Consider the following 46,587-nt stretch of genomic DNA (forward strand, 5'->3'; position numbering starts at 1 on the left):
CCGACGGCCGAGGCGAGCAGCACCGGCCACAGGGCGCGCGCCATCGCCAGGTCGCCCGGCAGCGGTTCGCCGTGGCCGTCCGAAGCCGGTTCGGCCGGCCCGGAGTCGCGGGGTGCGCTGGTGTTCACCGGGCGGCCCCGCCGGCGTGTGCCGGTGCCTGCCGCGGCACCCGGTAGCGGTGCATGAGCGTCGGTTCGGCGCTGAACTGGGAGAAGGGGAAGGGCTCGGCGTTGAGCGCGGTGACACCGTGGGACAGGAAGGCGCGGGCGACGGCGCTGCCGGTCTGCGCGTAGACGACGAGGGGGACGTCCTGGTCCCGGCAGTGCTCGAGGATGAGGTCGAACGTGCCGTTGCTCAGGGTCATCCCGGTGGCGACGACGGCGTCGGCCGCGGCGAGCACCTCCGTCATGTCGTCGCTGATCCGCTCGCCCCACTGGGTGGTGCGCAGGTTGAGGTCGCAGGGCAGGCAGACGCCGCCCCGCTCACGTATCGCGGCGACCAGCGGGTTCACCACGCCGATGAGCGCGACCCTGGTGCCCGGCGCGATGTCGAGGAGTCCGGCGACGGCGGCGTCCCGGGCGCGGGCCCGGACCTCCGGGGACCCGGCGGGCAGGGTGACGGGTTCGGCGCCGGGCGCGTCCCGGTGCGGCAGCACGCGGGCGAGGTAGGCGTCGAGGGCGGCGACCCGGACGGCGGTGGTGGGGTGGCGCAGCAGGTCGGCGAGCGTCTGCCCGGAGGCGTTCTCGCAGAGTTCGGGGGCGACTTCGCCGGCCTCGAAGGCGCAGGCGCCGAAGACCGGGCCGGTCCGCAGCACGAGGTAGTGGTTGTGGTAGGTGACGTCGCTCCCGGCGAGCCGGGTGGTGTGGTAGAGCCGGAAGGCGCTGGTGACGTGCAGGGTGCCGGGGTCGGGTCCGTGGGCGCCGGCCAGGACGGCGGCGGTCAGCCCGGAGACGGTCCGCGGCTCGGGGTGGGGCATGTCAGTCCCTCTCGTCGGTGGGGGCGGGGGCGGCGGGGATGCGCAGGTCCGCGCGGGCGGCGGTGGACCAGGGCAGTCGGAGGTCCCGCAGGTCGGTGATCTCGTGCGGCTTGAGCGCGTCGGCGTCCGGTGCCTCCCGGTGGCGGGCGTAGGCGTGGTCGACGTAGCGGTGGCCGGTGTCGGCGGCGACGAAGACGTGGGTGCGGGAGTCGTCCCGGCGGCGTTCCCAGCGGGTGGCGAGGTGGGCGGCCCCGGCGGACAGTCCGGCGAAGATGCCGGTGTCCCGCAGGAGTTGGACCGCGCCGGAGACGGCGCAGTCGAAGCCGACCCAGTGGACGCGGTCGTAGAGGGCGTGGCGGACGTTGCGGAACTCGATGGCGCTGCCGATGCCGGCGATGATCATGTCCGGGTCGGCCACGTGCTGTGCGCCGAAGGTGACGCTCCCGAAGGGCTGGACGCCGACGAGGGACACGTCGCGGCCGGCCTCGTGCAGCCAGGTGGCGAGGGCGCCGGTCGAGGCGCCGGACCCGACTCCGCCGACCAGGGTGAGGGGCCCTTGGGGGATCTCCCGGTCGAGAGCGGCGGCCACGTCGCGGTAGCCGAGGTAGTGGATGTCGTCGTGGTACTGCCGCATCCAGTGGTACGAGGGGTTGCGGGCGAGGATCTCGGCGACGCGCCGCACCCGCGCCTCCTGGTCCAGGCGCAGGTCCTGGGAGGGCGGGACCTGTTCCAGCGTGGCTCCGAGGATCTCCAGCTGGACGCGCAGGGTGCGGTCCACGGTTGTGGAGCCCACGATGTGGCACTTCATCCCGTACCGGTGGCAGGCGAGAGCGAGGGCGTGGGCGTAGATGCCGCTGGAGCTGTCGACGAGGGTGTCGCCGGGTCGGACGGCACCGGTCTCCAGGAGACGGCGCACCGCCCCCAGCGCCGAGTAGATCTTCATGGACTCGAAGCGCAGACAGACCAACCCGGGCTGCAGCGCGACGAGATCCGGTCTCTTGACCGCCTCCGCGATGTGCGGGTCCATACCGGTCCTCCTGTCTGGTCGGCGACGGGACCGGCGTGAGCATCACATTAATTGAAAATGATTGTCAACATCAGAAACGTCTCGACGACCGGGCGGTGACAGACGCACGGAGACCGGCTTGCGGCGTCCGGACATCCTCACGTACAAATGATTTTCACTTTCATCTATGGCGTCCGACGCCTGCTCAGGGAGGACACGCGTGCGAACCGGAGTGGGCACCGCCCACGGCACCTTCGGCGAACTGCTGCAGGGCGAACTGCCGGAGCGGGACGGGGACTTCCTGGTCACGCTCCCGGTCGCCCGGTGGACGAGGGCGGTGTTCCGGCCGGCCCCGGACGCCCCCGGCCTGGTGGTCCGGCCGGCCCGGAAGGTGAAGGCCCTGCGGATGGCGCGGCTCGTCATGGCCGCCGCGCCGCGGCCGGTCGGCGGGGTGCTCACGCTCAGCAGCCTGCTCCCGGAGGGCAAGGGACTGGCGAGTTCCTCCGCCGACCTGGTCGCCACCGCCCGGGCGGTGGGACAGGCGGTGGGCCTCGTCCTGCCCGCCGCCCGGATCGAGCGGCTGCTGGCCCGCATCGAACCCACCGACGGGGTGCTCCATCCCGGCATCGTCGCCTTCCACCACCGCAGCGTGCGGCTGCGCGCGGTCCTCGGGTCGCTGCCGGCCATGACCGTGGTGGGAGTGGACGAGGGCGGCGCGGTCGACACGGTCGCCTTCAACCGCATCCCGAAACCCTTCACGGCGGCCGACCGGCGCGAGTACGCGCGTCTGCTGGACCGGCTCACCGGTGCGGTGCGCGCCCATGACCTCGCCGAGGTGGGCCGGGTCGCGACCCGGAGCGCGCTGATGAACCAGGCGCTGCGCCCGAAGCGGCTCCTGGGCCCGCTGTGCGAGATCTGCCGCGAGGTGGGCGGCCTGGGCGTCGCGGTCGGCCACAGTGGTACGGCGCTGGGCGTGCTGCTGGACACCGCGGACCCCGCGTACACCCACCGCGTCACCGCTGCGGCGCAGGCGTGCGGCCGGATCGCGGACGGGGTGACGGTCTACCGCACGCTCAGCTTCTCCGGGACCGGCCACCGGGCGGCACCACGCCCGCCGGTACCGGCGTGACGACTCCTCCCACGGCACGACAAGACCGCCGCCCGCACCCCTCGAGGGGCGTGGGCGGCGGTCGGTGGCGGCGCGGGGCTGCGGGGCGTCGAGGGTCTACGCCCTGCCGCTGCCGGTCGCCGCCAGGGCTCCTCCCCCGGACTCCTCGGCCTCGGCCGAGGAGAGCGGGATCGGGACGAACATGGGCGGCTCCTCGTCGGGAGTCAGGGCGGTCGGGCCGTACACCCAGTCGGTGAAGTGGTAGTCGTAGGTGTCCCGCGCCCGCATGATCGCGTTGCGCCGGAGGCGGGGCTCCCCGTCGAGGTGCCACAGTTCGCCCCAGGCGCGGGCGGTGGTCTGGACGCGGCGGCAGTGCTCCACCCGGACCGCCTCGTAGGCGGCGAGGGCCTCCTCCCACGCGGGGCGGGTGCCCGCGGGGGTGGCCTCGGCCAGCCGGGCGTAGTGCCGGGCGAGGACCCAGCCGTCCTCGATGGCCATGATCGCGCCCTGGGCCATGTACTGCAGCGGCGGGTGCGCGGCGTCGCCGAGCAGGACGATGCGGCCGTGCACCCACGTGTCGACGGGGTCGCGGTCGAACATACGCCACCAGCGGTCCCGCCACATCAGGGGGATGCCCTTGCGCACCGGGTCGCAGGTCGCCTCGAAGGCGGCGTCCAGCTCGTCCGGGGTGCCCCAGTCCTCCTGGCCGGCCAGGGCCTTCGGGGACTCGAACACGGCGACCTGGTTGAACATCTCGCCGCCGCGCAGGGCGTACTGGACGAAGTGGCAGCGGGGGCCGATGTACACGGTGACGTCGTTCTCCGCGACGCCGTTGTCCCGGACCTGCTCGATCGGGACGGCCGCACGGTAGGCGACGTAGCTGGAGCTGACGACGTCGTCGCCGATCAGCTTGGTGCGGGCCACGGAGTTCAGGCCGTCCGCGGCGATCACCAGCGGCGCCTCCTCGGTGCTGCCGTCCGCCAGGCGGACCAGGGCGCCGTCCTCGGTCTGCTCGTAGTCGACGACGGTACGGTCGGTGAGCAGTTCGACCCCGGCGCGCTCGCAGGCGCGCAGGAAGATGCCGTGCAGGTCGCTGCGGTGGATGACCATGTACGGGAAGCCGTACCGGCGTTCGAGGTCGCGCAGGTCCAGCCGGGTCAGCACGCTGGAGTCGAGCGCGTCGCGCATCACCATGCCGTCCGGGACGACGCCGAGGGAGCGGGCCTCGTCCAACAGCCCGTACTCGTCGAGGATGCGGGTGCAGTTGGGGGCGATCTGGAGGCCCGCGCCGACCTCGCCGAACGCCGGGGCCCGCTCCAGGACGCGGACCCGCAGTCCTTGGCGGGACAGGGCGAAGGCGGCGCCGAGGCCGCCGATGCCGCCGCCGACCACGAGGACGTCGGGCCGCCCGGCGGGCGTGGGTTCAGGGTTCATGATCGGTTCCTTACGGTTCGCGGGCCGCTGGTCAGAGCCAGGCGCCCAGCGTGGGGGCGGGCCTGCCGTCGGCGGTGCGCGGTCCCGCGTCCCGTCCGGCAAGGTAGGCGGCGATGGCGGGCAACCCGCTCTCGACCAGGGCGGGTTCGCCGTCGCCGGGCAGCTGCCAGGTGGCACCGGTGGCCGCCACCCGCAGGGTCACGGCGGGGCCGGGGGCGGCGGCGCGCTTGGCAACGATGTCGTCGCACAGGGCGGCCAGGAAGTCGTCCGGCAGGTCCAGGAAGGACACCCCGGCCGCCAGGTCGACGGCGTGCACGCACACCTCCCGGGCGCGCAGCCAGGGCACTTCGGTGGCGGGGACGGTCCTGCCCTGGGCGGTGACCACCTCCCGGCGCCACTGGTCGTCGCCGAGGGCCGCCATGCCGGCCTCCAGTGCCTCGGCCGAGGTCCGCAGCCACGCGGTGAGTTCGGCGGCGGGCAGGGCTCGGCCCCGTTCGATACCGGCGGCGCGCTCCTCGGGCGAGGCGTACATGGGGGTGGGCTCGCCGGTGGCCGCCCAGTGCACCAGGTTGGACAGCGCCTCCGCGTTGGCGGCGACGTGGGCGGCCAGGTGGGCCCGGCTCCAGCCCGGCAGGGCGCTGGGCTCGGCGAAGGCGGCGGCGTCGAGACCGTCGGCGGCCTTCAGCAGCAGCTCGGTGCCGTGCCTGCTCCAGTCGCGGGCCTGGTCGAAGGTGCGGGCCATCAGGCGGACTTCTCCTTGACGACCGTGTTCTCCAGGCGGCCGATGCCCTGGATCTCGGTGACGATCCGCTCGCCGCCGAGGAGGTAGCGGGCGGGCTTGCGGGCGTGGCCGACGCCGCCGGGGGTGCCGGTGGCGATGATGTCGCCCGGGTTCAGACGGGTGATCGTGGAGACGTACTCGACCAGGTCGACGGGGTCGAAGAGCAGGTCGCCGGTGGTGTCGGACTGCATGAGTTCGCCGTCGACGGTGAGGGACACGTCCAGGGCGGGGCGGACACCGCCCGGCAGCTCGTCCGGGGTGACCAGGTAGGGGCCGACCGGGGTGCTGGAGTCCCACATCTTGCCCTGGAGCCACTCACGGGTGCGGAACTGCCAGTCCCGGCAGGTGATGTCGTTCAGCACGGTGAAGCCGGCGATGGCCTGCTCGGCCTCCTCGCCGCGGGCGCGGCGCACCTTCTGGCCGACGATCACCGCAAGTTCGACCTCCCAGTCGAACTGCACGGTCTCGTCCGGCCGGGCGATGTCGTCGCGCGCGCCGATCAGCGAGTCGGCGAACTTGGCGAACAAGGTGGGGTGTTCGGGCAGGTCGCGGCCCATCTCCTGGATGTGGTTGCGGTAGTTGAGGCCGACGCACACCACCTTGGACGGGGCGGGCACCACGGGGGCGAAGTCGGCGTCCGCCACCGGGTAGGTGGTGGCGCCGTCGGAGGTGGCGGCCGCCGCGCGCCCGGCCCAGCCCTCCTCGGCGAGCAGGGCACCCAGGTCGGGGGCGCCGAGGTCGACCAGGACGTCGCCGTCCAGCTTGACGGCGCGGGTGGTGCCGCCGGTGCGGAGGGTGGCGAGCTTCATCGGGTGGTTCCTTCCACGTGGGTACGGTCGAGCCGCAGGGCTTCGAAGATCGGCGAGTCGCTGAACCGGAACAGGTCCAGCGCGCCGGAGTCGGAGTCGGTGGACCCGGCCTCGGAACGGACCGAGAAGGGCTGCCAGGAGGGGACGACGAAGAGGTCGCCGCGGCTGACCGACCAGGTGGTGTCGCCGACGGTGACGGTGCCGGAGCCGTCGAAGACCTGGTAGACCGACGAGCCGGTCTCGCGCACCGGGGTGGTCTCGGTGCCGCGGGCGATGCGGTGCACCTCGGCGCGGATGGTCGGCAGCACGTCGGCGCCGGTCGCCGGGTCGGAGAAGCGGACGGCGGCGTGGCCGGGCTCCACGGTGCCCGCGTGTCCCTCGGCCTCCAGGGCGAGCTGGTCGGCGAGGGCGCGGTCGGTGTGCTCCCAGCGGTAGGCGAGCAGCGGGGAGCCGGGGCCGGCCGGAGCGGCGCCGACCGGGCGCAGTCCGGGGTGGCCCCACAGCCGCTCGGAGCGGGAGCGGTCCGGGGTGATCCGCTCGGCGTCGCTGATCTCGTCGCGGCCGAACTCGAAGAACTGCGACTCGTTCGTGTACTGGAAGGGGATGTCCAGTCCGTCGATCCAGGCCATCGGCTCGGAGGTGGCGTTGTGGTGGGCGTGCATGTTCCAGCCCGCCTGCGGCAGGAAGTCGCCGCGCCGCATGGCGACCGGGTCGCGGCCGACGACGGTCCACACGCCCTCGCCCTCGACGACGAAGCGGAAGGCGTGCTGGGTGTGGCGGTGCTCCGGGGCGTCCTCGCCGGGCATCAGGTACTGGATGGCCGCCCACAGCGTCGGGGTGGCGAACGGCCGCCCGCCGAGGGAGGGGTTGGCGAGCGCGATGGCCCGGCGCTCGCCGCCGCGGCCGACCGGGACCAGCTCGCCGGCCTGCGCGGCCAGCTCCCGCAGGCGCTCCCACCGCCACAGGTGCGGCAGGGCGCGGGACCGCGGGTGGGCCGGCATCAGGTCGCCGATCTCGGTCCACAGCGGGACGAGGAGTTCCTTCTCGAAGCCCCGGTACAGCTCTTCGAGCGCCGGGGTGACCTCGGGTTGCCCCTCCGCGGCCACGGCTTCGAGCCGGACCGGGGAACCCGTCACCGTTTCCTGGGCGAGGGAGGAGTGCGTCATGGCCCCAGGGTGCCGTGTGCCGCTCTGAAGAACATATGAATTCTGCACAGCAGAATGCGTGAGAGGATGGTCCGGAGACGGGACGCCCGGCACCCTGCGGCGTCCACGACCCGAGGGAAGGCCGACGGGATGGACAAGCCGCTCAAGACGCCGCCGCCCTATCCCATCGCCAGCGTGGACCACGCGCTGCGGGCGGCGACCATCCTGCAGATGGAGGGCGGCGCGACCGTGTCGCAGATCGCCGAGCGGCTGGGGGTGGCCAGGTCGACCGCGCACCGGCTGCTGGCGATGCTCGTGTACCGGGACTTCGCGGTGCAGGGCGAGGACCGCGTCTACCGGGCGGGGCCGGTGCTGGAGCTCGCCGCACACTCCCAGTCGTTCGTGTCGCGGCTGCGCGCGGTGGCCCTGCCGCACCTCCAGCGGGTCGTCGACCTGCTGGACGAGACGACGAACCTGATCGTGCGCGCCGGGGACACGGCGCGTTTCATCGCCTCCGTCGAGTGCCGGCAGACCCTGCGGGTGGGCTCCCGGGAGGGCATGGTGTTCCCGGCCCACCGCACGACGGCCGGGCTGCTGCTGCTCGCCGACCTGACCGACGAGGAGCTCGACGACGTCTACGCACCGGAGCGGTACACCGACCGGCCGGGTGAGCGCCCCGACCTGGACCGGCTGCGCACGGAGTTGAAGCGGCTGCGCCGCAACGGCTCCGCCGTCAACCGGGAGCGGTCCGAGCGCGGTCTGGTGGCCGTCGGCGTGCCGGTGCGCGACGCCGGCGGCCGGGCACGGGCGGGCCTGTCGGTGTCGATGCCGAGCGTGCGGTACGACCCGCAGCGCCTGCGGTCCCTGGTCGCCGTCCTGGACGCCTCGGCACGGGCCGTGGAGCGGGACCTGGCCGAGGCGGTGTGAGCGCCCGCGGCATCCGCGCGTGCGAAGGGCCGGCCGGGAACGCACGCGGGAAGGGCCGGCCGGGGGTCCTCAGTCCGGGGCTGCCGCGGCGAGGTGGCTGAGCCACGCACGCGAAAGGCCGGATGCCCTCCGTCCGGGGCCGCGCCTTGTCGCGGGCTCAGGCAGGCGCGCGAAGGGCCGGCCCGGGACGGTGTCCCCGGCCGGCCCTGAGGCGTCCCCTGCCGCTACTCCGCCGCGCCGGTGGCGGGCGCCGTGGTGAACGGCAGCACCAGCCGGGACGGGTGGGCCGCGTCCCGGTAGATCTTGTGCGTGACCGGGCGGCCCACCGGCAGGTGGAACGCGTCCGGGGGCAGCAGCGCGTTGTGCGCGTCGGCGAGCGGCTCGTTGTTGGACAGCTCCACCACCAGCCGGTGACCCGGCAGGAAGGTCGCGGCGAACGGGTACAGCCGCAGCACGTACTCCTGCACCGTCCCCGGCTCCACCGGCACGGCGCGGGTGTGCGGGTGGTACGGGTTGCCCTCGGTGGTGCGCTCCTCGTCCAGCTCGCGGTGGGAGGCCTTCAGGTAGCCGCTGGTGATGAGCTGCCGCTTGCCGCCGGGGGCCTCGTCCCACAGGCGCAGGATGAAGTTGGTGTCGTCCTGGTCGATCTCCGCGAACAGGTGTGCCGCGCCGGTGCCGATCAGCTCGGTGGGCTTCTCGAACGGCTCGGTGCGCCAGTCGAGGACCTCCACCTTGTCGGTGACGGTCAGCGGCGCCTGGTAGAAGCCGTCGGGGGCGGCGTGCTCGGCGCCCATCGCCTCCGGCTCGAAGGACAGCTTGCGCCGGGGCCGCAGGTAGAGAGAGGTGTACTCGACCTCCTTCGGCGGCCACTGCCCGGCGGTGACCACCTCGCGCGAGCCCTCCACGAAGACCTGCACGGCCGGCTCGTCCATGATCCCGTTGTCGACACCCTTGAGCCAGTACTCGTACCAGCGGAACATCTTGTCGTGCTCCTCGATCCAGGGGCGCGACTGCATGGGCGGGTAGGAGCCGATGTCCAGCTTCTTCGGGCCCTTGAGGACGTCGAACAGCTCGATGTGGCCGTCGACGGTCCAGCCGCGGCCCTGGTCGATCTGCAGGTAGACCGGGATGTCGATGTTCCGGGCCAGGTTGACCGGGTTGCGTTCCTCGTACCAGTCGCCGTCGAGCGGGTTCATCACGATGTCGAACCAGAACTCGCGGTTCTTGGGGTACTTGAGCACGTGCACGAGGTTGGGCCAGGCCGCCACGTCCGGGTCGCGCAGCCGCTCGTCGACCAGCTTCTTCAGCTCCTCGGGCGAGTACACCTCCTGCATACGGGACTTGACGTCGGTGTGGGCGATGCCCGAGTCGCCGCCGCGTCCCTCGCGGGCGGCGCGCGGCATGAACCACATGACGCCGCCGTGGTACGTCGTCTCGTAGAAGTCGTAGTGGCCGCCGCTGACGAAGATCGCCTTGAGGTGCGGCGGGCGTTCGGCGGCGGCGAGCACCTGCATGGAGCCGAAGTAGGAGATGCCGATCATGCCGACGTTGCCGTCGCACCAGGGCTGCGCGGCGACCCACTCGACGACGTCGTACAGGTCCTGCCCCTGGGAGACCCCGCCGAAGTTGTAGTTGCCGATCATGACGCCGCCGGAGTCGCCGGTGCCGCGCATGTCGCCGATGACGTGGACGTAGCCCTCCTTCACGACGCGGGCGATGTCGCCCGCCTCGATGCAGCCGTCCCACATGGGGCTGGGCCGCAGCTGCGGGGGCGTGGTCAGGGCGAGGGCCTGGAGCTCCTTGCCGTAGGCGCTCATCGCGATCAGGGCCGGGCGGGGGGTGTCGTCCTGACCGTGGTAGGCGTCCGCGGCGAGTTCGACGCCGTCGCGCATCGGGACCCGGAGGTCCTTGCGGACGGCGATGGTCTGCTCGCCCGCCCGGATGGTCTGGAAGTCGGTCATGACGTGGTGCTCCTGTGTCACGGGGTGCGGTCGAAGTGCGTGCGGTAGCCGGCGAGCGTGGTGAAGAACGGCGACGGTTCGAGGGTGGGGTCACCGGTGTAGCCCAGTTCCTCGGCGACACGCCCGAACGGCGAGTACGGCGAGTCCGTCTCCCTGAGGCCGGCCCGCAGGCAGTCGCAGGCCGCCCGGGCGACCCGGCCCTCGATGTCGAGGCTCTGGGTGAGGGCCTGGCGGGCCTGGTCCTCGTCGAGTTCCACGCCGTAGGGCGTGCCGTCGGCCCGGCGGTAGGGGTGCCCGAGGTAGAGGTGCCGCGGGCGGACGGTGTCGCGCAGGTGCTCCAGACCGGCGCGGTAGGCCACCGGGTCGGTGTAGCCGGGGAAGCCGTTGGCCGCGCCGTGCACCTGGACGGCGTCCCCGGTGAACGCGGCGCGCTGCCCGTCGAGGACGTAGGCGACCGAGCCGGGCGTGTGCCCGGGGACCGCGTGCACGGACACGGTCACCCCGCCGCCGAGGGACAGGCTCTCGCCGCCCCGGACCAGCAGGGTGGGCTCCATCTCGCCGGAGATGACCGCGTCGGCCGCGGCCGCCACCTTCGCCTCGCCCCCCGGGTCACGCAGGTAGCGGCCGCGCCCGGCGGCGTACTCCGCCACATGGGCCCGGCGCGAGCGGAGGAAGGGCGCGTCGGCCTCGTGGATCACCACCTGGGCGCGCCGGCCGGTCATCTCCCACAGGGCGAACGCCCCGCCGACGTGGTCGATGTGACCGTGCGTCAGCAGGATCCAGCGCACGTCCTCGATGCGCCGCCCGATCGCCTCCAGCGCGGGCGCCATCCCCTCGGCGGGGGACGAGGCGATCCCGGTGTCGACGATCGCGGGCTGGGGCGCGTCGATGAAGAAGCTGTAGAGCCCGAACCGGCCCCACGGGGAGACCAGGGGGTGGACGGGGACTGCTCGCGTCATGCTGCTTCCGCTCCGCTCGTTCCGGGTGGCCGGTCAGGACCGGCCGAGGAAGTCCCGCGTCTCCGCGAAGACCCGGTGGTACTCGGGGATCCAGGAGAAGTGCTGGACGAACCCGTGGCCGGCGCCCGGGTAGCGGCTCACCGTGGCCTCCACCCCGGCCTCGCGCAGCCGCCGCCCGTACAGTTCGCCCTCGTCGCGCATCGGGTCGAACTCGGCGGTGACCACGAGGGCCTTCGGCAGGCCGGTGAGGTCCTGCCGCTTGACCGGCGAGACCAGCGGGTCGGCGGGGTCGGCGCCGCTGTCCAGGTAGAAGGCGTTGAAGGGCTTCAGGCCCGCCGTCTCCAGGCCGTAGCCGACGGCGTTCTCCCGCAGCGAGGCGTAGCGGTCGGTGTCGAAGTCCAGGTCCAGGGAGGGGTAGTAGAGGATCTGGTGGGTGATCCGGTCGAAGCCCTCGTCGTGGGCGCGGGCCGCGACGGCGGCGGCGAAATTGCCGCCGGAGCTGTCGCCGGCGACGGCGAGGGTGGTGCCGTCCCAGCCGAGCCCGTCGCCCTGCTCGGCGACCCAGCGCACGACCGCGTGGCAGTCGTCCAGGCCGGCCGGGAAGGCCGCCTCGGGCGCGCGCCGGTAGCCGACGGAGACGACCTTCAGGCCGGTCTCCTTCGCCAGTGACCGCGCCACGTGGTCGTGGGTCTCCAGGCTGCCCAGGAAGAAGGCGCCGCCGTGGAAGTAGACGATCACGCCGTGGCGGTCCGCCGCGTCCGGGATGTAGATCCGCACGGGCACGTCCCCGGCGGCGGTGCGGGCGGTGACGTCCTCGACGGCGTGCAGGGGCAGCCGCTCGTCCAGGGGGGCGACCTGCGCCTCCTCGGCGGCGCGCATGGCCACGGGGTCGAGCGGGCCGTCGGGCGGGGCGGGCAGGCTCGCCAGGACCTTGGCGATCTCGGGGTGCAGAGGCATGGGTTACTCCTGGGCCGCGGCGGCCGCGGGCTTCTGTCCGGGGAAGACCTCGTCGATCTCGTCCTCGCTCCATCCCTGGCGCGAGATGCTCTGGAGCTTGTCGGTGACCGGCTTGCGGGTGGCCTGGTAGAGGGCCAGCGCCTCCTTGACGGAGTCCGCCTCGCGCAGGGCGTCGGCGAGCGCTCCGCCGTCCTCGATGGCCGAGTTGGCGCCCTGGCCCTGGTGGTGCAGCATCGAGTGCGCCGCGTCGCCGAGCAGGACGACGGAGTCGGAGTGCCAGGTGTCGACCGGGTCGATGTCGTAGACGCCGCGGACGTTGACGGTGTCGAGGTCGAGGCCGCGGGTGATGGAGACCAGGCGCTCGTCGAAGCCCTCGACGGTCCGGAGCATGTCCTCCAGGGTCACCTGCGGGTTCCAGGTGGGGTCCGGGCACAGGGCGGTGATGTCGAAGGAGACCTGGCCCCGGTGGCGCAGCGGCAGCAGGTAGATCTTCGTGCCCTTGCCGATGTACATCCGCAGGTTGTCGTCGACGACCATGCCGTGGGCGTCGTCCACGGAGATGACCGCGCGGTAGGCCCGCTCGCCGGAGAAGACCGGGCCCTTGTCGCTGAACAGCCGGTCCCGCACGACCGACTTGATGCCGTCGGCGCCGACGACCAGGTCGGCCTCGACGGTCCTGCCGTCGGCGAACGTCAGGACCGAGCGCTCGCCCTTGTCCTCGACGGCCTCCAGCTTGTGGCCGAGGTGCACCATGCCCTCGGGCAGCACGCCCAGCAGCGCCTCGATGAAGTCGCCGCGGTGGATGAGGTGGGTGTGCGTCTGCTCGCCCTCGGCGGGCCACGCCTCCTTCATGATCGGGTCACCGGTGGCGGTGAGGATCTCGAAGTACTCGCTCGGGGAGCTGACCTTCGCGATCGCGTCGAAGATGCCCCACTCGCGGAAGCGGTTCATGGTGGACGGCCGCAGGCCGATGCCGGCGCCGACCTCCCGAATGCGGGTGGCCTGTTCGTAGACATCGACCCGGGCGCCGAGCAGGCTCAGCGCTTTGGCGGCCGCCGCGCCGCCGTAGCCGGCTCCGACGACGGCGATCTTCAGGTTCTTGAGGTCCGAGAGCTGCATGGTGGTTCTCTCTACTTCTGGAGGGTGAGGAAGGCGGCCGGGTTGTGGACGAAGATCGTCTCGATGGCGGCCTCGTCGAGACCGGCGGCAAGGAGGTCCGGGATGAGGTCCTCGAAGATGTAGTTGACGGTGTGGCCCTTGACGCCGGGCCAGCCCAGCGGGCTGCAGTTGGCGTCGGCGGAGGCGAGGACCTGCCCGATCCTGCGGCCGCCGTCGATGAACCGCAGGAAGTGGTCGAGCCGCTCCTTGCGGGGGCGGGCCCAGAAGGGCGGGTCCGGGAGTTCGGTCTCGTAGCCGAAGGTGTCGAAGCCGATGCGTGCGCCCTGCTCGGCGATCCACACGTCGCGGGTCTTGTCGGCGTTGACCCCGTCGTCGACGTGCCCGAACAGGACGCGGTCCAGGGGCAGCCCCTCCTCCTGGAAGATCGAGATCGCGTTCTCCGCGTCGATCGCCAGGTGGGTGAGGATGGGCACGCCCGTGGTGAGCGCGGCGCGGGCGGCGGCCCGGTAGATGCGCTTGTCCAGGTCGGTCATGCGGCCGCCGCGGCTCACGCCGACCTTGATGACGCCGGCGAGGCTGCCGGTGTCGCCGATGCCGACGGTGATCTCGTGGACGAACTGCCGCATCAGGTAGTCCACGTCGGCGCGGGCGAAGTGCGGCAGGGCGGTGTCGCCGCCGACGAAGCCGGTGCAGGCGACGATGTGGACGCCGGTCTTGGCGGACAGCGACTTGTAGTAGTCGACGTCACGGCCGTTGCAGATCCCGGTGGCGTCGACGAAGGTGCCGCCGCCGTACTCGTGGAAGGCGCGCAGCTTGGGGACGGTCTCCTCGTACCGCTGCTCGGGGGTCTTCCACCACTTCGTGTCCAGTTCGGAGCCGGGCATCCCGTAGCCGATGTGCTCGTGGACGGCCACGAGCCCCAGTTCCTCGGCCGGGACCGCCCCCAGGACGGTGTTCACTCTCGACACAGCACTCACCTTTGAATGAAGAAGCCTGAAGCCTGACGGTCGTTGGGCGGGCGCTCAGCGCGCCGGTCGCACCGACAACAGGGCGCGCGGGTTCGCTTCGAGGATCCGCCGCGTGTCCTCGTCGCCGAGGCCGCGCGCCTTCAGGAGCGGGACGAAGGCGGTGAGGACGTGGCTGTACGGCAGGTCGTTGCCGGTGTGGGCCTTGGCGACGCCGGTGGCGCCGGTGGACAGCAGGACGCGGTCGGCGAACCCGGCCGCCACCAGTTCGGCGACCAGGTCGGCGCGTTCGGCGTCGGTGAGGTGGTCCCCGTCCTCGGTGCCGACGTGGTCGAGGGCGACGCGGGCACCCCGGCGGGCGACCTCCAGGGGGGCTCCGGCGGCGGCGAGGTCCCGGCGGTCGAGTCCGCCGACGACGACCCGGTCGGCGGGCAGCTTCTCGTCGAGGACGACGTCGAGGTCGTGCAGGGCGTCGGCGCCGGGGCGGACGGAGACGGCGACGCCGGTGGCGAGTCCGGCGCGGGCGGCGCCGCGGAACAGGCTCTCGTCGGTGGCCGTCATGCCCTCCCGGGTGGCGGCGGTGGCCACCAGTCCGGCGGCGCCGCGCCGCTCCACCCGGGGGACGACCATGCCCTCGGTGACCTCCCGGGCGAACAGGTCGGCGAACTTCTCGGCCGGCCACGGCGTCGGCGGGTTGGTCTGCGGGGTCAGGAAGTAGCCGCCGAGCAGCTCCTCGGGGCCCTGGCCCGTGGAGGCGACGATGTGCACGCCGGTCGCGCGGGACAGGGTCTCGTACAGCCGCACGTCCCGGCCGTGGAACATGCCGGTGCTGTCGACGAGGGTGCCGCCGCCGTGGGCGCGGAAGTCCTTCAGCTTGGCGGCGAGGAGCTCGTAGATCTCGGCGCGGTCGAGGGTGACGTCGAAGGAGTGCTCCGCGCCGGGCACCACGGACAGCAGCGCCTCGTGGATCGCGACGACGCCCAGTTCCTCGGCCGGCACCGGGCCCAGGACGGTGTTGACGGTGGTGCTCTCGACGCTCATGGCTGCCTCACGTGTCCGGGGTGGGGTGCGCGGCACCCGGTGGGTGCGGTCACCGTAGCCATTCGCTTTACATGGCGTCAATGAAACAGACGCAGAGAAAAAACATTGCACATAAGGTGGGCCCGGTCGCCCGACCAGGGATCATGCAGCAGATGCATGACGAGTCATGCAAAACATTCACTTGCCGAATGGATGCGGTCTCCCTTCACTGAGGGCATGAGCACCCCACCCACCTCGGACATCGACCTCTTCGCCGACGAGGTCCTCCTCGACCCCTACCCCGTCTACGCCGCCCTGCGGGAGACGGGCCCCGTCGTCCATCTGCCGGAGAACGACGTCTACGCGCTGACGCGGTACGACGCCATCCGGGGCGCCCTGGCCGACGTCGAGTCCTTCTCCTCCACCTCGATCGGATTCAATCCGGCGGTCAACGAGGCGCTCGCCGGCACGTCCCTCGCCTCCGACCCGCCGGTCCACACCCAGCTGCGGGCCACCCTCACCGAGAACCTCTCGCCGCGTGCGCTGCGCGGCCTGAAGGGGCAGATCGAGGCGAAGGCGGACGCCCTGGTGGCACGCCTCGTCGAGCAGGGCTCCTTCGAGGCGGTCGACGCCCTCGCCCGGGCCTTCCCCCTGGAGGTCGTCGCGGATCTGATCGGCTTCACCGGCGAGGCACGCGACAACATGCTGCGCTGGGGCCAGGCCGCCATGCAGGTCATCGGCCCGATGAACCAGCGCACCGCCGAGAACTTCCCGATCGCCGGCGAGCTGTACGCCTGGTGCTCGCAGGTCAAGGCCGCCGACCTGGCCGAGGGCTCCGTGGGCCGCGGCATCTTCGACGCCGAGACCCGGGGCGACATCCCCGCCGGCACCGCCGGACACATCATCCACCAGTACCTCGGAGCGGGCGTCGACACCACGATGGCCTCGATCGGCAACATCGTCGCCCTGTTCGGACGCCACCCCGACCAGCTCGCCCTGGTCCGCGAGAACCCCTCGCTCGTGCCGAGCGCGTTCAGCGAGGTGCTGCGCTACTGGGCCCCGATCCACGCCTGGGGGCGCCGCGCCACCCGGGACGTCACCGTCGACGGCACCCTCATCCCCGAGGGGGCCCAGGTCGCCGTCCTGTTCGGCGCGGGCAACCGCGACCCCCGCCACTACGACAACCCGGACGCCTTCCTCGTCGAGCGCAACCCCATCGACCACCTGTCCTTCGGGTACGGGCCGCACGGCTGCGCCGGCCAGGGCCTCGCCCGCCTGGAGGCGCACGCCGTGATCGACGCGCTGTCCCGGCGCGTGGAGCGCCTCGTCCTCGGCCCCGAGGTCCGCGTCCCGAGCAACATCACCCGCAGCATCGAGGAGCTCCCCGTCCTGGAGGTGGTCCCGGCATGAACATCGTTCTCGACCGCGCCCGTTGCGAGGGGCACGGCCTGTGCGAGGAGGCCGCCCCGCAGCTGATGCACCTCGACGACGACGGCGAACTGATACTGGACCGCCAGCCGGCGGACGAGGCGGACGCCGCCGCGGCGAACGCAGCCGTCCGGGTGTGCCCGGTCGCCGCGCTGAGGCTGGCATGAGCACCGCCACCCTGCGGCGCGTCGTGGTGGTCGGCAACGGCATCGCCGGGCTCACCGCGGCCGACACCCTGCGCGAGAGCGGCTTCGACGGCGAGCTGACGATCATCGGCGACGAGCCGCACCCGGCGTACAGCCGCCCGGCCCTGTCGAAGGCGCTCCTGCTCGACGGTGAGGACCTGACCACGCACGAGCTGCCGCCGGCCGCCCACGGAGCCACCGAACTGCTGGGCGTCCGGGCGACCGGGCTCGACCCGGACCGCCGCCGCGTCCGCCTGGACGACGGCACCGACCTGCCCTACGACGGGGTCGTGCTGGCCACCGGCTCCCGGGCGCGGCGGCTGTCCGCGCTGGACGGGGAGATCACCCTGCGGGGCCTCGACGACGCGCTGACGCTGCGCGGCCGGCTGGCCGGCCGCCCGTCGGTCGTCGTGGTCGGCGGCGGCCCGCTCGGCATGGAGATCGCCTCGGGCTGCCTGGCCGTGGGGTGCGAGGTCACCGTGGTCTCCCAGGGGCTGCCGCTGACCGTGCAGCTCGGCCCGTACCTCGCCGGCGTCTTCGTGACGGCGGCGCGGGAACAGGGCCTCACGGTCGTCGACACCGCCTCGGCCCGCCTGGAGGGACGGGGGGAGAGCAGCCCGCGGGTCGTCCTCGCGGAGGGCACGGTCCTGGAGGCGGACCTCGTGGTGTCCGCCGTCGGGGACGTGCCCAACACGGAGTGGCTGGCGGGCACCGGGCTCGCCGAGAACGGCGTCGTCCCGGTGGACGCGCGCGGACTGGCCCGGCCCGGCATCGCCGCCGCCGGCGACCTCGTGGGTCTCCCCACCCCGTCCGGTCCGCGCCGCATCCCGCTGTGGAGCAGCGCGATCGAGCAGGCGAAGTGCGCCGCACGGGCCCTGGTGCACGGCGAGGGCGCGCCCCCGCTGGCGTTCCGGCCGTACTTCTGGACCGAGCAGTTCGGGCTGAACCTGAAGGCCGTCGGCCCGCTGCCGCCCAGCGGGGAGCCGGTCTACGTCAACGGCGGGCCCGGCGGCGGCCGGGCCCTCATGCGCTGGGAGCACGCCGACGGCACCGGCCTGGCGGCCGCGCTCAACTACCGGATCCCGATCCCCCGGCTGCGCCGGCTGAGCGAGTCCGCCGCGTAGCATTCCTCGCCATGGACGACACCGGGGACGACGCCATGGACGACACCGGGGACGGCGCCGAGGGCACCGCGGGTTCGTCGCTGGACCGCCTGGCCTCGGTCAACCTCAACCTGCTGGTGCCCCTCCTCGCGCTCCTGGAGGAGCGCTCGGTGACCCGCGCCGCGGAGCGGGTCGGCCTCTCCCAGCCCGCGATGAGTCACGCGCTCGCGCGGATGCGGCGCCTGCTCGGCGACGACCTCGTCGTCCGGCAGGGGCCGGGGGTCACCCTGACGCCGAAGGCGATGCAGCTCGTCGCTCCCCTGCGCGGCGTGCTGCAGCAGACGGCGCGCATCGTCGACCTGCCGTCCTTCGACCCCGCCACGGACCAGCGCGTCGTCACGGTCGCGATGACGAACAGCACCGCCTTCGTCCTCGGCCCGCACCTGATCCGGCTCGTCGCCGAACGCGCGCCGGGTGTGACCCTGCGGCTGCGCACCATCACGGTGCCGACCGAGGCGACCTACACCGACCAGGGCGTCGACGTGGTCCTGATCTCCGAGGCGCACTTCTCGCCGCATCCGCGCGAGCGCCTCTACGACGACCGCGTGGTGGTCGTGGCCGGGGCGGACGCGCCGCCCGATGCGAGCGCCCTGGACCTGCTGGCCGGCCTGCCGCACGTCGTCGTCGACACCGACCGGCGGGTCTTCCCGTACTCGGTGCTGGAGGAACGCGGTGTCACCTACCGGGTCGGCCTGCGGGTCTCCGACTTCCTGCTCGTACCGGTCCTGGTGGCCCGCGCGGGCGGCGTCGCGCTGTTCCGGTACGAGGTCGCCGCCGCGATGCGGGAGCTGGCGGAGCTCAGGATCGAAGAGTTCCCGTTCCCGCTGCCCGGGCTGGGCATCGACATGGTGTGGAATCCGCGGTCGGGCGACCAGGAGTTCGTCGCCTGGTTCCGCGCCCTGCTGCTGGATGCCGCCGCGCGTCTGTGAGGCCCGACTGCCCGACTGCCCGACGGGTCGACGGCGCAACGGGGCGGGCGCGGGTCGCAGGCCGCACCGGGGTGGGCCGGGCCCCCGCGTGCGGTTCAGGGGCGCGGCCGGGCCCCGCCGCGGAGCGGGGCGGGTCTCGGGTCACGCCGGGTGTTCGTCCGGCGTCTCCCGGAACGGATCAGGTCAGCAGCCGCACCCAGCTCTCGCCGAGTTCGTCCAGCATCTGGTCCCGGCTGAGCTTCCAGTCGGCGCGGTGCCAGTTCTGGGCGACGAAGTCGAGCTGCGCCATCGCGAGCACGCCCCGGAAACGCCGCTGGTGGGGCTCGAAGCGCCCCGCCCGGTCGAGCCCGTCCTCGATGTCGCTGATGGCCTCCTCCAGCCAGCGCTCCACCAGGTCCGTCAGCTCCGGGTCGACCACCGCGGCGTCGCGTCCGGCACGGATGATGGGCCGGATGTCCGGCCACCGCTCGGCGGTCTGCCGCAGCCACGCGCCGATCGCCTCCGGCGTGCCCTCCGCGACGGTGGCCACCAGGTCGTGCGCCGTGGAGCCGTGCTCCTCGGAACGGACCCGTCGCAGCGCCTCGTTGAGCCGCTCGTCGATGAGCGCCCGCATCAGCTCGCTGCGCGAGGAGAAGTACGCGTAGAAGGTCACGCGCGTGGTGCCCGCCGCGGTCGCGATGTCGTCCACCGTGGTGCCGGCGTACCCCTTCGCGTTGAAGAGTTCGAGCGCCGATTCCAGCAGCAGACGGCGCGTCATCTGCTTGTGCGCCTCACGAAGGTTCGCCATGCCCGGATCCTAACGTGCCGGTCCGCACGCCGACCGGCCACACCGCCACCGCCACTCACGGAACGCAAGCAAGACTGACAGCCCGTATCCCTCCCGGCCGAAACGTCAACCATGCGAGACGACGCGCCGATGTGTGACCTTACTTTCAAGCTGTTTGCTTTATGTCACGCTCAGAGCATTGACGCGACGTAAAGCGAATGCCATTCTCCACGGCATCACGCCCGACCCGCCGTCACGCCTCTCCCCCACCGCGACCGCCGGGCCGTGGCCTCACCGCTCTCCAGGCTCCCGTTCCGGGACGCCCTCTTCCCAGCCATGGAGATCAGCCATGACCGTCAACAACGGGACGACGACGTCCCAGGGCCCGACCGCGGGGGCCGCCCGACTGCCGGGCTACGCGGGAACACTGGCCGCCGCCTGCGGCGCGGTGTTCGTCGCACAGGTCGCGAACGCGCTGCCCGCCTCGCTGAACGGCCTGTTCCAACAGGACCTCAACACCCACGGCTCGCAGCTCACCTGGATCACCGCGGCGTTCATGATCGCCGTGGTCTGCTTCGAGTTCACCTTCGGTGTGCTCGGCGACCTCTTCGGCCGGCGGCGCCTCGTCGTGGCCGGTACCGCCCTCGTCGCGGCGGGCAGCACGGTCGCCGCGCTCGCCCCCACCGTGCAGGTCCTCTGGGTGGGCGCCGCCCTCAACGGCCTCGGTGCGGGCGCCATGTTCCCCGGGTCGCTGACCGCGATCACCGCGGTCACCCGCACCAAGCGGGAACGCGCCCACGCGGTCGCCCTGTGGAGCGGCTTCCTGTCCGCCGGCGCGGCCCTCTCACCGCTGCTCGGCGGCATGTTCGCCAAGGTCGGCTCCTGGCGCGGTTCCTTCTGGGTGCTGGTCGGACTCGCCCTGGTCAGCATGGTCGTCACCCTGCTGCTCGCCACGGAGTCGAAGGCGCCCGAGGGCCGCAAGCTGGACGTCCCCGGCCAGATCACCTTCGCCATCGGCCTCATCCTGGTCCTGTACGGCGCCGTCGAGGGCCCCGAGTCGGGCTGGACCACCCTCCCCGTCATGCTCTCCTTCGCGCTCGGCGCCTGCTTCCTCGCCGGGTTCGTGCTGGTGGAACTGGGCGCGGACTCCCCGATCTTCGACCTCAAGCTGTTCCGCAACCGGGCCTTCACCGTCTCGTCGGTCGTCGCGGTGATCGGCATGCTCGCCTTCCTCGGCGCCTGCTTCGCGACGAGCATGTGGCTCGGCCCCGTACAGCACCAGGACCCGATCCGGGTCGCGGTGCCCTTCCTGCTCCTCCAGGGCCCCGCCTTCCTGCTCATCCCGGTCGTCTCCCGCCTGCTGCACCGGGTCGCCCCCGCCTGGCTGCTGACCTCCGGCTTCCTCGTGATGGCGGTCGGCTGCCTGCTCGGCACCCGGCTGGACGTCACCGACACCGGGCTCGGCGCCTTCGTCGCGCCCACCCTGCTGATCGGCATCGGCTTCGCCCTCACCGTCAGCTCGGTGACGGCCGTGGCGCTGAACAGCGTGCCGCCGCATCTGGCCGGCATGGCCAGCGCCACCACCAACATGCTGCGCGACCTGGGCTTCGTACTCGGCCCGGTGGTGGTCAGCGCCGTCGCCCTGAGCAACGCGGGCTCGGCCTTCGCCTCCGGCCTGGCGGGCGCCGACCTGCCGGCCGGGCAGATCGCCGCCGCGCAGCAGATCGCCGACGCCGGCGGGCCCATCGCCGTGAACAGCCTCCCGCCCGGCGCCCCGGGCTCCGCCGCGCACGGCCTCGCCCTGGACGCCCTGGGCAGCGGCTTCCACACCGCGTACCTGGTGTGCGCGGTGGCGGCCCTGGTCGCCGCCGGCCTGACCGCCTTCGGCATGCTCGGCATCCGCTCGGACCGCTCCCTGGAGGAGGAGGGACAGGCCCCTTCGGCGTCCGGCCACGGCGACACCCGGCAGCCCGCGCCCCTGTAGGACCGGCCCGGCCCCACTCCCCCGGAGGGCCGGGCAGGCGGGCGGCACCGGTCACGACGACCGGCGCCGCCCGCGCCCGCGCCGGTCCGGGCGCGGCAGGGCCGGTCCGGGCGCGCCCGCGCCGGGAGCGGAGGCGCGGCGACCGTCCGGCCCCCGCCACGGCGTCAGCGGACGAGCATCAGTTCCGCTGATGCTCAGCGTCAGCCGCCCCCTCTTCTTCCGATGCTCCGGGCGGGCGAGGCTGGCCCGTGTCCGGACGGGCCCCGAGGGTGCGGCTCCGCGCCGGATGCCCGCAGTCCCGCGACCCCCGAGCAGAAGGGCACACCCCATGGCCAGTCCCCGCCCGGCCGGACAGCGCGACCAACCCGGCATGCCCCGCTACGGCGGCATCGCCACCTACGCGCTGCTCCCCCGCATCGAGGACGTCCAGCACGCCGACGTGGCCGTCCTCGGCATCCCCTTCGACAGCGGGACCAGCTTCCGCCCCGGCGCCCGGTTCGGCCCGGCACACATCCGCGAGCAGTCCCGGCAGCTCCACCCGTACCACCAGTTCCTCGACGTGCGGCCGTTCGACGTGCAGCAGGTGGCCGACGCCGGTGACGTCGCGGCGGGCCCGTACGACATCGACCGGGCGGTCGCGGCGATCGAGTCCGCCGCACGGTCCCTGGTCGCGGGCGGTACGAAGGTCGTCGCCCTCGGCGGCGACCACACCGTCGCCCTGCCCCTGCTCCGGGCGGCGGCGGCAGCCCACGGGCCGCTGGCCGTGCTGCACTTCGACGCCCACCTGGACACCTGGGACACCTGCCACGGCGCGAGCATCTGGCACGGCTCGCCCTTCCGCCGCGCGGCCGAGGAGGGGCTCCTCGACCTGGACCACTGCCAGCACGTCGGCGTGCGCGGCGGCATCTACGACCCGAGCGAACTGGCCGACGACCGCCGGGCCGGGTTCGAGATCATCGACAGCGAGGCCTTCCAGGAGCGCAGCGTCGGCGACATCGTCGCGCAGATCCGGCGGCGCCTCGGGGCGCGGCCCGTCTACGTGTCCGTCGACATCGACGTCCTGGACCCGGCGCACGCCCCGGCCACCGGCACCCCGGAGGTCGCCGGGCTGACGACCCGTGAACTCTTCCGCACACTGCGCGGCCTGGCGGGGCTGAACATCGTCGGATGCGACGTCGTGGAGGTCGCCCCCGCCTACGACCACGCCGACATCACCGGCCTCGCCGCCGCCCACACCGCCTGGGAGCTGATCTCGCTCCTCGCACTCGACGGGAACCGTGGCGGGGCCGGCCGGGCCGGCCGGGCCGACCGGGCCGCGGAACCGCACGCGTAGGCGGAGGGGACGGCCACGCGGGGACGGAAAGGCCGGCAGGGCCGCCTGATTGCGGCCACGCGCGGACGCACGCCACGACAGGGCCCGCCCAGGAGCCGCCACACGCAGACGCACGCCACGACAAGGCCCGCCCAGGAGCCGCCACACACAGACACACGCCACGACAAAGCCCGCCCGGGAGCGCGGCGCCGGCCCGCATAGGTTGCTCCCATGCTCAACACTCGTCGGCTGGCCCTGCTGCGGGACCTCGCGCGCACGGGCACCATCGCCGGAGCGGCCGAGGCCGCCGGCTGCACGCCGTCGGCGGCCTCCCAGCAGCTGACCGCCCTGGAGCGGGACGTCGGGACCCCACTGCTGGAACGCACGCCGCGCAGCGTGCGGCTGACCGAGGCCGGGCGGGTCCTGGTGGACCACGCGCACCGTGTCCTCGCCGAACTCGACGCCGCCGAGGAGGCGGTGCGCGCGGTGGCGGGCCTGCGCGGGGGCCGGATCCGGGTCGCCGCGTTCCCCAGTGTGGCGACCGGGCTGATGGTGCCCGCGCTCACCGCGTTCCGGCAGCGGCACCCGGACGTGCGGGTGACGTTCACCGAGGCGGAGCCGGAGACCTCGATGCCGGCGGTGGCCGACGGCGGGCTGGACCTGGCCGTCACGCACGAGTACGGGCGCCTGCCCGAGCCCGCGCTCGGCGGCCTGCGCCAGGTGCTCCTCCACCGGGACCGCATGCTCCTCGCGGTCCCCCCGCACCTCCAGCGGGCCGGCCGGACCGCCGCCGGGCTGCGGGACTTCGCGGACGCCACCTGGCTGTCGGCACTGCCCAGCACCGGATTCCAGGCGGCGACCGAACTCCTCTGCCGGGCCGAGGGGTTCGAGCCTGACATCGCCTTCCGCTCCGACCAGTACGAGGTCCTGCTCGGGCTGGTCGCCGCCGACTTCGGCGTCGCCCTCCTCCCCGCCCTGGCCGCGGTGCCGCACCGGGGCGTGACCTACCTGGAGGTGACGCGGCCCGCCGGTCTGACCCACGACATCCACATCACCACCCGCGAGGCCGACACGTCACCGGCGGTGGAGGCGCTCTCCGCCCTGCTCGTCCGGCGGGGCGTCGTGGAGGCGGCCCCCGCCGGACGAGGACGGGGCGGCGCGGAGGCCGGGCGGGCGGGTCGTCAGGCGTGAGGCCATGCCCTCTCGGCGCCCTCGCCCCGGCCCTCGTGCCCGCCGCCGGCTTCGCCGACGCCGTCCCGCCCGCCTTCGCCTTCCCGTGCGGGAGGGCGCGGTCGCCGCTCACGGCCACGTCGGAGAGCCGGTGTTCGGGCACGGCGGCGACCGCGGCGCGGGCCGGCACCCGACCGGGGTCGCCGATGTCGCCCGGCACGACGGTCACGCCGAGCCGCCACGCGGCGTGGCAGAGCACCACCGCCTCCGGACAGTCGGGCAGCAGCAGCGCCAGGTGGTCACCGCGCCGCAGGCCCAGCCGGGTGGGGGCCGGGGCGAGCCGTGCGGCCGCACGCCGCAGCACGCGGAAGCCGATCCGCCGGCCCGGGGCGACCAGGGCGGTGCGGCCCCCGTACCGGCGGGCCGCGCCGTCGAGCAGGTCGGGCAGGGTCTCCCGGGGCACGGGCAGGGGCCACGGGACGCCGGGTGCGCAGGAGCGCAGTCCGGGTTCCTGGGCGGGCCGTCGCTCGAACAGATCCGTCAAGACCGGGACGGTGACCCATCGCATGCTGTGACCACTTGTGTCCGGGCGCGCAGGGCCGCCCCGCGCCGTTGTCACTTCAATGACAAGCATCGTTGCCGGATCTGTCGGACACCGACGGGCCCGCGGACTTACTCCCCGGTAAGGTCACGGAGCCCGCCTTTGATGTCCCTGACACCGAGGGAGCCCCATGGACGACGCCCGCACCAGGACGCCACCGCCACAAGACGACGCCCGCACCAGGACCTCACCGCCACAAGACGACGCCCGCACCAGAACCCCACCGCCACGAGACGACGCCCGGGCAAAGGACCTGCCGGCCGAACTCCAGGACCACCTGCGGCCGTTCCTGGGCGAGATCACCGAGGACGTCGTGCGCGCCATCCGCACCGAGATCCCCGAGTACGCCCGGCCGACGGACGAGACGTACATGCACGTCGTGAACCGGGGAGTCGAACAGGCCCTGGAGGGCTTCCTGTCCCGGCTGTCCGGTTCCGGCGCCGACTGGGAGGACGTCAGGGCCACGTACCGGCGCATCGGACAGGGCGAGGCCGACGAGGGGCGCAGCCTCGACTCCTTCCAGGCGGCGCTGCGGCTCGGCGCGCGGGTGACCTGGCGCAGGGTGAGCGAACTCGTCGACGTGCACCGGCTGCCGCCGCGGGACCTCATCGCGTTCGGGGAGACCATGTTCGTGCACCTCGACGAGATGGCGGCCGCCACCACCAGCGGATACACCGAGGCCCGGCTGCACGCCGCGGGTGAACTGCAGCAGCGCCGCAGCCGGTTGATCGACCTGCTCACCGGCGACGCGGCCGTCTCCCCCGAGGCGGTCGCCGACCTCGCCCGCACCGCGCGGTGGCCGCTCCCCCGCGACATCGCCGTCGTCGTCACCGAGCACACCGGGGAGCCGGACGCCGTCGGCCGCATCGTGCCGCCGGAGTTCCTCGCCCGGTTCGACGGACAGCCGGGCATCATCGTCGTCCCCGACCCGGAGGGCCCCGGCCGGGACCGTGCCGTCGCGGGGGTGTTACGCGGCCTGCGCGGCGCGCTCGGCCCCACCGTCCCGCTCGACGCGGGCGCCCGCTCGCTGCGCTGGGCCCGCGACGCGCTCGACCTCGCGCAGCGCGGCATCCTGCCCGGCACCGGCCTCGTCCGCTGCGCCGACCACCTGACCACGCTGCTGCTCTTCCGCGACGAGGAACTCGTCGACGGGCTCGCCCGACAGCGGCTCGGCCCGCTCGACGCGGTGCGCTCCCCGCAGCGCGAGCGGCTCGCCGAAACGCTTCTGTGCTGGCTCAGTTGTGCCCGTAACGCCAGCGAGGTCGCCCACCGCCTCGCCGTGCACCCCCAGACCGTCCGCTACCGGCTGCGTCAGCTGGAAGAGGTCTTCGGCGAACAACTCCGGGACCCGGCAGCACAGTTCGAGATGCAGATCGCGCTGCGCGCCCGGGAACTGCGCCGGCCGCCGGGCTGACCACACATTCGGCGCCGACCCGCGGCTCACTCCCCGGCGGACCGTTCGACGCAGATCGCGCTGCACGCCCGGGAGTTACGCCGGCCGCCGGGCTGACCACACACGGGGCCGGCCCGCGGCTCACTCCCCGGCGGACCGTTCGTCGAGCACCGCCACGAAGGCCGAGGCCACCAGGGCGACGGCGGGGTCGTCGTCGCGGGCCAGCCCGTCCAGCACCTCCCGTACGTCCAGGGCGGCCGCTTCCGGCAGCTCCACGAGCGCCTGCACGATGCGGATCCGGGTGCCGGAGTCCGCCGCGGGGGCGGCGAGTTCGCCGGTCAGGGCGGTGATGACGCGCGCCGCGCACCCCGGCTCCCGGGACAGCGCACCCAGGACCTCCGCCGCCTCGACGTCGTGGTCACCCGCGACGACCATGGCGACCAGCGCGGGAACGGCCCCCGTCGTCCCGCGCCGGCCCAGTGCCAGCGCGGCACATCCGCGCACCGTCGCGTCCTCGTCGTCCAGCGCGTCGGCGAGCAACTCGGATGCGCCCGGCGCCTCCCCCAGCTCCACCACCGCCAGCACCGCACGGCGCCGGACCGCGGCGTCCTCCGCGTACAGGCCGTCGGCCAGGGCGGCCGCCGCGCCGTCACCGCCCGACCGGGCGAGCGCCCAGCGCAGGGCACCCGCCACATGCGGGTCCGCCTCCGCCAGCACCGCCTCGGCCAGCAGCTCCGTCGCGCCGTCACCCCCGCCCGCCGGGCCGAGCAGCGCCTGCTGCCGGCGGGCGGGACTGGGCGAGCCGAGACCCTGCATGAGCGCGACCACGCGCAACACGTCCTGCCAGTCGCCCGGCTCCGACGCGTCGATCGCGCGGAGCCGGTCGAGCAGCTCCCGCTCCCGCTCCAGGCGGTCCTCCGTCCACCGGATGAGATCACCGACCAGCGCGGACGGCGTGGAGGCCGGGTCCTCCAGCGCCCGCCCGATCTGCTTGAGCGACAGCCCGAGGGACCGCAGGCTCTGCACCTGGAAGAGCCTGCGGACGTCCTCGGCGGAGTACTCGCGGTAGCCGCCGACGGTGCGGCCCGTCGGCCGCACCAGACCGAGGGCGTCGTAGTGGCGCAGCATCCGGGGGCTCACCCCCGAGTGCCGCGCCACGTCACCGATCAGCATGCCGCGCCCTCCGGGGGCAGGGCCCCGGCCTCCGCCGCCGCCCCGCCCGCCCCGGCGGACTCCTCTGCCGCCCCGCCCGCCCCCGCGGACTCCTCGGCGGCGGCCGCCCGTTCCGGCCCCAGGGCGACGATGCGTTTCGCCTCCTCGACCGCCGCGTCGAACCCCGCCTCCGGGTCCCGCAGGAGCAGCGCGGTCGCACCGGCATGCGTGGCCACCACCGGGTCGGGGTCCGCCGCGGCCTTCTCCAGCGCGGGCCGGATGTCCTCCCCGAGGTCCACCAGGGCCCGGCTCAGGCTCAGCCGCACGTCCCGGTCGCCCCGCCCGAGCTGCTCCACGAGCGCCCCGGTCAGGCGCGCCCGCTCGTCCTCGTCCCACGGCGCGAGAGCCACCGCCGTCCGCCACGCGGCGCGCGCGACCTCGTCGTCGGCGTCGTGCAGCAGCGCACGCGTGATCCAGGCGTACGCCCGGCGGTCCCCAATCTTGGACAGCGTGTGCAGCGCCTGGCTGCGGGCCTGAGCCCGCCCGGAGCCCAGTTCCTCCCGCAGCCGGGGCAGGGTGAGGTCCGCCGGGAGGCGGATCAGCGCCCACGTGAGCATGTCCCGCACGAAGAAGTCCGGTTCCACCGCACACCGTTCGACGAGCGTCTCCAGCAGCGCCGGGTCCGGTGCCGAACCGGCCGCCATCGCCGCCTGGAGCCGGACCGACGCGGCCTCGGCGCCCAGCGCGGCCACCACACGGGTCTGCTGCGGGGTTCCGTTGGTCGGATTGATCGAAACCACCTCCAGCACCCAGGGGACACCTTGCCACGATGTCAGGGTCAAGCCGCCCCCGCCTCTCCCCTCACCCCGTGGCCGCGAGCACGTACTCCGCCCACACCGTCTTGCCCGGGCCGTCGCACCGCGGACACCAGCCCCAGCGGGCGGCCAGCCCCGCCACCAGGAGCAGCCCCCGGCCCCCCACGTCCTCCGGCCCCGGCGCCCGCGGCTCCACCCTTTCGGGCGGGGTCCGGTCGGCCCGCGTGTCGGTGACCTCGATCCGCACGGTGCCGGGGCACCCGGTCACCTCCATCCGGAGGTGGAAGTCCCGGCCGCCCACATGACCGTGCCGCACGGCGTTGGCGGTCAGCTCGCCGACGACCACCACGATCTCCTCGTGCGGTCCGGTCCCGTACGGGACACCCCAGGCGTCCAGCCGGTGCGCGGACAGCCGGCGGGCCAGACGGGCACCGCGCGGGGTGGAAGTGAACCGCATCTCGAAGACACGGCTCGGAGCATCGGCCGAAGCCGCGGACGGGACGGTGCCCACGGCACCCGGGAGTTGATTCGTCACGCCCTCCACGGTCCCGTCGCCCGCGCAGCGTGACCAGCGGCGACCCGACGACGCGGTCCGTTGTACGCGCACCGCCTCCCCGCGTACGAGGCGCGGGGCGTGACGCGACCACGGGCGCCGCCGTTGGGCACGGGAGGCGACAAGGGGACACCGATGACCGAGGGTACGGAGCCGGGGGGCGAGGCCGTCATGGCCGACGACACGGAGGGGACGACGGCCGACACGTCGGGGCAGGCCGTCGTCGCCGCATTCGGGCAGACACTGAAGACACTGCGTCTGCGAGCCGGCCTGGAACGCGAGGAGTTCGGACGCCGCATCGGCTACTCGGCCTCCACGGTCGCGTCCTACGAACAGGGCCGGCGCATCCCGTCACCGCGGACCATCGAGCGCGCGGACGAGGTGCTGGGCGCGGACGGTCTGCTGACCGTGTGGAAGGAGCAGGTGGAGCGGGCGCAGTACCCGGTGTTCTTCCAGGGGATGGCGAGTCTGGAGAAGGAAGCGATCGAGCTGCTGGCCTACGACGCCATCGTGGTCAAGGGCCTGCTCCAGACCGAGGAGTACATGCGAGCGCTGCTGGCCATGCGCCGCCCGGTCCTGGATCAGGAAACGGTCGAACAGCGGGTGGCCGCCCGCCTGGCCCGGCAGGACATCTTCGACCGGCGGCCCTCACCTCTGCTGAGTTTCGTCATGACCGAGTCGGTGCTGCGGCACCGGTACGGCGGCAAGTCCGTGCTGCGTGGGCAGTTGGAGCATCTGCTGCTCATCGGCCGGAAACCCCATGTCGAGATCCAGGTCATGCCGACCGACTCCGAGGACAACGCCGGCGTCAACGGGCCGTTCACCGTGGTAACGCGCAAGGACGGCCGGAAATTCGTGTACGTGGAAGCTCAGTCGACCAGCACACTTCAGACCGATCCGGAGCAGACGGCGTTCGCCGCAGCCCGTTATGGGATTATCCGGTCGCAGGCTCTCACTCCACGAGAGTCCCTGGGGTTTATCGAGAGGTTGCTGGGAGAGCTATGAACACCGCTGAGTCCTCGGCCACGTCCGGCCTCGCCTGGTTCAAGAGCAGCCACAGCGGAACGGAGGGGGGCGACTGCGTCGAGGTCGCCGCCGGTACGGGGTCGGTGCACATCCGGGACTCCAAGGCCGTGGCCGGTCCCGTCGTCGAGGTGTCGCGCGAGGCGTGGGCGGACTTCGTCGAGCACGCCTGACACCGTCCCCCTCACGTTCCGGAAGCGGGAGCCCTGCCCTCCGTGCGAAGGGCAGGGCTTCCGGCTGTCCCCTTCACCAACTCCCGGGATCCCATGCCCCTCTGGCAGACCGTCCTCCTCGTCACCCCCGCACGTACGGCCGTGGCACTGCTGCTCGCCCCGTTCGCGGTGACGGCGCTTCTCGCCGTGGAGACCCGCTGGGCGGAGGGGACGCGCACGGCGGGCCGCATCGGGCTCGTCCTCTACGCCTCGCTGGTCATCGCCGCCACGTTCTCGCTGAGCCCTGCGGAGACCGGGGGCGGCGGGCTCTCCTTCGGTTCACTCGGCTACCTCCTGTCCGGGGGCGAGAACCTCGGCAGCATGGAGAAGGACATGATCGTCAGGCAGTCCCTCGCGAACCTGCTGATGTTCGTGCCGCTCCCCGTTCTGATCAGCCTCTCGCGCCCGGGGCTCCGGTCATGGGTCACGCTGGGCTCCTGCGTGACCCTCACGTTCGTGATCGAGACGGTGCAGTTCCTCGGGGGCGGAGGCCGGGTGGCCGACGCCGAGGACTTCCTGCTGAACTCCCTCGGCGCGGGCGTCGGCCTCCTCGTCCTCACGGCCGCTCGCAGACTGGCCGCCCTGGCACCCCCGGAACGTGCGAGGGGGTGATCAAGCGAGCATGCCCGTCCTGCTCACCGGCACGGCATGCTCATGTAAAGCGCCTGCTCGCCCGACGACGGAGTGTCCTCGTAGAGGGCGGTGTCCAGGCCGCAGAAGGTGAAGCCCATGCGCCGGTAGGCGTGGATGGCGGGTGCATTGATGTTGCTGACCTCCAGCCAGAGATGCCCGGCGCCCCGCTCGCGTGCGAACTCCACCGCGAGCGCCATCAGGGCCCTGCCCACCCCGCGCCCCCGGTGCGCTGGGGCGACCTCGATGTCCTCGACGACCAGGCGGCGGTTCCAGCCGGAGTAGGAGACGGCGACGAACCCGGCCGTCGCGCCGTCGGCCGTGTGGGCGACATAGGTGCGGGAGTCCTCCTCGTCCGCGTCGGTCTCCTCGCCACCGTCCTGGTCGTCGGCCGGGAACACCTTGGTCACGGGCGGGTCCACCGGGACCTCTCGCAACGCGAACCCCTCCTCGGTGACAGTGACGTGGAAGACCGTGTCGGTGGTGAAGGAGCCGTCCAGTGCCCCGACGGCCTCGGCGTCCTCCGGGACGGCGGTTCGGTAACGGTAGGCGGAGTCGTCGACGGTGATCACGACATGACGGTACGGCCGCCCGGGCCACCGGACCACGTCCCGGGCGCCCTCGGCCAGGGAGTCGGACGCGCCTGCGTGGAACGGTGGCAGCGTCCGAGCCGTGGTGTGAGGGTGGGAGGGAACGGGAGTCGTCTTCGGAGGAGCACCCCATGAACGTCACCATCGTCGGCGCGGGAAACATGGGCCGGGGCATCGGCACCCGGGTCCTGGCAGGGGGCCACACCCTCCGTGTGCACGACCGCACCCGGGCCAAGGCGGAGGAACTGGCCGCCGCGCTGCGCGAGGGGGCCTCCGGGGCGGACGCCTCGGCGGTCGACGCCGACGGCGCGGCCGACTCCGACATCGTGGTCCTGGCCCTGCCCTATCCGGCGGGGCGCGACATCGCCGCCGCGTGGGCCGAGGACCTGGACGGGAAGATCGTCATCGACATCTCCAACCCCGTCGACTTCAGCACCTTCGACAAGCTGGTCGTGCCCGCCGACACCTCCGCCGCCGAGCAGATCGCGGCCGCTGCCCCGCAGAGCCGGGTCGTGAAGGCGTTCAACACCACCTTCGCCGGTCCGCTCGTGGAGGGGAAGGTCGCCGGACGGCCCCTGGACGTCTTCATCGCCGGTGACGACGACGCGGCCCGGCAGACCGTGGCCGACGTGGTCACCGGGGCCGGGCTTCGCCCGCTGGACGTGGGCCCGCTGCACTGGGCGCGCAGCCTGGAAAGTTTCCAACTGCTGCACATGGCGTCCCAGGAACGCCTCGGCCTCAACTGGTCCAGCGCTCTGACGATCATGACGTGACCCTCGTGTCCCCGCGGCCGGACGCGACTCAGAACGCGTACCGGACCCGCAGCCACGTCGCGTGGGTGTCGATCAGCTGCCGGAGTTGCGCCACGGCCCGGCGTTTGACATCGAGGGCGTAGCGGACGTTGAGGTCCCCGTTCTGCGAGCGCTTGGTCTCCTGCACGTCGGGCCGCCACAGCACCTCCTCCGCGCGCGGATGCCAGCCCAGGTTGACGTCGTGCAGGGCCTGGTTGTGGGTGAGCATGATGATCTCGGCCGCGGCCTGCTGCTTCACCCGGGCGGGCAGCACGTCGTCGAGGTGGGTGAGCAGCTCGGTCCAGTCCCGTTGCCAGCCGTCACGCAGGACGACGGGTGAGAGGTTGAAGTGGACCTCGTAGCCCGCGTCCAGGAAGTCGGCCGCGGCGGCGATGCGCTCGGCGATCGGGCTGGTGCGGAGGTCGAGCAGCCGGGAGTCGTCGGCCGGCATGAGGGAGAAGCGCACGCGGGTGCGTCCCTGCGGGTCGAGGGCGAGCAGGTCGGGGTTGACGAACTTGGTCGCGAAGGACGCCTTCGCCGTCGGCAGCCCACGGAACGCGGCGATCAGGTCGGCCGTGTTGTCGCAGATCAGCGCGTCGACGGAGCAGTCGCCGTTCTCCCCGATGTCGTAGACCCATGCCTCGGGGTCGCACTGGTTGGGCTCGGGCTTCGGGCCCTGGGCCCGCACGTGGCGCCGGATGTGCGCCACGATCGCCTCGATGTTGGTGAAGAGGGTGATCGGGTTGGCGTAGCCCTTGCGCCGGGGGACGTAGCAGTAGGCGCAGGCCATGGCGCAGCCGTTGGAGGGCCCGGGGGCGATCCAGTCGGCGGACCGGCCGTTGGGGCGGGTGGTGAGGGACTGCTTGACGCCGAGGACGAGCGTCTCGGTCTTCACCCGCACCCACCGGGAGACGTTCCCGTCGTTGCCGTGCAGGGAGGGGATGCGCCAGTGGCCGGGGACCTCGGTGACGCGCACCCCGGGAAGCCCGGCGATGATCTGCGCGCCGCGCGGGGTGTCGAGGGCGGCGGGCTCGGCGTAGACCTCCCGGATGTCCAGCATCCGGCGCGCTTGTGCACTGTCCCGGAACGGCTGGCGAGGTGACGGCGCCGGTGCCGTGTCGGCCCACCCGAACAGAGCCGGCTGCTCGGGCTCACCGGGTGCGGGGCCCGGCGGCGTCGGCTGATCCACGTGCCGTTCCTCTCCTCGCCTTCTCGCCTTCCGGGGTGGGGTCGGGGCGGGGCCGACAGGGGAAGGCGGGATGCTCAGTATTCAGCGTAAGGGCAGGTAAGGGGCATACACCTCATTCCCCCCGGCCGGGGCCCCGGGCCACAGCTGGGGGGCCGCCAGGCGGGCGGGAGCGTACGCCGGGAGCGGGCGCACGCCGGTCGGGGCCCGCACGCCCAGCGGGCCACCGGCCGGGTCCGGGCGCATGCCCCGCCGCCGGTGCCACACTGGACGGGTGGCGGATCCGCTGGAGCGAGAGCTGGACCGGCGGCTGGAGCAGGTCATCCTGGACCTGCTGGCCCAGCGCGCGGCCACCGCGTCGATCTGCCCGTCCGACGCGGCCCGCAGGGCCTACGAGGGTGACGAGGGGCACGACGACGGCTGGCGGGCGTTGATGGAGCCGGCCCGCCGCGCCGCCTGGCGTCTGGTGTCGGCCGGGGAGGTCGAGGTGACCCAGGCGGCCGCCCCGTCACGGAGAACACGGCCCGCGGCCCGATCCGCATCCGTCGCCCGAGGCATGGGTAGCAGCACGGGCGGGCGTCACGGCGACCGGCGACGGGAATCCCCCGTGTCCTTCGCGTCCGCCGTGTCCGCGGAGCCCGGTTCCGCCATGCGCCGGTGCGCCGCCGCCTTGAGCCCGTCGGGCAGCACCTTCCCGGCCAGCCCCTGTGCCTTCGCCTTCAGCGACCCGGTGAGGGCCTTCCGCTCACCCGTCACGATCGCCTCGTACGCCTGCTCGGCGACCTGCACGGGATCGTCCTTCTTCATGGTGCCGATCCGGGTGTCGTCCTCCATGTCGGCCCGGTCGAAGAACTCCGTGTCCGTGGGGCCCGGCAGGAAGGACGTGACGGTCACGCCGGTGCCCTTGACCTCGTCGGCCAGCGCCTGGGCGAAGGACTCCACGAACGCCTTGGAGGCGTTGTAGACGGGCTGGAAGGAACCGGGCGTCGCCGAGGCGACGGACGAGGTGAAGGCGAGCCGGCCCTCGCCGCGGGCCACCATCGCCCGGAGCAGCGGTTTGGCCAGCCGTACCGTCGCGGTGACGTTGAGGTCGATGACCTCCTGGTCGTCGGCGAGGTCGGTGTCCACGAAGGCGCCGCCCTGGCCCACCCCGGCATTGAGGGCGGCCACATCGACCGTCAGGCCGTCGAGGGCGTCCAGGAGCATGAAGCGCCCCTCGCCGGTCCGCAGATCGGCGCGCACCGTACGGACGTCGGCCCCTGTCTCCCGCAGCTCCCGGGCGGCGGAGTCCAGCGCCTCGTCCTCGGCGTTCACCACGAGGTCGTACCCGTGCAGCGCGAACTGCCGGGCGAGCTGGCGGCCGATTCCGCTGGACGCGCCGGTGATCAGGGCGAGTGGCCGTGTCTCAGTCATGGCGGACGAGTAACCGCCCCGCTCCGTGCCAAGCATCGCCGCGGCCTGCGACGACCCGGCCGCTGGTCCGTCCCGACGGGCGGGCTCGGCCCGGGCGAACGTTTCGCCCGTATCCGCACGGCTACCCAGGAGGCGGCGTAGCCTCGTGCGGCTCTGCGCACTGTCCGGACGCCGGGGGCGGTCGTCGTCGACAGAATCGGAACAGAGCTTCATGGCCAGCACCAAGGTGTCCGACTATATTCTTAAATTAGCTCGCCGCACATGTGACCTCAAGCGACCTCTGGCCCATTACCCTGCCGCCTCTGTCGATCGTTGCCGACTCCATAACCGATGGTCCGCGGCGAACGTGCTTGTCTTGAGGTTCACACCGTTCCTCTGCAAGAACCATTCCACTGAAGCCTCGGCCATGTTCTCCCCGGCAGTGTAAATCCCTTCTTTTCGTTGTCGTTTAGGTCCTCCACCTTTTCCTTGTGCTCGTCCACTGATGCGTCCGACACATCGCCGATGACGCGCTGGAATACGACCACCTCCTCCGACAGGAGGGCAAGCGGGACATACTCGCGCCGCGCGAGCCCTTCGCGGGCAGCCTTCAGCCAGCACCGGAGTTGGACCGGCGGACCACGCAGTCCGCGGACGATGCCGCCAACCGTTTCCTTGCGCTGGGCCTCCGCCGGGGTAGGCGCGTTAGTGGCTGGCGACGGCGAGGATGCCCGTCTCGTCGCAGGTGGTGACCGGCACTCGAACACGTCGGTCCGGCGACTGCTGCGCGGTTTCGATGAGCGTGTCACTCACGCTCACGGTCCCACCACGAGCACTCAGGAAGCCTCAACGGGTTCCAGGACGGGCCGCTCAGGAAGCCCACCATTCTTCTCACAGCGCAGTTCCTTGGCCATGGCCAGGGCGACAGAATGAGCCACCGTCGCATATGCGTCCTTCAACGCCTTTACGTCCCGTTCAGGCTCCCTCGGGATGGCCCAATGCTCCACCATGATAATGAGGTGCGCCAATCCCAACGAGTCGGGCAATCTGGTTCCACGGCAAGAAAAGAACACCATCGCCTTATCCACCGCCGCCAGCGTCCGCTCACCCATTCTCAGCTCAGTGAATTTTTCCGCCGGGGAACCTGTCGGGGGGGACGGGCTCACACCCCAGCTAATCTTGATTTCGAAACTGGGTTTCCCAATCGGAGTGTAGACACCACAGATGTCCTGCCGGCCGACGTTAAGATCAGGATACGCATTGACAACGTCATCTGCGGCCCGCGCGATGGTGTACTCCTCAGCCGAAGCTTCGAACCGAGACACCCCCGTGATCAACTCCAGCGCCCGTGACGCCTCGACAGAAATAGCATTTCCACCGCAAAGCTCTGTCCCCGCCACCACTTTGTAATCCTTCGGAATTTTCGGATTCCGGCTCTCCTCTCGGCCCTCACTGCAACCTGCGAATCCAAGGCACAACAATCCGGCTAGCACACCGCTGAAAAGCCGCCCACTAACCGGCCTGAGATTGAATACCGAAAACCTCTTCATGTGCTCTTTCTCGCTAGAATCAACCCGTCTCCGGTTGATTTCCTACTTGCTGCGCCCGATCATTGCCGGCCCCGTAACCAATCAGCCTCGAATTTACCAAATCCTCCCGGAGCGTGCTGCCGTGTGAAATGCCGTGGCGCGTCATGAAGTTCTCCAACGGAGCTTCGGTCATCTCCTCCCCGGCAGAATAGATTTTCTTCCTCTCCTGTTCGACAAGGTCCTCCACCTTTTCCTTGTGCTCGTCCACGGACTTGTCCGAGACTTCCCCGACCAACTGGCTAATGGCCTGCTCCGCCGCACCACTGGCCGTGTCGGTCGCCAACGGGATGAGCACGGCGGCCGTACCGACGGCCGCGGTTGCAGGCAAGAAGGCCACACCGGCGGCGAGAGCCGCAGTGGCTCCGAATTCGACCCAGCCCACGCGTTTCGCGACCGCCTTCTCATAGTCCTCATGGGTCTTGAGGTGAGTCGCCTCCACCTGGTCGGCCCGTGACTGGTCCAGCATCCCCTGCACCTCGGCGCCCACACGCACTGCCGCCCTGGCAGAACCCTCCTTGATCCCGTCCGGGCCCACGGTCCCCTCCAGGACGCTGCGGGTGTATGCCTGTTCCGCGGTCGAAAGCGTCGCGTAGGCATCGGGATGCTGGCCCAGAGTAGTCAGGAAGCCTCTGACAATGCTCCGCCCGTCCCCGTCCTCCGTGTCCGCGAAGTCGATGCGCCCCTCCGAGTTCCCGCCCGGCGCGAACACACTGTCCCGATGGTTCTTGTCCAGCGCCCAATTGATGTCGTCGATGTACCCCGCGCCCATGATGCCCAGGCTGTCGGCCATCGCCTCGTACTGCTTCAGCAGAGCCGGGTCGTCCCCATACTTCTGGATGACCTGCTGCATGACCGCGGCGTTGTCCGCGTCCCGCACCACGTGAGGGTCCGGGACTCCGGCCGGATAGCCGAGGGTCGCCGCCTCCAGGGCGTGACCGAGGGCGTCCGGCATATGGTCGCGTGATGCCTCGAGTTCCTTCTTGTCCGACGAGGTGACGTCGCCGAAGGACTCCCAGTTCTCGTTGCCGAAGAACTCGAGGTAGCTTTCGATCACCTTGCCGTCCTTGCCCTTGCCCAGGTCGGCTGTGGCGCCGCGGTTGACCGTGCCGTCCTCGTTGTAGGCCGTGGGAGTATCCGTGAAGAACTTCTTCGCGGCCTCCGGACTGTTGCCGAGCGCCTCCAGCATGGCGGTCGTCGGGTCGTAACCGGCCCCGTTCACGCCGGAGGGGTTGAACGGGTTCTTGTGCGGGCCGTTGACCTGCTTGTTTCCGGCGAACAGACCCGGTTCCTTCTGGTGCAATTGCGCCACGTGCTCGGCGATCGGGTTGAGGAACTTCGCGTCATAGTTCCCGTACCGCATGATCCCGCCCAGCAACTGGTACCCGAACGGGCCGCCCTGGTCGTACTTGCTCAACGGAATGCGCTCCGTGCCCAACTTGCGCAGCTCCGGGCCCCACTTGTCCGTGAAACCCGGGTCTTGGGAGGCGGTCGCCAGGTTCAGGCCGAGGTTTTTCTGAAGGTCCTGGACGTCCTTGAGGCGTTGCGGGTCGACCTTGCCGAAGTCGTGTGTGTCCGTGGCGAGCTGGCCGAAGAACGCCAGCGCCTTCTCCGGTCCCAGCCTGTTGTAGAAGATCTGGGCGAACTCGGCCGACTTGCTGTTGTCCTTCAGCAGTTCGTTGAGCTGCTGAAGCTGCGCGTGCGTGAGGTCCGGGCCCTTGGAGGCCAGTGCAACCGCGCGGGCGGCTTCCTCCTGGTCCAGCGTGGTGTACCTCGGAGCGCCGAAGTCCTTGCGGTCGGTGACGTTGGCCTCGAGGGAGTTCTTGAGAGCGAGGTCGGTGTCGTTGCAGTTGTCGACGATGAGGTCGATCCGCTTCTGCCACTGCTCGACCGCCTGGCGCTCCTTGCGCAGAAGCTGGTCGTAGTCGGGTTCGTTCCGAGCTCCCTTGATCTCGGACAGCGGTTCCCGCGGCGTCACCTTGCCCTTGCCGTCCACGCGAACGCCGGCCGCGGGCCCCTCGTCGTCGCGGATGGCGATCAGGTCGGCTCTGGCCTTCTTGATGGCCGCGTAGCCCTCGTTCAGGATCCGGTGCACGCCCTTGGCCTCGGCCACGGCGTCCGTGAACTCCTTCGCCGTCTTGCCGATGAACTCCTTGGTGACGCCTGCGTTGATCCCTTTCCAGGCTGCCCGGTCCGCCTTCTTCTTCATCCCGTCGCGGGCGTCGGCGGCGAGCTTCTCCAGCTTCCCCGCCATCTCGGACCAGTCGTCGACCGCCGCCTTCAGCTTGGCCAACGGTGCGTCGATGATGTCCTCGTACTTCAGCACGTCGCTCCCCCGAGCCCTACTTCATGTACTCGCTGAGCACCGAGATGCGCAGCAGTTCACCCTCGACCTTCGCCTCGTCCTTGGCGTGCTGCGCCTTGCTGAAGTCGAGGTGGTTGGAGATCCGCGCGCAGGCGTCCAGCAGGGTCTTCAGGTGCGTCTGCCAGCGGTCGTGGACCTTCAGCACGGCTGAACCGCTCACGAAGTTGCCGTTGGTCAGTGCCGTGGCGGCATCGAACGTGGCGGGACGGGCGATGTCGCCCTCCTTCGTCAGCCGGCCCAGCAAGTCGTAGGCGTCGTTGCCGATGACGCCCAGGTCGTCCCGGTTGACCACCAGGTCGTATTCACCGTCGGCCGCGCTGCTGTTGATCTGGGTCGTCGTGCGACGAGCAGCTGCCGCGCGCAGCTCTGCCCATTCCTGCTCGAATGTCATGCAGATCCCCCGAAGTCCTCCGTCCGGCACACCGACCGCTCACGATACGGCGGACGGTCACCTGCCCGACCACTAATCCTCTTCCCGCCATTCGACCGCGGCCGGCGGCAGCCGCGCCCGTAGGCCCCCTCGGTCATCGGCTGGACGAGGCAAGTTCACTCGGACGAGAAGCCGACCGCACGAGGCCTTTTTGCCTGGCACCGTCGAGACCACAGCGGCCGCCCATGGTCGTGAGCCATGGGACCACGGGAGATCGCCGGTTGGCAGGGGAATGCTCCGGAGTGGCCGAATAACGCTTCGGCATACGAACGGCAGAACGAGCGGAGGGGATCGGGTCATGGCCGGACGTTGCCGATCGCGCGGACCATCGTGCCGATCATCACGCGGAGGCAGGACGACGGCCGGCCGCGGGCCCCGTCACCTGACGGAGCCCGCGGCCGGCCGCGTGCCGGACAGAGGTCAGCCGCTGACCGAGATGTTCGAGCTGCCACTACTCTGGTAGCCCTCGGTGGCCATGATCATGTAGTACCTGAACTGGCCCAGATTCATGCCCGCGCGCGCCCAGGCGTCGAAGTGGTTGCCGGTGGTGATGGTGCCGGAGCCGATCACCTTCGACTGCCGGACGCTCCAGTACTGGTCGAAGGTGCGCGTGCCCTCGACGGAGGGTGCGTTGTACCGCGTCGTCTTGTAGATGTCGTACGTGCCGCCGTCGCTGTGGACGGTGCCCCGGTACTCGCCGGTGGGCCGGTAGCTGCCCCAGTTGTCGACGATGTAGTACTCGACCAGCGGGTTCGACGTCCAGCCGTAGAGGCAGCCGTAGCCGTTGCCCGACGGGTTGAAGTAGCCGCTGTACCGGACCGTCCTGCGCCCGCCGTTGCCCCAGCCCTTGCCGGCGACGAAGTTGCCGCAGTTGGTCCACTGGGTGCTGTAACTGCCGCCGCCGTTCAGCGTCATGGAGACGGAGCCGCCGCCGTCCGTCCAGAACGAGTAGTACATGCCGTCGTAGCCGGTCTGGTTGGTGGTGATGGTGGTGGCGGCGTGGGCCGTGCCGGGCAGCAGCAGTCCGGACGCCGTCGCGAGCGCGACGGTGCCGGCGCCGCCGAGGAAGCCTCGTCGGCTCAAGCCGCTGAAGGGGGCGGGGTTCTGCTGGTTCTGGTCCTGCCGCTTACCGTCCTGCTGCATGCGTCCTCCCGATGAAGGCTGGTGGGGGGCGGGCGGCTCCTGCTGCCCGTGGCCTTGCATGGAACTCGACGGGGGTCACCCGTCGTCGCGCCGCGGTGACGTGACCGGTCGCAGTGCCGGTCACGGCACGAGGAGCGCGACGTCTCCCGTCTGTCGGTGGCCACAGTTCTCGCAGAGCGCCATGACCCTGTCAACACTTTCGACATCCTTTCGGAAAGTCCGGCGCGACGAAGACAACCACTAGGCGCACATCTATCCAGGTCAGCCCACCTCTCGCGGCTACCGCTGCGAGCACGAGAAGGAGATCAACGGGAGGATGGCGCAATCATGTGCCGAGTGAACGAAAGTTTCGGACCTCACACGGCACACCTGACGCCTCACCGGAACCGACCTCTTCCCTCGGCCGGCTGCCACAGGGCGCCGCCGATCACTCCCGCGGGGCGCTCAGCCGTCGGCGGAGAGCCGGCGGGCGAAGCGGCGGACGGCGTCGGTGAACGCCTCCGGGGCGTCGAAGTTCGCCAAGTGCCGTGCCCGCGGGATCACTTCGACGCGAGCGTGCGGATGCGCGCGGACGAAGTCCGCCTCTCCGGCCCGGAAGGCGGTGTCCTTCTCGCCGTTCAGAATGAGGACCGGAGCCTTCACATGGCGCATCGCATCGGCGTCGAAGCGCCCGAGCACCTCGCCCCAGGCTGCCGGCAGGGTATGGAAGGCGTAGCCCGAGCGGATGGTCGCTTCCACCACTTCCGCTGGGTAGAGCCGCCGCAGCAACCAGTCGTTCCACCCGGCCAGGCGATCGGCAGGCATACGGGAAACCAGGCCGGCGACCAACCGGTAGGGCGCCGCCCAGAAGCCGCGAGTGGAGGCACTGGCGCCCGCGAGGACCAGCCCGCGCAGGTGTTCCGGACGGCACCGCGCGAACTCCAGTGCGGCGTAGCCGCCGAGTGAGTGCCCGACGACGAGAGCCGGACCGCGGCCGAGCGAGTCCACCGCGGAAGCGATGATGTCCGTCGCGGCGCTCAGGCTCCAGGGCTGGGCCGAGCGCTCCCCGTGGCCGGGCAGGTCGACGGCCACGACCGGGAACTCGTCCCGGAGCGCGGCGAGTTGGCTGCTCCACTGTCCCGCGCTGAAGCGCGTCCCGTGGACGAAGACCATGGGCACTGCATCTGCTGCCATTACCATTCCCCCCGGTTGGCGCCGTCCTCGAGCGGCGTCATCACGTGCGCCATTCTGCATGTGCACACGCCCGTGTCCTCACCGCAGTCGGACGGAGGTGTCGCGTCCGTGTCAGCCCCGTTGCCAGGGCCGCGGCCGTGGCCGGTGGTTCACGGGTTCTGCCCGGTTGGCCGGTCGGCGTAGTCCTCCACCAGGTTGCCGATGAGCGAGAGCAGGGCGTCGGCACGGTGCCGGTCTTCGCGCTGGGCGCGCAGGGCCTTGTCGATCTCCCGGAGCCGGGCCAGGGCGGCCGGGTTCCGTTCCCTCACCTCGTCGAGCAGCGGCGTGGTGATGACGTCCAGGCAATCGGTGAACAGGAGCCGGGTGGCCGGGACGGGGGGAGCCGGGTCGGGGGCGGCGAAGCCGGTGGTCAGATACCGGACGGGATCCGTGAGGCTCCAGCCGACGACGGTGCCGTGCTGGACCAGGAGCGCCACGTCGGCGGCGATGCCGACGCGGGCGTCCAGAGGCTCGTCGAGGACGTCGAGGTCGCGCAGGCAGGTCAGCACGGCGTCACCGGGAGCGCGGCAGAGCTCAGAGGTCACCTCCAGGCGAAAGTCCCGGACCTCGTCCGCGCGGAGACCGCACGGGTGAGGGAGGGGTGTGGCGGGAACGCGGGCAGAGTCCTCGGCATCGGCGGCTTCAACGCCGGGGAACTGGAACTCGGCGCCGACCAGTTCCCGGCCGGCCCGGTCGAACCGAAGCTCGTCGGGCGTGTCCCACAGCCACGGCTGGCTGCCGAAGGTGTCCAGAAGGAACCGCCCGCGTTCCTCGACATGTGCGTACGCCGCGACGCGCACACGAAAGTCCCGAAAATCGAAACGTGGGGTGATGTGCAGCGGATCACCCGTCACCGTCGCGGTCCAGTCGTCGTCGATGGTGACTCTCATGGTGAATGCCACCTCATCTGACCTGCTCTGCGGGAGCCATGTAGCCGTTCTTGGCAGGCATCCTGCCCTCCACCACGTCCGCGTGCCGTCATCGGTTTACCGGGATCGGTGGGCAAGCCGCCCAGCGCCTCGGCCCCTGCTCCAGTCCGCATTCAAATAGTCCGGCGTGAACACCTCGCCCCGGCCCTGCTGGGCGATCTGCTCCGCGGAGGCGTGCGGGTTGCCGCCCATCAGGGCGTTGACCCCCGCCTTCGACGAGCCCGCCACGTACTGGTCGTGCCCACAACGTGCCCGCCGCGAGGCCGAGCCGGTTCGCGAGCCCATTCCTTCCGTGCGCCGAAACCTGCGGGGCAGGGTGTTGCCTCGTCTCGTCCGGTTCCTGGCGGCGTGGCGGTGTTCCGGGACCGGACGGCGCCGGCTGCCCGTCCTGAGCCTTCATCCTTCCAGCAGATCGCTGACATAGTCGCGGAGCTGTGGAGGAAGGTCGCCGAGGACGATCTCACGCAGAGGAGACAGGTGGTCAAGGCCGACATGGCCGGTGGATGCGAGTTCGATGAGGGCGTGCAACTCGGCTTCCCGGGCGGAGTTCTCCTCTTCCGAGGCAGCAGTTGCCGCCAGCAGTGTCGCCAGAGCCGATGCCTGGGCAGACGTATATGAGCCCACGTGGTCGGACACTTCGCCGGCCGCGCGTTCTCGTGCCCGCGCATCGACTTCCAGGATCATTCGCGCCATGCTGATGAAATTGTGAGACTTCAAAATGAAACATCCGTTCGCCCCTAGCGCGGAAGTGGCGACTGGGCCGGCCAGGGGATGTGTGTGGCATGGGCCGCATCCGAGTTGCAGTGCGGGCTGTTCGGGTTGTGGACCGTGAAGGTGCCGTCCGGACCGAGCACCCCGTTCGGGCTCCCCGATGACTCCCTGGAACCTTCCCCCACTCACCAGTTCCCGTAGTCCTCCACGTAGGTGGCGATCAACTCCAGCAGGGCGTCGGTCCGGTGCCGGTCCTCGCGTTGCTCGCGCAGGGCCTTGTCGGTGGCCTGGAGACGGGCCAGGGCGGCCGGTTCGCCGTCGACCAGGCCGTCGACCACCGGCACCACGGTGACCAGATCCAGGCATTCGGTGAGCAGGCGGCGGGTGGCCGGGACGGGGGGAGCGGGGTCAGGTGCGGCGAAGCCGGTGGTCAGGTAACGCGCGGGGTCCGTGAGGCTCCAGCCGACGACAGTGCCGTGCTGGACCAGGAGCGCCGCGTCGGGGGCAATGCCGATGCGGGCCTCCAGAGGCTCGTCCAGGATGTCGAGGTGGCGCAGGCAGGTCAGCACGGCGTCACCGGGAGCGCGGCACAGCACCGTGCACATCTCGTGCCGGAAGTCCTTCACCTCGTCCGCCTGCAGACCGCCCGGGCGTACTCCGGGCCTGTCGGGAACGCGGGCCGAGTCCTCGGCCGAGGCGGCCTCTTCCGGGATGCGGAACTCGGCTCCGACCAGCTTCCGGTCGCCCGGGGAGAAGCGGAAGACGTCGGGGAGGTCCCACAGCACGTCATGGCTGCCGAACGTGTCCGCGAAGAACCTCTCCCGTTCCACCCGGTCCGTATAAGGGGACACGATCAGGGACATGCCGATGAGACGAGGGACGAGGTCGAGCGGATCGCCTGTCACCGCCGCGGACCAGCTGCCGTCGAACCCGAGTCTCGCCGTCATCGACGTCTCATTCCTCATCCGGGACCCGGCCGTCGTCATCCTGCCGGTGGTTCACGGCTCCCGCCCGGTTGGCCGGTCGGCGTAGTCCTCGACCAGGTTACTGATGAGCGCGAGCAGGGAGTCTACGCGGTGGCGGTCCTCGCGCTGGTCGCGCAGGGCCTTGTCGGCGGCCTGGAGGCGGGCCAAGGTGGCCGGGTTCCGGTCCAGCACTTCGTAGAGCAGTGGCGTGGTGATCAGGTCCAGGCACTCGGTGAGCAGCCGACGGGTGGCCGGGGAGGGAGGGTGGGGGTCGGGGGCTGCGAACCCGGTGGTCAGGTACCGGACCGGGTCGGTCAGGCTCCAGCCGACGACCGTGCTGTGCTGGACGAGGAGCGCCACCTCGGGGGCGATGCCGATGCGGGCCTCCAGCGGCCCGTCCAGGGCGTCGAGGTCGCGCAGACAGGTCAGCACCGCATCACCGGGAGCGCGGCAGAGTTCTGTGGTCGGCTCCAGGCGGAAGTCCCGGGCCTCGTCCGCCCGGAGCCCACCCGGGCGGACCGTCGGCGTGCGGGGAACGCGGGCACAGTCCTCGGCGGAAGCGGACTCGGAGGGCAACCGGAACCCGGCGCCGACCAGTTCCCGGCTGTCCGGGGCGAACCGGAGCTCGTCGGGGTCGTCCCACAGCCACTCCTGGCTGCCGAACGTGTCCACGAGGAACTGCTGCCATTCCGCCACGTCCGCGTACTCCGCGATGCGCACAGATTGGCCCGGGAAGTCGAATCGCGGGGCGATGCCCAGCGGACCGTCCGTCACCGTCGCATGCCAGTCGCCGTCGAGGGTGAGTCTCATGGTGAATGCCGCCTCATCGAATCTGCACTCCAGGAGCCATATAGCCGTCCTTGGCCGGAATCCTGCCCTCCACCACGTCCGTGTGGGTGATCGGCCCACCGGGGTCGGTGGGGAGGCCGCCGAGCGCTCGCGCCTGAGTCGCCCCTGATGCCGGACGGACCGTACGCCGTGATGACATTTCCTGCCCCGGCGCCGCGGCCCTCCGCCACCACGATGTCCTCCCCGTGCCGGAAGATCAGCCTTCCGCTGCCCGCCGTCGAGTGGTACACCGCGTCAGGGCTCTTGAGGATCTCCAGGACCCGTTCGTCGCTGAAGCCGTGCATGGAATCGGCGTGGTAGTTACGGGCCTTCCTCATCCGGTCGCCCTGGGCTCTCTCGACGACCTCGTCCGCGGTCTGGAGGGCCTTTCCCCTGGCCTGCTGGGCCTTCTCCTCCTTCGTGTACTTGGGCATGAGGCCCAGCGGGTCGCACCCGCTGTACGGGTTGTCCACGTACGCGACGGGGTTCGGGGCGGGAGCCAGGCCCAGCGGGTCGGGGGAGGTGTAGCGGCCGGTCTCGGGGTCGTAGTGGCGGAAGTAGTTGTAGTGGAGGCCGGTCTCGGGGTCGTAGTACTGGCAGTACGTCCCTTGCTCCCGGCTCTGGCATGTAGAAACCGTAGTGAACCGGACGTGTCAGCCGATGACCCGCACCGGTGCGGCTACCAGGGCCACGGCCCGCGACCGCGCGTCTCGACGCCGTCGTCCGCCAGCTCCACCAACTGCTTCAGCCGCTCCCAGGCTCTGCGCGCGACGCCCCTGTCCAGCACGAGTCCGTGCTCGGTGCGGGCAGTGGCCACGGTTCCCCAGATCCGTCGGTCAATGGTCGACGGGGCCGCCCGGGTGCCCTTCCGCCAGCCCGGCTGTACCCACAGCCACTCCACGAACCGGACCAGCGCGCCGGACGTCACGGACAGCGGCGGCAGTCCGGTCTCGGCGCAGAATCTCGACCAGACGACCCAGTCCTGCGCATATCCACTGCAGGTCCGCTTCGACCGTTCGGTGGCCCGGGACATCCTCTCCTCTTTCCGCTCACGCGCTGCGCCCAGTCGAACCGCCGGGCACAGCCCGGTCCGCTGCCTACTTCACGGGCTCGGACTCCGGCTCGCTCTCCGCCTCGGCCGTGTCCTGCGGGTCCAGCGGGGTCTTGACGGACTCCAGCAGGAGCTGGGAGACGTCGACGACCTGGATGGACTCCTTGGCCTTGCCGTCGTTCTTCTTGCCGTTCACGGAGTCCGTGAGCATGACGAGGCAGAACGGGCAGGCGGTGGAGACGATGTCCGGGTTGAGGGCGAGGGCCTCGTCGACGCGCTCGTTGTTGATGCGCTTGCCGATCCGCTCCTCCATCCACATCCGGGCGCCGCCGGCGCCGCAGCAGAAGCCGCGTTCCTTGTGGCGGTGCATCTCCTCGTTGCGCAGGCCCGGGACCTTGCCGATGATCTCGCGCGGGGGCGTGTAGATCTTGTTGTGGCGGCCCAGGTAGCACGGGTCGTGGTAGGTGATGAGGCCCTCGACCGGGGTGACCGGGATCAGCTTGCCCTCGTCCACCAGGTGCTGGAGCAGCTGGGTGTGGTGGATGACCTCGTAGTCGCCGCCGAGCTGCGGGTACTCGTTGGCGAGGGTGTTGAGGCAGTGCGGGCAGGTGGCGACGATCTTCTTCGCCGACTTGGGCTTCTTCGACTCGGGCGTGACGTTGCCCTCGTCGTCGATCTCCTCGCCGAAGGCCATGTTCAGCGCGGTGACGTTCTCCATGCCGAGCTCCTGGAACAGGGGCTCGTTGCCGAGGCGGCGGGCGGAGTCACCGGTGCACTTCTCGTCGCCGCCCATGATCGCGAACTTCACGCCCGCGATGTGCAGCAGCTCCGCGAAGGCCTTGGTGGTCTTCTTGGCGCGGTCCTCCAGGGCGCCGGCGCAGCCGACCCAGTAGAGGTACTCGACCTCGGAGAGGTCCTCGATGTC

The 46,587-nt window shown here is 71.7% G+C and carries 46 protein-coding genes and 3 pseudogenes (1 of these 49 cut by a window edge); 15 read left to right on the forward strand and 34 right to left on the reverse strand.

Annotation, left to right across the window (positions count from 1 at the left end):
* The 3 genes in view from ACIRPP_RS12840 to ACIRPP_RS12850 are tightly spaced (at most 1 nt apart) and all read right to left on the reverse strand, a layout consistent with a single transcriptional unit that may run on beyond the window.
* On the reverse strand, positions 1-128 hold the beginning of the coding sequence (locus ACIRPP_RS12840) for an MFS transporter (RefSeq protein ID WP_403641024.1). 1,171 nt of this gene lie to the left of the window's left edge; only the first 128 of its 1,299 coding nucleotides appear in the window; its start codon is at positions 126-128; the stop codon falls past the left edge of the window.
* Positions 125-976: a Rossmann-like domain-containing protein gene (locus tag ACIRPP_RS12845; protein ID WP_403641027.1), complete on the reverse strand. Its 852-nt coding sequence runs from the start codon at positions 974-976 to the stop codon at positions 125-127. Before ACIRPP_RS12845 ends, ACIRPP_RS12840 begins: the two co-directional genes overlap by 4 nt.
* A gap of 1 nt (position 977) precedes the next feature.
* Positions 978-2,003 carry a pyridoxal-phosphate dependent enzyme gene (locus ACIRPP_RS12850; RefSeq protein WP_403641030.1) on the reverse strand — a complete coding sequence of 342 codons (1,026 nt, stop codon included), beginning with the start codon at positions 2,001-2,003 and terminating at the stop codon, positions 978-980.
* A gap of 166 nt (positions 2,004-2,169) precedes the next feature.
* Here ACIRPP_RS12850 and ACIRPP_RS12855 point away from each other — a divergent pair, with 166 nt between their 5' ends.
* Positions 2,170-3,111, forward strand: coding sequence for a kinase (locus ACIRPP_RS12855; protein WP_403641033.1), 942 nt, complete (start codon positions 2,170-2,172; stop codon positions 3,109-3,111).
* Between the two features lie 96 nt (positions 3,112-3,207).
* On the opposite strand, the gene ACIRPP_RS12860 is transcribed toward ACIRPP_RS12855, so the two are convergent.
* The 4 genes from ACIRPP_RS12860 to ACIRPP_RS12875 are packed head-to-tail and all read right to left on the reverse strand — an operon-like array spanning position 3,208 to position 7,280.
* Positions 3,208-4,524 carry an FAD-dependent monooxygenase gene (locus tag ACIRPP_RS12860; RefSeq protein WP_403641036.1) on the reverse strand — a complete coding sequence of 439 codons (1,317 nt, stop codon included), beginning with the start codon at positions 4,522-4,524 and terminating at the stop codon, positions 3,208-3,210.
* 31 nt (positions 4,525-4,555) lie between these two features.
* Positions 4,556-5,266 carry a maleylpyruvate isomerase family mycothiol-dependent enzyme gene (locus ACIRPP_RS12865; RefSeq protein WP_403641039.1) on the reverse strand — a complete coding sequence of 237 codons (711 nt, stop codon included), beginning with the start codon at positions 5,264-5,266 and terminating at the stop codon, positions 4,556-4,558.
* Entirely contained in the window at positions 5,266-6,114 is an 849-nt protein-coding gene (locus ACIRPP_RS12870; protein WP_403641041.1) for a fumarylacetoacetate hydrolase family protein, read from the reverse strand. The genes ACIRPP_RS12865 and ACIRPP_RS12870 overlap by 1 nt, the downstream gene beginning before the upstream one ends.
* A complete protein-coding gene (locus tag ACIRPP_RS12875; RefSeq protein WP_403641044.1) occupies positions 6,111-7,280 on the reverse strand; it encodes a cupin domain-containing protein in 1,170 nt (389 codons plus the stop codon). Before ACIRPP_RS12875 ends, ACIRPP_RS12870 begins: the two co-directional genes overlap by 4 nt.
* 129 nt (positions 7,281-7,409) lie before the next feature.
* On the opposite strand from ACIRPP_RS12875, the gene ACIRPP_RS12880 reads away from it, so the two are divergent.
* Positions 7,410-8,186, forward strand: coding sequence for an IclR family transcriptional regulator (locus ACIRPP_RS12880; RefSeq protein ID WP_403641047.1), 777 nt, complete (start codon positions 7,410-7,412; stop codon positions 8,184-8,186).
* Between the two features lie 224 nt (positions 8,187-8,410).
* Here the strand turns inward: ACIRPP_RS12880 and ACIRPP_RS12885 are convergent, their stop codons facing one another.
* From ACIRPP_RS12885 to ACIRPP_RS12910, 6 genes are read right to left on the reverse strand one after another with little or no spacing between them, the layout of a single operon-like run.
* Positions 8,411-10,147: a CocE/NonD family hydrolase gene (locus tag ACIRPP_RS12885; RefSeq protein ID WP_403641049.1), complete on the reverse strand. Its 1,737-nt coding sequence runs from the start codon at positions 10,145-10,147 to the stop codon at positions 8,411-8,413.
* 17 nt (positions 10,148-10,164) lie between these two features.
* Complete coding sequence (locus ACIRPP_RS12890) at positions 10,165-11,106, reverse strand: MBL fold metallo-hydrolase (RefSeq protein WP_403641052.1); 942 nt, start codon at positions 11,104-11,106, stop codon at positions 10,165-10,167.
* Between the two features lie 33 nt (positions 11,107-11,139).
* Positions 11,140-12,063: an alpha/beta hydrolase gene (locus ACIRPP_RS12895; protein WP_403641054.1), complete on the reverse strand. Its 924-nt coding sequence runs from the start codon at positions 12,061-12,063 to the stop codon at positions 11,140-11,142.
* A 3-nt stretch (positions 12,064-12,066) separates the two neighbouring features.
* On the reverse strand, positions 12,067-13,182 hold the full coding sequence (locus tag ACIRPP_RS12900) for an FAD-dependent oxidoreductase (protein ID WP_403641057.1): 1,116 nt from the start codon (positions 13,180-13,182) through the stop codon (positions 12,067-12,069).
* Between the two features lie 11 nt (positions 13,183-13,193).
* Entirely contained in the window at positions 13,194-14,150 is a 957-nt protein-coding gene (locus ACIRPP_RS12905) for a phosphotriesterase (protein WP_403641059.1), read from the reverse strand.
* A 54-nt stretch (positions 14,151-14,204) separates the two neighbouring features.
* The gene (locus ACIRPP_RS12910; protein WP_403641062.1) at positions 14,205-15,188 is read right to left on the reverse strand and encodes a phosphotriesterase; all 984 of its coding nucleotides are present in this window, start codon (positions 15,186-15,188) and stop codon (positions 14,205-14,207) included.
* 216 nt (positions 15,189-15,404) lie between these two features.
* Here ACIRPP_RS12910 and ACIRPP_RS12915 point away from each other — a divergent pair, with 216 nt between their 5' ends.
* Genes ACIRPP_RS12915 through ACIRPP_RS12930 form a run of 4 tightly spaced genes read left to right on the forward strand, consistent with a single transcriptional unit; the run spans position 15,405 to position 18,872 of the window.
* Positions 15,405-16,577 carry a cytochrome P450 gene (locus tag ACIRPP_RS12915; RefSeq protein ID WP_403641065.1) on the forward strand — a complete coding sequence of 391 codons (1,173 nt, stop codon included), beginning with the start codon at positions 15,405-15,407 and terminating at the stop codon, positions 16,575-16,577.
* Positions 16,574-16,762, forward strand: coding sequence for a ferredoxin (locus tag ACIRPP_RS12920; RefSeq protein ID WP_403641068.1), 189 nt, complete (start codon positions 16,574-16,576; stop codon positions 16,760-16,762). The genes ACIRPP_RS12915 and ACIRPP_RS12920 overlap by 4 nt, the downstream gene beginning before the upstream one ends.
* Positions 16,759-17,904 (forward strand): NAD(P)/FAD-dependent oxidoreductase, encoded by a 1,146-nt coding sequence (locus tag ACIRPP_RS12925; protein WP_403641071.1) that lies wholly within the window; start codon positions 16,759-16,761, stop codon positions 17,902-17,904. The genes ACIRPP_RS12920 and ACIRPP_RS12925 overlap by 4 nt, the downstream gene beginning before the upstream one ends.
* An 11-nt stretch (positions 17,905-17,915) precedes the next feature.
* Positions 17,916-18,872 carry a LysR family transcriptional regulator gene (locus ACIRPP_RS12930; RefSeq protein ID WP_403641074.1) on the forward strand — a complete coding sequence of 319 codons (957 nt, stop codon included), beginning with the start codon at positions 17,916-17,918 and terminating at the stop codon, positions 18,870-18,872.
* Positions 18,873-19,050: 178 nt separating this feature from the next.
* On the opposite strand, the gene ACIRPP_RS12935 is transcribed toward ACIRPP_RS12930, so the two are convergent.
* The gene (locus ACIRPP_RS12935; RefSeq protein WP_403641077.1) at positions 19,051-19,659 is read right to left on the reverse strand and encodes a TetR/AcrR family transcriptional regulator; all 609 of its coding nucleotides are present in this window, start codon (positions 19,657-19,659) and stop codon (positions 19,051-19,053) included.
* 328 nt (positions 19,660-19,987) lie between these two features.
* Between ACIRPP_RS12935 and ACIRPP_RS12940 the strand changes: the two genes are divergently transcribed.
* The 3 genes from ACIRPP_RS12940 to ACIRPP_RS12950 all read left to right on the forward strand — a co-directional run bounded on the left by ACIRPP_RS12940 (position 19,988) and on the right by ACIRPP_RS12950 (position 24,125).
* Positions 19,988-21,622, forward strand: coding sequence for an MFS transporter (locus ACIRPP_RS12940; RefSeq protein ID WP_403641080.1), 1,635 nt, complete (start codon positions 19,988-19,990; stop codon positions 21,620-21,622).
* A 328-nt stretch (positions 21,623-21,950) separates the two neighbouring features.
* Positions 21,951-22,955, forward strand: coding sequence for an agmatinase (gene speB / locus ACIRPP_RS12945; RefSeq protein WP_403641083.1), 1,005 nt, complete (start codon positions 21,951-21,953; stop codon positions 22,953-22,955).
* A 210-nt stretch (positions 22,956-23,165) separates the two neighbouring features.
* Complete coding sequence (locus tag ACIRPP_RS12950; protein ID WP_403641086.1) at positions 23,166-24,125, forward strand: LysR family transcriptional regulator; 960 nt, start codon at positions 23,166-23,168, stop codon at positions 24,123-24,125.
* Positions 24,126-24,324: 199 nt separating this feature from the next.
* Here the strand turns inward: ACIRPP_RS12950 and ACIRPP_RS12955 are convergent.
* A pseudogene (locus tag ACIRPP_RS12955) lies at positions 24,325-24,738 on the reverse strand (AMP-binding protein); the annotation flags it as partial.
* Positions 24,739-24,835: 97 nt separating this feature from the next.
* Here ACIRPP_RS12955 and ACIRPP_RS12960 point away from each other — a divergent pair.
* The gene (locus tag ACIRPP_RS12960) at positions 24,836-26,119 is read left to right on the forward strand and encodes a PucR family transcriptional regulator (protein WP_403641089.1); all 1,284 of its coding nucleotides are present in this window, start codon (positions 24,836-24,838) and stop codon (positions 26,117-26,119) included.
* A 120-nt stretch (positions 26,120-26,239) separates the two neighbouring features.
* On the opposite strand, the gene ACIRPP_RS12965 is transcribed toward ACIRPP_RS12960, so the two are convergent.
* Genes ACIRPP_RS12965 through ACIRPP_RS12975 form a run of 3 tightly spaced genes read right to left on the reverse strand, consistent with a single transcriptional unit; the run spans position 26,240 to position 28,600 of the window.
* A complete protein-coding gene (locus ACIRPP_RS12965; RefSeq protein WP_403641092.1) occupies positions 26,240-27,271 on the reverse strand; it encodes a MerR family transcriptional regulator in 1,032 nt (343 codons plus the stop codon).
* On the reverse strand, positions 27,265-28,059 hold the full coding sequence (locus ACIRPP_RS12970; RefSeq protein ID WP_403641095.1) for a HEAT repeat domain-containing protein: 795 nt from the start codon (positions 28,057-28,059) through the stop codon (positions 27,265-27,267). The genes ACIRPP_RS12965 and ACIRPP_RS12970 overlap by 7 nt, the downstream gene beginning before the upstream one ends.
* Positions 28,060-28,111: 52 nt before the next feature.
* Entirely contained in the window at positions 28,112-28,600 is a 489-nt protein-coding gene (locus ACIRPP_RS12975; protein WP_403641098.1) for an ATP-binding protein, read from the reverse strand.
* Positions 28,601-28,789: 189 nt separating this feature from the next.
* Here ACIRPP_RS12975 and ACIRPP_RS12980 point away from each other — a divergent pair, with 189 nt between their 5' ends.
* The 3 genes from ACIRPP_RS12980 (at position 28,790) to ACIRPP_RS12990 (ending at position 30,465) form a co-directional block, all read left to right on the forward strand.
* Positions 28,790-29,623 carry a helix-turn-helix domain-containing protein gene (locus ACIRPP_RS12980; protein ID WP_403641219.1) on the forward strand — a complete coding sequence of 278 codons (834 nt, stop codon included), beginning with the start codon at positions 28,790-28,792 and terminating at the stop codon, positions 29,621-29,623.
* Positions 29,620-29,814, forward strand: coding sequence for a DUF397 domain-containing protein (locus ACIRPP_RS12985; protein WP_403641101.1), 195 nt, complete (start codon positions 29,620-29,622; stop codon positions 29,812-29,814). The genes ACIRPP_RS12980 and ACIRPP_RS12985 overlap by 4 nt, the downstream gene beginning before the upstream one ends.
* Before the next feature lie 93 nt (positions 29,815-29,907).
* Positions 29,908-30,465 carry a VanZ family protein gene (locus ACIRPP_RS12990; protein WP_403641104.1) on the forward strand — a complete coding sequence of 186 codons (558 nt, stop codon included), beginning with the start codon at positions 29,908-29,910 and terminating at the stop codon, positions 30,463-30,465.
* Between the two features lie 23 nt (positions 30,466-30,488).
* Here the strand turns inward: ACIRPP_RS12990 and ACIRPP_RS12995 are convergent, their stop codons facing one another.
* Positions 30,489-31,055: a GNAT family N-acetyltransferase gene (locus ACIRPP_RS12995; RefSeq protein WP_403641107.1), complete on the reverse strand. Its 567-nt coding sequence runs from the start codon at positions 31,053-31,055 to the stop codon at positions 30,489-30,491.
* Between the two features lie 149 nt (positions 31,056-31,204).
* Here ACIRPP_RS12995 and ACIRPP_RS13000 point away from each other — a divergent pair, with 149 nt between their 5' ends.
* Positions 31,205-31,846, forward strand: a complete 642-nt coding sequence (locus ACIRPP_RS13000) for an NADPH-dependent F420 reductase (protein ID WP_403641110.1) — start codon at positions 31,205-31,207, stop codon at positions 31,844-31,846.
* A gap of 28 nt (positions 31,847-31,874) precedes the next feature.
* Here ACIRPP_RS13000 and ACIRPP_RS13005 read toward each other — a convergent pair whose 3' ends face one another.
* On the reverse strand, positions 31,875-32,924 hold the full coding sequence (locus ACIRPP_RS13005) for a spore photoproduct lyase family protein (RefSeq protein WP_403641113.1): 1,050 nt from the start codon (positions 32,922-32,924) through the stop codon (positions 31,875-31,877).
* A gap of 370 nt (positions 32,925-33,294) precedes the next feature.
* On the opposite strand from ACIRPP_RS13005, the pseudogene ACIRPP_RS13010 reads away from it, so the two are divergent.
* Positions 33,295-33,614 (forward strand): annotated as a pseudogene (locus ACIRPP_RS13010) (DUF3253 domain-containing protein).
* Between the two features lie 15 nt (positions 33,615-33,629).
* Here the strand turns inward: ACIRPP_RS13010 and ACIRPP_RS13015 are convergent.
* The 14 genes and pseudogenes from ACIRPP_RS13015 to ACIRPP_RS13080 all read right to left on the reverse strand — a co-directional run.
* Positions 33,630-34,463: an SDR family NAD(P)-dependent oxidoreductase gene (locus ACIRPP_RS13015; protein ID WP_403641116.1), complete on the reverse strand. Its 834-nt coding sequence runs from the start codon at positions 34,461-34,463 to the stop codon at positions 33,630-33,632.
* Between the two features lie 815 nt (positions 34,464-35,278).
* Positions 35,279-35,992 (reverse strand): hypothetical protein, encoded by a 714-nt coding sequence (locus ACIRPP_RS13020; protein ID WP_403641119.1) that lies wholly within the window; start codon positions 35,990-35,992, stop codon positions 35,279-35,281.
* A gap of 19 nt (positions 35,993-36,011) precedes the next feature.
* Positions 36,012-38,354, reverse strand: a complete 2,343-nt coding sequence (locus ACIRPP_RS13025) for a hypothetical protein (RefSeq protein ID WP_403641122.1) — start codon at positions 38,352-38,354, stop codon at positions 36,012-36,014.
* A gap of 16 nt (positions 38,355-38,370) precedes the next feature.
* Positions 38,371-38,784, reverse strand: coding sequence for a hypothetical protein (locus ACIRPP_RS13030; RefSeq protein WP_403641125.1), 414 nt, complete (start codon positions 38,782-38,784; stop codon positions 38,371-38,373).
* A 459-nt stretch (positions 38,785-39,243) separates the two neighbouring features.
* Positions 39,244-39,966, reverse strand: a complete 723-nt coding sequence (locus ACIRPP_RS13035; RefSeq protein ID WP_403641128.1) for a glycoside hydrolase family 11 protein — start codon at positions 39,964-39,966, stop codon at positions 39,244-39,246.
* Positions 39,967-40,410: 444 nt separating this feature from the next.
* Complete coding sequence (locus ACIRPP_RS13040; RefSeq protein ID WP_403641130.1) at positions 40,411-41,139, reverse strand: alpha/beta fold hydrolase; 729 nt, start codon at positions 41,137-41,139, stop codon at positions 40,411-40,413.
* Positions 41,140-41,288: 149 nt separating this feature from the next.
* Positions 41,289-42,068 (reverse strand): hypothetical protein, encoded by a 780-nt coding sequence (locus tag ACIRPP_RS13045; RefSeq protein WP_403641133.1) that lies wholly within the window; start codon positions 42,066-42,068, stop codon positions 41,289-41,291.
* A 435-nt stretch (positions 42,069-42,503) separates the two neighbouring features.
* On the reverse strand, positions 42,504-42,791 hold the full coding sequence (locus ACIRPP_RS13050; protein ID WP_403641135.1) for a hypothetical protein: 288 nt from the start codon (positions 42,789-42,791) through the stop codon (positions 42,504-42,506).
* A gap of 212 nt (positions 42,792-43,003) precedes the next feature.
* Positions 43,004-43,765, reverse strand: coding sequence for a hypothetical protein (locus ACIRPP_RS13055; RefSeq protein WP_403641138.1), 762 nt, complete (start codon positions 43,763-43,765; stop codon positions 43,004-43,006).
* 51 nt (positions 43,766-43,816) lie between these two features.
* Positions 43,817-44,593, reverse strand: a complete 777-nt coding sequence (locus ACIRPP_RS13060) for a hypothetical protein (RefSeq protein WP_403641140.1) — start codon at positions 44,591-44,593, stop codon at positions 43,817-43,819.
* Positions 44,590-45,045 (reverse strand): hypothetical protein, encoded by a 456-nt coding sequence (locus tag ACIRPP_RS13065; protein ID WP_403641143.1) that lies wholly within the window; start codon positions 45,043-45,045, stop codon positions 44,590-44,592. The genes ACIRPP_RS13060 and ACIRPP_RS13065 overlap by 4 nt, the downstream gene beginning before the upstream one ends.
* Positions 45,040-45,207 (reverse strand): annotated as a pseudogene (locus ACIRPP_RS13070) (RHS repeat-associated core domain-containing protein); the annotation flags it as partial. The gene ACIRPP_RS13065 and the pseudogene ACIRPP_RS13070, both read right to left, overlap by 6 nt.
* Positions 45,208-45,290: 83 nt before the next feature.
* On the reverse strand, positions 45,291-45,644 hold the full coding sequence (locus ACIRPP_RS13075; protein WP_403641146.1) for a hypothetical protein: 354 nt from the start codon (positions 45,642-45,644) through the stop codon (positions 45,291-45,293).
* Positions 45,645-45,708: 64 nt separating this feature from the next.
* A partial coding sequence (locus tag ACIRPP_RS13080; protein ID WP_403641149.1) for a (Fe-S)-binding protein occupies positions 45,709-46,587 on the reverse strand: 879 nt, incomplete at its 5' end.

Origin of the sequence: Streptomyces sp. NPDC101219 (assembly GCF_044767675.1) — a bacterium.
Taxonomy (GTDB): domain Bacteria; phylum Actinomycetota; class Actinomycetes; order Streptomycetales; family Streptomycetaceae; genus Streptomyces.

What these genes read in the sequence shown, in the direction of transcription:
- ACIRPP_RS12845 (WP_403641027.1), bottom strand. Translation starts at nt 976, where the DNA reads ATGCCCCACCCCGAGCCGCGGACCGTCTCCGGGCTGACCGCCGCCGTC.
- ACIRPP_RS12850 (WP_403641030.1), bottom strand. Translation starts at nt 2,003, where the DNA reads ATGGACCCGCACATCGCGGAGGCGGTCAAGAGACCGGATCTCGTCGCG.
- ACIRPP_RS12855 (WP_403641033.1), top strand. Translation starts at nt 2,170, where the DNA reads ATGGCGTCCGACGCCTGCTCAGGGAGGACACGCGTGCGAACCGGAGTG.
- ACIRPP_RS12860 (WP_403641036.1), bottom strand. Translation starts at nt 4,524, where the DNA reads ATGAACCCTGAACCCACGCCCGCCGGGCGGCCCGACGTCCTCGTGGTC.
- ACIRPP_RS12865 (WP_403641039.1), bottom strand. Translation starts at nt 5,266, where the DNA reads ATGGCCCGCACCTTCGACCAGGCCCGCGACTGGAGCAGGCACGGCACC.
- ACIRPP_RS12870 (WP_403641041.1), bottom strand. Translation starts at nt 6,114, where the DNA reads ATGAAGCTCGCCACCCTCCGCACCGGCGGCACCACCCGCGCCGTCAAG.
- ACIRPP_RS12875 (WP_403641044.1), bottom strand. Translation starts at nt 7,280, where the DNA reads ATGACGCACTCCTCCCTCGCCCAGGAAACGGTGACGGGTTCCCCGGTC.
- ACIRPP_RS12880 (WP_403641047.1), top strand. Translation starts at nt 7,410, where the DNA reads ATGGACAAGCCGCTCAAGACGCCGCCGCCCTATCCCATCGCCAGCGTG.
- ACIRPP_RS12885 (WP_403641049.1), bottom strand. Translation starts at nt 10,147, where the DNA reads ATGACCGACTTCCAGACCATCCGGGCGGGCGAGCAGACCATCGCCGTC.
- ACIRPP_RS12890 (WP_403641052.1), bottom strand. Translation starts at nt 11,106, where the DNA reads ATGACGCGAGCAGTCCCCGTCCACCCCCTGGTCTCCCCGTGGGGCCGG.
- ACIRPP_RS12895 (WP_403641054.1), bottom strand. Translation starts at nt 12,063, where the DNA reads ATGCCTCTGCACCCCGAGATCGCCAAGGTCCTGGCGAGCCTGCCCGCC.
- ACIRPP_RS12900 (WP_403641057.1), bottom strand. Translation starts at nt 13,182, where the DNA reads ATGCAGCTCTCGGACCTCAAGAACCTGAAGATCGCCGTCGTCGGAGCC.
- ACIRPP_RS12910 (WP_403641062.1), bottom strand. Translation starts at nt 15,188, where the DNA reads ATGAGCGTCGAGAGCACCACCGTCAACACCGTCCTGGGCCCGGTGCCG.
- ACIRPP_RS12915 (WP_403641065.1), top strand. Translation starts at nt 15,405, where the DNA reads ATGAGCACCCCACCCACCTCGGACATCGACCTCTTCGCCGACGAGGTC.
- ACIRPP_RS12920 (WP_403641068.1), top strand. Translation starts at nt 16,574, where the DNA reads ATGAACATCGTTCTCGACCGCGCCCGTTGCGAGGGGCACGGCCTGTGC.
- ACIRPP_RS12925 (WP_403641071.1), top strand. Translation starts at nt 16,759, where the DNA reads ATGAGCACCGCCACCCTGCGGCGCGTCGTGGTGGTCGGCAACGGCATC.
- ACIRPP_RS12930 (WP_403641074.1), top strand. Translation starts at nt 17,916, where the DNA reads ATGGACGACACCGGGGACGACGCCATGGACGACACCGGGGACGGCGCC.
- ACIRPP_RS12935 (WP_403641077.1), bottom strand. Translation starts at nt 19,659, where the DNA reads ATGGCGAACCTTCGTGAGGCGCACAAGCAGATGACGCGCCGTCTGCTG.
- ACIRPP_RS12940 (WP_403641080.1), top strand. Translation starts at nt 19,988, where the DNA reads ATGACCGTCAACAACGGGACGACGACGTCCCAGGGCCCGACCGCGGGG.
- speB (WP_403641083.1), top strand. Translation starts at nt 21,951, where the DNA reads ATGGCCAGTCCCCGCCCGGCCGGACAGCGCGACCAACCCGGCATGCCC.
- ACIRPP_RS12950 (WP_403641086.1), top strand. Translation starts at nt 23,166, where the DNA reads ATGCTCAACACTCGTCGGCTGGCCCTGCTGCGGGACCTCGCGCGCACG.
- ACIRPP_RS12960 (WP_403641089.1), top strand. Translation starts at nt 24,836, where the DNA reads ATGGACGACGCCCGCACCAGGACGCCACCGCCACAAGACGACGCCCGC.
- ACIRPP_RS12965 (WP_403641092.1), bottom strand. Translation starts at nt 27,271, where the DNA reads ATGCTGATCGGTGACGTGGCGCGGCACTCGGGGGTGAGCCCCCGGATG.
- ACIRPP_RS12980 (WP_403641219.1), top strand. Translation starts at nt 28,790, where the DNA reads ATGGCCGACGACACGGAGGGGACGACGGCCGACACGTCGGGGCAGGCC.
- ACIRPP_RS12985 (WP_403641101.1), top strand. Translation starts at nt 29,620, where the DNA reads ATGAACACCGCTGAGTCCTCGGCCACGTCCGGCCTCGCCTGGTTCAAG.
- ACIRPP_RS12990 (WP_403641104.1), top strand. Translation starts at nt 29,908, where the DNA reads ATGCCCCTCTGGCAGACCGTCCTCCTCGTCACCCCCGCACGTACGGCC.
- ACIRPP_RS13000 (WP_403641110.1), top strand. Translation starts at nt 31,205, where the DNA reads ATGAACGTCACCATCGTCGGCGCGGGAAACATGGGCCGGGGCATCGGC.
- ACIRPP_RS13005 (WP_403641113.1), bottom strand. Translation starts at nt 32,924, where the DNA reads ATGCTGGACATCCGGGAGGTCTACGCCGAGCCCGCCGCCCTCGACACC.
- ACIRPP_RS13015 (WP_403641116.1), bottom strand. Translation starts at nt 34,463, where the DNA reads ATGACTGAGACACGGCCACTCGCCCTGATCACCGGCGCGTCCAGCGGA.
- ACIRPP_RS13020 (WP_403641119.1), bottom strand. Translation starts at nt 35,992, where the DNA reads ATGAAGAGGTTTTCGGTATTCAATCTCAGGCCGGTTAGTGGGCGGCTT.
- ACIRPP_RS13030 (WP_403641125.1), bottom strand. Translation starts at nt 38,784, where the DNA reads ATGACATTCGAGCAGGAATGGGCAGAGCTGCGCGCGGCAGCTGCTCGT.
- ACIRPP_RS13035 (WP_403641128.1), bottom strand. Translation starts at nt 39,966, where the DNA reads ATGCAGCAGGACGGTAAGCGGCAGGACCAGAACCAGCAGAACCCCGCC.
- ACIRPP_RS13040 (WP_403641130.1), bottom strand. Translation starts at nt 41,139, where the DNA reads ATGGCAGCAGATGCAGTGCCCATGGTCTTCGTCCACGGGACGCGCTTC.
- ACIRPP_RS13045 (WP_403641133.1), bottom strand. Translation starts at nt 42,068, where the DNA reads ATGAGAGTCACCATCGACGACGACTGGACCGCGACGGTGACGGGTGAT.
- ACIRPP_RS13050 (WP_403641135.1), bottom strand. Translation starts at nt 42,791, where the DNA reads ATGATCCTGGAAGTCGATGCGCGGGCACGAGAACGCGCGGCCGGCGAA.
- ACIRPP_RS13055 (WP_403641138.1), bottom strand. Translation starts at nt 43,765, where the DNA reads ATGACGGCGAGACTCGGGTTCGACGGCAGCTGGTCCGCGGCGGTGACA.
- ACIRPP_RS13060 (WP_403641140.1), bottom strand. Translation starts at nt 44,593, where the DNA reads ATGAGACTCACCCTCGACGGCGACTGGCATGCGACGGTGACGGACGGT.
- ACIRPP_RS13065 (WP_403641143.1), bottom strand. Translation starts at nt 45,045, where the DNA reads ATGCCCAAGTACACGAAGGAGGAGAAGGCCCAGCAGGCCAGGGGAAAG.
- ACIRPP_RS13075 (WP_403641146.1), bottom strand. Translation starts at nt 45,644, where the DNA reads ATGTCCCGGGCCACCGAACGGTCGAAGCGGACCTGCAGTGGATATGCG.